Annotated in this window: 52 protein-coding genes, 2 tRNA genes and 1 pseudogene; 31 read left to right on the top strand and 24 right to left on the bottom strand. The window is 75.0% G+C overall.

Annotated elements, in window-relative coordinates:
* Positions 1-10: 10 nt before the first annotated feature.
* Complete coding sequence (locus JD78_RS21310) at positions 11-1,768, top strand: fibronectin type III domain-containing protein (protein WP_166521391.1); 1,758 nt, start codon at positions 11-13, stop codon at positions 1,766-1,768.
* A gap of 49 nt (positions 1,769-1,817) precedes the next feature.
* Here JD78_RS21310 and JD78_RS21315 read toward each other — a convergent pair whose 3' ends face one another.
* Positions 1,818-2,741, bottom strand: a complete 924-nt coding sequence (locus JD78_RS21315; protein ID WP_153358017.1) for an SMP-30/gluconolactonase/LRE family protein — start codon at positions 2,739-2,741, stop codon at positions 1,818-1,820.
* A gap of 207 nt (positions 2,742-2,948) precedes the next feature.
* Between JD78_RS21315 and JD78_RS21320 the strand changes: the two genes are divergently transcribed.
* Entirely contained in the window at positions 2,949-4,955 is a 2,007-nt protein-coding gene (locus tag JD78_RS21320) for a fibronectin type III domain-containing protein (protein WP_166521393.1), read from the top strand.
* Between the two features lie 119 nt (positions 4,956-5,074).
* Complete coding sequence (gene ppc, locus JD78_RS21325; protein WP_153358021.1) at positions 5,075-7,879, top strand: phosphoenolpyruvate carboxylase; 2,805 nt, start codon at positions 5,075-5,077, stop codon at positions 7,877-7,879.
* Positions 7,880-7,940: 61 nt separating this feature from the next.
* Here ppc and JD78_RS21330 read toward each other — a convergent pair whose 3' ends face one another.
* Both JD78_RS21330 and JD78_RS21335 read right to left on the bottom strand, forming a co-directional pair.
* On the bottom strand, positions 7,941-9,098 hold the full coding sequence (locus JD78_RS21330) for an aminotransferase-like domain-containing protein (protein ID WP_153358023.1): 1,158 nt from the start codon (positions 9,096-9,098) through the stop codon (positions 7,941-7,943).
* The gene (locus JD78_RS21335; protein WP_228394979.1) at positions 9,095-10,513 is read right to left on the bottom strand and encodes an FAD-dependent oxidoreductase; all 1,419 of its coding nucleotides are present in this window, start codon (positions 10,511-10,513) and stop codon (positions 9,095-9,097) included. The genes JD78_RS21330 and JD78_RS21335 overlap by 4 nt, the downstream gene beginning before the upstream one ends.
* A gap of 85 nt (positions 10,514-10,598) precedes the next feature.
* On the opposite strand from JD78_RS21335, the gene JD78_RS21340 reads away from it, so the two are divergent.
* Positions 10,599-10,907, top strand: a complete 309-nt coding sequence (locus JD78_RS21340; RefSeq protein WP_153358027.1) for a putative quinol monooxygenase — start codon at positions 10,599-10,601, stop codon at positions 10,905-10,907.
* Positions 10,908-10,944: 37 nt separating this feature from the next.
* Positions 10,945-11,511 (top strand): mycothiol transferase, encoded by a 567-nt coding sequence (locus JD78_RS21345; RefSeq protein WP_153358029.1) that lies wholly within the window; start codon positions 10,945-10,947, stop codon positions 11,509-11,511.
* Between the two features lie 13 nt (positions 11,512-11,524).
* On the opposite strand, the gene JD78_RS21350 is transcribed toward JD78_RS21345, so the two are convergent.
* Positions 11,525-12,334 carry an Fpg/Nei family DNA glycosylase gene (locus tag JD78_RS21350; protein ID WP_153358031.1) on the bottom strand — a complete coding sequence of 270 codons (810 nt, stop codon included), beginning with the start codon at positions 12,332-12,334 and terminating at the stop codon, positions 11,525-11,527.
* A gap of 120 nt (positions 12,335-12,454) precedes the next feature.
* On the opposite strand from JD78_RS21350, the pseudogene JD78_RS22930 reads away from it, so the two are divergent.
* Positions 12,455-13,090 (top strand): annotated as a pseudogene (locus JD78_RS22930) (SCO6745 family protein); the annotation flags it as partial.
* A 195-nt stretch (positions 13,091-13,285) separates the two neighbouring features.
* Here JD78_RS22930 and JD78_RS21360 read toward each other — a convergent pair.
* Together JD78_RS21360 and JD78_RS21365 are read right to left on the bottom strand one after the other, a co-directional pair.
* A complete protein-coding gene (locus JD78_RS21360; RefSeq protein ID WP_153358035.1) occupies positions 13,286-14,662 on the bottom strand; it encodes a cryptochrome/photolyase family protein in 1,377 nt (458 codons plus the stop codon).
* Between the two features lie 55 nt (positions 14,663-14,717).
* On the bottom strand, positions 14,718-15,038 hold the full coding sequence (locus JD78_RS21365; protein WP_153358037.1) for a GNAT family N-acetyltransferase: 321 nt from the start codon (positions 15,036-15,038) through the stop codon (positions 14,718-14,720).
* A 595-nt stretch (positions 15,039-15,633) separates the two neighbouring features.
* On the opposite strand from JD78_RS21365, the gene JD78_RS21370 reads away from it, so the two are divergent.
* The 5 genes from JD78_RS21370 (at position 15,634) to JD78_RS21390 (ending at position 19,576) form a co-directional block, all read left to right on the top strand.
* Positions 15,634-16,857, top strand: a complete 1,224-nt coding sequence (locus JD78_RS21370; protein WP_153358039.1) for a quaternary amine ABC transporter ATP-binding protein — start codon at positions 15,634-15,636, stop codon at positions 16,855-16,857.
* The gene (locus JD78_RS21375; protein WP_228394981.1) at positions 16,850-17,878 is read left to right on the top strand and encodes an ABC transporter permease; all 1,029 of its coding nucleotides are present in this window, start codon (positions 16,850-16,852) and stop codon (positions 17,876-17,878) included. The genes JD78_RS21370 and JD78_RS21375 overlap by 8 nt, the downstream gene beginning before the upstream one ends.
* Before the next feature lie 93 nt (positions 17,879-17,971).
* Complete coding sequence (locus tag JD78_RS21380) at positions 17,972-18,898, top strand: glycine betaine ABC transporter substrate-binding protein (protein WP_153358041.1); 927 nt, start codon at positions 17,972-17,974, stop codon at positions 18,896-18,898.
* A gap of 110 nt (positions 18,899-19,008) precedes the next feature.
* A tRNA-Arg gene (locus tag JD78_RS21385) sits at positions 19,009-19,081 on the top strand.
* 51 nt (positions 19,082-19,132) lie between these two features.
* Complete coding sequence (locus JD78_RS21390) at positions 19,133-19,576, top strand: hypothetical protein (RefSeq protein ID WP_153358043.1); 444 nt, start codon at positions 19,133-19,135, stop codon at positions 19,574-19,576.
* Here JD78_RS21390 and pflA read toward each other — a convergent pair.
* The 7 genes from pflA to JD78_RS21425 all read right to left on the bottom strand — a co-directional run bounded on the left by pflA (position 19,570) and on the right by JD78_RS21425 (position 27,786).
* The gene (gene pflA, locus JD78_RS21395; RefSeq protein ID WP_153358046.1) at positions 19,570-20,370 is read right to left on the bottom strand and encodes a pyruvate formate-lyase-activating protein; all 801 of its coding nucleotides are present in this window, start codon (positions 20,368-20,370) and stop codon (positions 19,570-19,572) included. The two genes, JD78_RS21390 and pflA, sit on opposite strands and share 7 nt — an antisense overlap.
* The gene (gene pflB / locus JD78_RS21400) at positions 20,367-22,640 is read right to left on the bottom strand and encodes a formate C-acetyltransferase (RefSeq protein ID WP_153358048.1); all 2,274 of its coding nucleotides are present in this window, start codon (positions 22,638-22,640) and stop codon (positions 20,367-20,369) included. The genes pflA and pflB overlap by 4 nt, the downstream gene beginning before the upstream one ends.
* A gap of 105 nt (positions 22,641-22,745) precedes the next feature.
* The gene (wecB, locus tag JD78_RS21405; protein WP_208104182.1) at positions 22,746-23,864 is read right to left on the bottom strand and encodes a non-hydrolyzing UDP-N-acetylglucosamine 2-epimerase; all 1,119 of its coding nucleotides are present in this window, start codon (positions 23,862-23,864) and stop codon (positions 22,746-22,748) included.
* Positions 23,861-24,742, bottom strand: coding sequence for a hypothetical protein (locus JD78_RS21410; RefSeq protein ID WP_153358051.1), 882 nt, complete (start codon positions 24,740-24,742; stop codon positions 23,861-23,863). The genes wecB and JD78_RS21410 overlap by 4 nt, the downstream gene beginning before the upstream one ends.
* Entirely contained in the window at positions 24,739-26,169 is a 1,431-nt protein-coding gene (locus JD78_RS21415; protein ID WP_153358053.1) for a glycosyltransferase family 2 protein, read from the bottom strand. Before JD78_RS21415 ends, JD78_RS21410 begins: the two co-directional genes overlap by 4 nt.
* Positions 26,162-26,737, bottom strand: coding sequence for an exosortase/archaeosortase family protein (locus JD78_RS21420; protein WP_153358055.1), 576 nt, complete (start codon positions 26,735-26,737; stop codon positions 26,162-26,164). The genes JD78_RS21415 and JD78_RS21420 overlap by 8 nt, the downstream gene beginning before the upstream one ends.
* Positions 26,734-27,786 carry a hypothetical protein gene (locus tag JD78_RS21425; RefSeq protein WP_153358057.1) on the bottom strand — a complete coding sequence of 351 codons (1,053 nt, stop codon included), beginning with the start codon at positions 27,784-27,786 and terminating at the stop codon, positions 26,734-26,736. The genes JD78_RS21420 and JD78_RS21425 overlap by 4 nt, the downstream gene beginning before the upstream one ends.
* Before the next feature lie 214 nt (positions 27,787-28,000).
* Between JD78_RS21425 and JD78_RS21430 the strand changes: the two genes are divergently transcribed.
* The 8 genes from JD78_RS21430 (at position 28,001) to JD78_RS21465 (ending at position 35,411) form a co-directional block, all read left to right on the top strand.
* Complete coding sequence (locus JD78_RS21430; RefSeq protein WP_166521394.1) at positions 28,001-28,807, top strand: sulfotransferase family protein; 807 nt, start codon at positions 28,001-28,003, stop codon at positions 28,805-28,807.
* 40 nt (positions 28,808-28,847) lie between these two features.
* Positions 28,848-29,210 carry a hypothetical protein gene (locus JD78_RS21435; protein WP_153358061.1) on the top strand — a complete coding sequence of 121 codons (363 nt, stop codon included), beginning with the start codon at positions 28,848-28,850 and terminating at the stop codon, positions 29,208-29,210.
* Between the two features lie 78 nt (positions 29,211-29,288).
* Positions 29,289-29,693, top strand: coding sequence for a DUF2695 domain-containing protein (locus JD78_RS21440; protein ID WP_228394982.1), 405 nt, complete (start codon positions 29,289-29,291; stop codon positions 29,691-29,693).
* A 21-nt stretch (positions 29,694-29,714) separates the two neighbouring features.
* Positions 29,715-30,161 (top strand): SRPBCC family protein, encoded by a 447-nt coding sequence (locus JD78_RS21445; protein WP_153358063.1) that lies wholly within the window; start codon positions 29,715-29,717, stop codon positions 30,159-30,161.
* Positions 30,162-30,258: 97 nt separating this feature from the next.
* Complete coding sequence (locus JD78_RS21450) at positions 30,259-31,422, top strand: FIST signal transduction protein (protein ID WP_153358065.1); 1,164 nt, start codon at positions 30,259-30,261, stop codon at positions 31,420-31,422.
* The gene (locus JD78_RS21455; RefSeq protein ID WP_153358066.1) at positions 31,422-34,199 is read left to right on the top strand and encodes a putative bifunctional diguanylate cyclase/phosphodiesterase; all 2,778 of its coding nucleotides are present in this window, start codon (positions 31,422-31,424) and stop codon (positions 34,197-34,199) included. The genes JD78_RS21450 and JD78_RS21455 overlap by 1 nt, the downstream gene beginning before the upstream one ends.
* A gap of 70 nt (positions 34,200-34,269) precedes the next feature.
* Positions 34,270-35,115 (top strand): NAD-dependent protein deacetylase, encoded by an 846-nt coding sequence (locus tag JD78_RS21460; RefSeq protein WP_153358068.1) that lies wholly within the window; start codon positions 34,270-34,272, stop codon positions 35,113-35,115.
* Positions 35,112-35,411, top strand: a complete 300-nt coding sequence (locus JD78_RS21465) for a biopolymer transporter Tol (protein WP_153358070.1) — start codon at positions 35,112-35,114, stop codon at positions 35,409-35,411. Before JD78_RS21460 ends, JD78_RS21465 begins: the two co-directional genes overlap by 4 nt.
* Position 35,412: 1 nt before the next feature.
* Here the strand turns inward: JD78_RS21465 and JD78_RS21470 are convergent, their stop codons facing one another.
* A complete protein-coding gene (locus JD78_RS21470) occupies positions 35,413-36,150 on the bottom strand; it encodes an SDR family NAD(P)-dependent oxidoreductase (protein WP_153358072.1) in 738 nt (245 codons plus the stop codon).
* A gap of 399 nt (positions 36,151-36,549) precedes the next feature.
* Between JD78_RS21470 and JD78_RS21475 the strand changes: the two genes are divergently transcribed.
* The 4 genes from JD78_RS21475 (at position 36,550) to JD78_RS21490 (ending at position 38,702) form a co-directional block, all read left to right on the top strand.
* Positions 36,550-36,987, top strand: coding sequence for a YdeI/OmpD-associated family protein (locus tag JD78_RS21475; RefSeq protein ID WP_208104183.1), 438 nt, complete (start codon positions 36,550-36,552; stop codon positions 36,985-36,987).
* 67 nt (positions 36,988-37,054) lie between these two features.
* Positions 37,055-38,005 carry an MSMEG_6728 family protein gene (locus JD78_RS21480; RefSeq protein ID WP_153358074.1) on the top strand — a complete coding sequence of 317 codons (951 nt, stop codon included), beginning with the start codon at positions 37,055-37,057 and terminating at the stop codon, positions 38,003-38,005.
* 11 nt (positions 38,006-38,016) lie between these two features.
* Complete coding sequence (locus tag JD78_RS21485) at positions 38,017-38,316, top strand: ArsR/SmtB family transcription factor (RefSeq protein WP_153358076.1); 300 nt, start codon at positions 38,017-38,019, stop codon at positions 38,314-38,316.
* A complete protein-coding gene (locus JD78_RS21490) occupies positions 38,313-38,702 on the top strand; it encodes a VOC family protein (protein ID WP_153358078.1) in 390 nt (129 codons plus the stop codon). Before JD78_RS21485 ends, JD78_RS21490 begins: the two co-directional genes overlap by 4 nt.
* Before the next feature lie 2 nt (positions 38,703-38,704).
* Here JD78_RS21490 and JD78_RS21495 read toward each other — a convergent pair whose 3' ends face one another.
* The 3 genes from JD78_RS21495 to JD78_RS21505 form a co-directional block, all read right to left on the bottom strand.
* Positions 38,705-39,259, bottom strand: a complete 555-nt coding sequence (locus tag JD78_RS21495) for a phosphotransferase (protein ID WP_166521395.1) — start codon at positions 39,257-39,259, stop codon at positions 38,705-38,707.
* Between the two features lie 298 nt (positions 39,260-39,557).
* The gene (locus JD78_RS21500; protein ID WP_153358081.1) at positions 39,558-39,962 is read right to left on the bottom strand and encodes a PaaI family thioesterase; all 405 of its coding nucleotides are present in this window, start codon (positions 39,960-39,962) and stop codon (positions 39,558-39,560) included.
* A complete protein-coding gene (locus JD78_RS21505; protein WP_153358083.1) occupies positions 39,959-40,318 on the bottom strand; it encodes a VOC family protein in 360 nt (119 codons plus the stop codon). The genes JD78_RS21500 and JD78_RS21505 overlap by 4 nt, the downstream gene beginning before the upstream one ends.
* A 106-nt stretch (positions 40,319-40,424) precedes the next feature.
* Here JD78_RS21505 and JD78_RS21510 point away from each other — a divergent pair, with 106 nt between their 5' ends.
* Both JD78_RS21510 and JD78_RS21515 read left to right on the top strand, forming a co-directional pair.
* The gene (locus JD78_RS21510) at positions 40,425-40,976 is read left to right on the top strand and encodes a YbaK/EbsC family protein (protein ID WP_153358085.1); all 552 of its coding nucleotides are present in this window, start codon (positions 40,425-40,427) and stop codon (positions 40,974-40,976) included.
* 23 nt (positions 40,977-40,999) lie between these two features.
* Complete coding sequence (locus JD78_RS21515; RefSeq protein ID WP_153358087.1) at positions 41,000-41,176, top strand: hypothetical protein; 177 nt, start codon at positions 41,000-41,002, stop codon at positions 41,174-41,176.
* 3 nt (positions 41,177-41,179) lie between these two features.
* Here JD78_RS21515 and mscL read toward each other — a convergent pair whose 3' ends face one another.
* The 7 genes from mscL to JD78_RS21550 form a co-directional block, all read right to left on the bottom strand.
* Positions 41,180-41,590 (bottom strand): large conductance mechanosensitive channel protein MscL, encoded by a 411-nt coding sequence (gene mscL / locus JD78_RS21520; protein WP_153358089.1) that lies wholly within the window; start codon positions 41,588-41,590, stop codon positions 41,180-41,182.
* Between the two features lie 45 nt (positions 41,591-41,635).
* Positions 41,636-42,271, bottom strand: coding sequence for a Flp pilus assembly protein CpaB (gene cpaB / locus JD78_RS21525; RefSeq protein WP_153358091.1), 636 nt, complete (start codon positions 42,269-42,271; stop codon positions 41,636-41,638).
* Between the two features lie 105 nt (positions 42,272-42,376).
* A complete protein-coding gene (locus JD78_RS21530; protein ID WP_153358093.1) occupies positions 42,377-42,706 on the bottom strand; it encodes an FmdB family zinc ribbon protein in 330 nt (109 codons plus the stop codon).
* Between the two features lie 131 nt (positions 42,707-42,837).
* Positions 42,838-43,551: an AAA family ATPase gene (locus JD78_RS21535; protein ID WP_208104184.1), complete on the bottom strand. Its 714-nt coding sequence runs from the start codon at positions 43,549-43,551 to the stop codon at positions 42,838-42,840.
* A 132-nt stretch (positions 43,552-43,683) separates the two neighbouring features.
* Complete coding sequence (locus JD78_RS21540) at positions 43,684-45,198, bottom strand: carboxyl transferase domain-containing protein (RefSeq protein WP_153358094.1); 1,515 nt, start codon at positions 45,196-45,198, stop codon at positions 43,684-43,686.
* Positions 45,195-46,373, bottom strand: coding sequence for a CaiB/BaiF CoA transferase family protein (locus JD78_RS21545; RefSeq protein WP_153358095.1), 1,179 nt, complete (start codon positions 46,371-46,373; stop codon positions 45,195-45,197). The genes JD78_RS21540 and JD78_RS21545 overlap by 4 nt, the downstream gene beginning before the upstream one ends.
* A gap of 23 nt (positions 46,374-46,396) precedes the next feature.
* Positions 46,397-47,767: an SLC13 family permease gene (locus tag JD78_RS21550; RefSeq protein WP_153358096.1), complete on the bottom strand. Its 1,371-nt coding sequence runs from the start codon at positions 47,765-47,767 to the stop codon at positions 46,397-46,399.
* Positions 47,768-47,955: 188 nt separating this feature from the next.
* Here JD78_RS21550 and JD78_RS21555 point away from each other — a divergent pair, with 188 nt between their 5' ends.
* The 6 genes from JD78_RS21555 to JD78_RS21855 form a co-directional block, all read left to right on the top strand.
* On the top strand, positions 47,956-48,897 hold the full coding sequence (locus JD78_RS21555) for a UTP--glucose-1-phosphate uridylyltransferase (protein WP_153358097.1): 942 nt from the start codon (positions 47,956-47,958) through the stop codon (positions 48,895-48,897).
* 76 nt (positions 48,898-48,973) lie between these two features.
* Positions 48,974-50,497 carry a molybdotransferase-like divisome protein Glp gene (gene glp / locus JD78_RS21560; RefSeq protein WP_228394985.1) on the top strand — a complete coding sequence of 508 codons (1,524 nt, stop codon included), beginning with the start codon at positions 48,974-48,976 and terminating at the stop codon, positions 50,495-50,497.
* A gap of 156 nt (positions 50,498-50,653) precedes the next feature.
* On the top strand, positions 50,654-51,115 hold the full coding sequence (locus JD78_RS21565) for a GNAT family N-acetyltransferase (protein ID WP_208104185.1): 462 nt from the start codon (positions 50,654-50,656) through the stop codon (positions 51,113-51,115).
* A gap of 224 nt (positions 51,116-51,339) precedes the next feature.
* A complete protein-coding gene (sepX, locus tag JD78_RS21570) occupies positions 51,340-52,101 on the top strand; it encodes a divisome protein SepX/GlpR (RefSeq protein ID WP_243731107.1) in 762 nt (253 codons plus the stop codon).
* 17 nt (positions 52,102-52,118) lie between these two features.
* Positions 52,119-52,195, top strand: a tRNA-Ala gene (locus JD78_RS21575).
* A 140-nt stretch (positions 52,196-52,335) separates the two neighbouring features.
* A partial coding sequence (locus tag JD78_RS21855) for a hypothetical protein (RefSeq protein WP_208104186.1) occupies positions 52,336-52,525 on the top strand: 190 nt, incomplete at its 3' end.

The following is a 52,525-nucleotide window of genomic DNA, read 5'->3' on the forward strand; positions in this document are numbered from 1 at the left end:
CCCGGCGGGCGTGTGCGAGCTGTCCTGGACGGTGGAGGGCGGCGCCGGCGGGCCGGGTGACGACGGTGACGGTGGCGACGTGCCCGGTGGCGCCGGTGGCTGGGTCATCGGTCGGATGGCGGTGATCCCGGGGCAGCAGTTCGTCGTCCAGGTCGGCGCCCGTGGCAGCTCCGCCGGTGCCGGCGGTGCCGGCGGTATGTCCGGCGGCGAGCCCTCGGGTGGGTCCACCGCCGGGTCCGACGGCGGTGGTGGTGGCGGAGGTGCCTCCATCGTGTGGTCCGGCGCCTCGCGCACCGGGACGCCGCTCATCGTCGCCGGCGGCGGTGGCGGTGGGGGCGCCAGCTGGACCGCCGCCGGTGGGGACGCCGGGCCGACAGGGGGCGACGGCGCAGCGGACAGCGGCAACAGCGTGGGCTACTCGATCCCCGGTGGTGGTGGAGGCAGCAACGCCACCGCGGGCGCCGGTGCGGTCGCACCCGACGGCGGCCCCATCGACGGCGGAGGTCACTACGCCTGGGGGGAGAACGGGACGAGCGGGTCGACGCTTCTCGGCGGTGCCGGCGCCCGAGCGGCCGGCGGTGGCGGCGGTGGCTGGCAGGGCGGCGGCGGCGGCGCGTCCAACCGCTACAACAGCAACTCCACGCAGTCCGGATCGGGCGGCGGCGCGGGTGCCAACGGCGTGGGCGCCGGGCTGCAGGACGTGCTGAGCGGCCGCGGACCCACCTCCCGCGGCGGCCGGATCGGGGCCGACTTCAGTGCCTGTGTGACGCCCCCGGTGCCGGTCCTCGACTCGGCCGCCCCGGCCGGGGGAGGGAAGGTGCGGCTGGCGTTCCGCCCGGGGCCGGCCAACGGCGTCACCACCCAGGGGTACGAGTACACCATCGACGGCGGAGCGAGCTGGACGACCTTGGCCACGGCACCCGGCGCCGCCGGTGCGCTGACCGCTGAGGTCGGTGGGCTCACCGACGGCAACAGCTACACCTTCGCGGTCCGGGCGACGGCGGTGGCCGAGCGGAGCGCCGCGAGCAACAGCCGCTCGGTGACCTTGGTGAGCGCGCCCGGCGCGGTCCGGGACCTGACGGCCAAGGCCGAGCGCGCCTCGGTGCTCGTCTCCTGGCAGCCGCCGACCAGCGGTGGGGCGGTCGACCACTACGAGGTGACCCTGCTGCCGAGCGGTCAGGCGATCTCGACCACGCAGCTCTCCGCCCGCTTCGGCGCGGTGGCCGGGCAGTCCTACACGGCGACCGTCGTCGCCGTCTCGGCGGCGAGGACCGCCGGGCCGGCCGGCTCCGCCACCACCCAGGCCGAGGCCGCGTCCCCGGTGGTCCCGGCGACGGTGCCCGAGGCTCCGCTGACCCTGACCACGGACAAGGGGCAGATCAGCTCGACCACCCCGGGGGCGAAGCTGACGGTGATCGGCACCGGTTTCCTGCCGTTCTCGACCGCGACGATCGTCATCTACTCCGAGCCGCAGGTGCTGGGCACGGTGACCACCGACGCCGACGGCAACTTCAGCAGGGAGGTGGAGGTGCCGGCGACGCTGGCGGCCGGGCAGCACTCGCTGGTGGCCTCGGGTACCGCGCCGGATGGCACGGAGCGGTTCATGCGGATGGACGTCACCGTCGCCGCGGGTGCCGCTGGTACCCCGGCCGGGGGTGGGCTGGCCTACACCGGTGCCTCGGTCGCTGCCCCGCTGGGCCTGGGCCTGGTCACGCTGGTCGGTGGGGGTGTGCTGCTGCTGGTCTCCCGGCGGCGTCGCACCGCCTGATCGACCCGCTCCGCCAGCGACCCCGGTGCCGTGCCACCCGCCGCCGGACTCAGACCTCGCGCAGGCCGGTGAGCGGGCCGCGGTACGGGTACGCCGCGGGGCCGCGCACCCCGGGCCGGGCGGTGAACAGCCGCCCGGCCCCGGGCTGCGCGGTGCGGGCGGCGTAGTCCAGCCCGTGCGCGGAGGTGCTGATCGCCAGCAGGTCGCGCTCCGGCCCGGCGAAGCAGCAGCTGGTCGCGTTCTCGGTGGGGACGTCGACCACGGTGAGCAGCTCGCCCTCGGGTGACCAGCGGCGTACCGCCCGCCCGCCCCACATCGCGGTCCACACGCAGCCCTCGTCGTCGACGACCAGCCCGTCGGCGACGCCGATCGAGCCGTCGAAGCGCAGGAACTCCCGCCGTCCGGACAGCTCGCCGGTGCCCAGGTCGTAGTCGAAGGCCCAGACCACCGAGTCGCCGGAGTCGGAGAGGTAGGCGGTGCGGTCGTCGGGGGACCAGCCCAGGCCGTTGGAGATGGTGAGCCCGGGCAGGGCCACGGTGACCGTGCCGTCGAGGTCGACCCGGTAGAGCCGCCCCGCGCCCGGGGACTCGTCGAAGGCCATCGTGCCGGCGAAGAAGCGGCCGGCCCGGTCGCAGGCGCCGTCGTTCATCCGGGTGCCGCGTTCCGTGGTGCCGCCCTCGGCGGAGAGCTCCAGCAGCACCCGTGCCTCGCCCTCGGGGGAGAGGTGGGTGAACCCGCCGCCGGCGCCCAGCAGCCACCCGCCGTCGGCGGCCGGGACGACGACGCCGACGGTGTCCCCGCCCCGGTGCGCGGCGAGGTCGGAGACCGTGCCGTCGGCGTCGACCCGGCCGCGGCGGACGAGTCCGGCGGTGATGTCGACCCACACCAGCTCGTCACGCGCGGCGTCCCAGATCGGGCCCTCACCGTGCTCGGCGGGGGACGGGTCGGCGGGCAGTGCTGCTGGTCGGCTCACCTCCCGATCCTCACCGACCCGCGGCCGGGCCGCCCATCGGGCACGACACGGGACCGTGAGGTCTGGAGACGAAAAGACACCCATCCGACTGCTCCGATATGGCATTACTTGCCCGAGATTCAGTCGATCCGGCACATGTGTCGCCAGGTACAACGATCGCCTACTTCCCGGGTGCGGTGCGCGTCCGGGCCACGGAGGGAGCAGTACGTGATCAAGGACGACCGGCGGTTCGGGGCCGCCTGGCGCCTCGCGGCAGGAGCGGTGGGCCTGGCCATCGGACTGGGCGGCGGGCTGCTCGTTCCCGCTGCGGCCCACGCCCAGACCGGGTTCGAGGAGTGGGTGATCCCGGGACAGGAGGGGCCCTTCACCGTCCCGAGCGGCGTCTGCCAGGTCAACTGGTTGCTCTACGGCGGTTCCGGCGGCGACGGGTCCAACGGCATCGAGACGTCCACCGGTGGCGACGGGGGATGGGTCGAGACCCACATGCCTGTGACCGCCGGCGCGGAGTTCTACGTCCAGGTCGGCACGGAGGGGCGGACCGGTGCCGAGGGAGGCGCGGGTGGGATGAGCGGGACAGCACCCTCTGGCGGCTCGTCCTCCGGTGGCGGGGGTGGCGGAGGCGGTGCCTCCATCGTGCGGTCCGGGGCGACGATCACCGGCGAGCCGGTGATCGTCGCCGCAGGTGGCGGTGGCGGCGGCAACACCGAAGGCGCGTTCGGCGGGCCGGCCACAGTGCGTGGCGCCTTCGGCAACAGCTCCGGCTCCAACGGTGGCGGGCGCGGCGGCACGCACGCGGCACCCGGGACCGGTGGCGTCACCAGCGTCAGCGGCGGTGTCAACGGCGGCAATGGCGTGGACCTGGTGGGTGGGGCCGCTCCGGCCGGTGCCGGCGGCGGTGGCGGTGGCTTCATGGCAGGTGGCGCGGGCTCGGCCTCCGGCACCGGTGCTTCGCTGCAGGGCGCCGGTGGTGGCTCCGGGGCGAGCTACGTCGCCGACGCGAGCACCGACTGGACGAACTCGCACAGCGGCAACTCGCCGCTGGTCCGCGCCACCTTCGTCGCCTGCCCGCCGGCGCCGGCGCCGGCGCCGGCGAAGCCGGCCGCGCCGCAGCTGTCCTCGGCGGTCTCCACCCTCCCGGGGGCGGTCGACCTGGTGCTGGTCCCCGGCGCGCCGGTGCAGGGCCTGCCCGTCGATCGCTACCAGGTGAGCACCAACGGCACCGGCGGCCCGTGGACCACGCTCATCACCCAGCCCCAGCAGGACACCCCGCACCTGACGGCGACCGTCACGGGGCTCACCCCGGGCATGACCTACCCGGTGACCGTCCGGGCGATGAGCGACGACGTGGCCAGCGACCCCAGCGAGGTCAAGCAGGTCACGGTCGCACCGATCATCGTCGTGCCGTTCCCGACCCCGACCCCGACCCCGATTCCGACCCCGACCCCGCCGGTCACCCCGGTCCCGGACACCGGCGGCGAGGACGTCGTCGTCGGCACCCCTGGTGCGCCGACCGGTGTCGCGGCGAAGGCCGAGCGCGCCTCGGTGCTCGTCTCCTGGCAGCCGCCGACCAGCGGTGGGGCGGTCGACCACTACGAGGTGACCCTGCTGCCGAGCGGTCAGACGGTCTCGACCACGCAGCTCTCCGCCCGCTTCGGCGCGGTGGCCGGGCAGTCCTACACGGCGACCGTCGTCGCCGTCTCGGCGGCGAGGACCGCCGGGCCGGCCGGCTCCGCCACCACCCAGGCCGAGGCCGCGTCCCCGGTGGTCCCGGCGGCGGTGCCCAGCGCGCCGCTGACCCTGACCACGGACAAGGGGCAGATCAGCTCGACCACCCCGGGGGCGAAGCTGACCGTCATCGGCACCGGTTTCCTGCCGTTCTCGACCGCGACGATCGTCATCTACTCCGAGCCGCAGGTGCTGGGCACGGTGACCACCGACGCCGACGGCAACTTCAGCAGGGAGGTGGAGGTGCCGGCGACGCTGGCCGCCGGACAGCACTCGCTGGTCGCCTCCGGCACGGCCCCCGACGGCACCGAGCGGTTCATGCGGATGGACGTGACGGTCGCCGCCGCTACCGGTGCCGTGCCCGCGGCGGCCGAGGGCGGGCTGGCCTACACGGGCGCGTCCGTGCTGGTCCCGGCCGGCGTCGGCCTGGCCGCACTGATCGGGGGGACGGTCCTGCTGCTGGTCTCCCGGCGGCGTCGCACCGCCTGATCGACCCGCTCCGCCGGCGACCCCGGCGACCGGCCCACCACGGGCCGGTCGCCGGGGTCGTCCCCGTCCCGCGGCCGCCCCGTCACCAGCCGGACACACCCGGCCCGGATACTCGTGCCGTGTCCGAAGCCACTGTCGACGTCGCCGACCTCCGCGTCCCCGGGGGTCCCACCGCCTCTGACGACCGCACCGACGACCTCCAGCTCCGTGACGACATCCGGCTGCTGGGCCGGGTGCTCGGCGAGGTGATCGCCGAGCAGGCCGGCCCGGAGGTGCTCGAGCTGGTCGAGTCCACCCGCGTGGAGGCGTTCGAGATCCGCCGCGACGAGCGGGACCGTTCCCAGCTCGCCGACCGCCTCGCCGGGCTCGACCCGAAGAGCGCCAACCACGTCGTCCGGGCGTTCAGCCACTTCTCGCTGCTGGCCAACATCGCCGAGGACGTGCACCACGAGCGCCGCCGCAGGCACCACCGGCGCGAGGGCTCGCCGCCGCAGAAGGGCAGCCTCGCCGGCTCGCTGCAGCTGCTCGACGACGCCGGGCTGGACGGCGCCACCGTGGCGCGGGAGCTCGCCGGCGCGCTGGTGGTCCCGGTGGTCACCGCGCACCCGACCGAGACCCGACGCCGCACCATCTCCCAGGTGCAGCGGCAGGTCAGCGAGCTGATCCGGCAGCGTGGTCAGGAGCCGGGCGACGCGGAGGACCCGGCCTGGTCGGCCCGGCTCTCCCGCCAGGTGCTCACCCTGTGGCAGACGGCGCTGCTGCGGCTGAGCCGGCTGCGCCTGGCCGACGAGATCGACGAGGCGCTGCGCTACTACGAGCTGTCGCTGTTCGACGTGGTCCCGGCGATCAACACCGAGCTGCGCCAGGCCCTGCGCGAGCGGTGGCCGGACGCCGACCTGCTGCGCGAGCCGATGCTGCAGCCGGGCTCGTGGATCGGCGGGGACCGAGACGGCAACCCGTTCGTCACCGCCGACGCCGTCCGCCGGGCCACCACCCGCCAGGCGGCGACGGCGCTGGAGCACCACCTGGCCGAGCTGCTCGCGCTGGGCGCGGAGCTGTCGATGTCCGACCGGCTGGTCCGCCCGACGCCGGAGCTGTACGCGCTGGCCGACGCCGCCGGTGACGACTCACCGTTCCGCGCCGACGAGCCCTACCGCCGGGCGCTGCGGGGCATCCACGGGCGGCTGGCCGCCACGGCGCTGCGGGTGCTCGGCTCGGTGCCGGGCCAGCAGCCGGAGGTGCTGCTGGACCCCTACGTCGCGCCCGAGGAGCTGCGCGCCGACCTGGACGTGCTCGACACCTCGCTGCGCAGCCACGGCGCGGGCGCGCTGGCCGACGACCGGCTGGCCCGGCTGCGCGACGCGGTGGAGGTCTTCGGCTTCCACCTGTGCGGGCTGGACATGCGGCAGAACTCCTCGGTGCACGAGGAGGTGCTCGCCGAGCTGCTGGCCTGGGCCGGCGTCTGCGCCGACTACACCTCCCTCGACGAGGCGGCCCGGGTGGAGCTGCTCACCGGTGAGCTGCGGATGCGCCGGCCGCTGGTGCGGCGGGACGCCGAGCTGTCCGAGCTGGCGCGCGGCGAGCTGGACCTGCTGGTGGCCGCCGCCGAGCAGGTCGCGCTGCTGGGCCCGCGCACCATCCCCAACTACGTGATCAGCATGTGCGAGTCGGTCAGCGACGTGCTGGAGGTCGCCGTCCTGCTCAAGGAGGTCGGCCTGCTCGACCCCGACGGCGCCGACGGGCCGCGCTGCCCGATCGGCATCTCCCCGCTCTTCGAGACGATCGACGACCTGCAGGCCGCCGGCGCGACCCTCACCGCGATGCTCGACCAGCCGCTGTACCGGGCGCTGGTCGCGAACCGGGGTGACCAGCAGGAGGTCATGCTCGGCTACTCCGACAGCAACAAGGACGGCGGCTACCTGGCCGCCAACTGGGCGCTGTACCGGGCCGAGCTGGAGCTGGTCGAGGTGGCCCGGGCCAACGGCATCCGGCTGCGGCTGTTCCACGGCCGCGGCGGCACCGTGGGCCGCGGCGGCGGCCCGAGCTACGAGGCGATCAAGGCCCAGCCTCCGGGCTCGGTCGCCGGCCAGCTGCGGATCACCGAGCAGGGTGAGGTGATCGCCGCCAAGTACTCCACCCCCGACCTCGCCCGGCGGAACCTGGAGGCGCTGGTCGCGGCGACGCTGGAGTCGACGCTGCTGGACACCGAGGGCCTGGACGAGGACGCCGAGGAGACCTACGCGCTGCTCGACGACCTGGCCGAGCGGGCGCGGCGGGCGTACAGCGCGCTGGTGCACGAGACGCCGGGCTTCGTGGAGTGGTTCCGCGCGGCCACCCCGATCCGGGAGCTCTCCGAGCTGAACATCGGCAGCCGCCCGCCGTCCCGCAAGGCCACCGACAAGATCACCGACCTGCGGGCGATCCCGTGGGTGTTCAGCTGGTCGCAGACCCGGATCATGCTGCCCGGCTGGTACGGCACCGGCTCGGCGCTGGAGAGCTGGGTGGACGGCGACCCCGAGCGCCTGGCCCGGCTGCAGGACCTGCACCGGCGCTGGCCGTTCTTCCGCACCGTGCTCTCGAACATGGGCATGGTGCTGGCCAAGACCGACCTGGAGCTCGCCGCCCGGTACGCCTCGCTGGTGCCCGACGCGGAGCTGCGGGAGCTGGTGTTCGGGCAGATCACCGCCGAGCACGAGCGCACCGTGCGGATGCTGCTGGCGATCACCGGCGACGACCGGCTGCTGGCGGACAACCCGGCGCTGGCCCGGTCGATCCGCAACCGCTTCCCCTACCTGGAGCCGCTGCACCACCTGCAGGTGGAGATGCTGCGCCGGCGCCGGGCAGGGGACGACGACGAGCTTGTCCGCCGCTGCATCCAGCTGGCCATCAACGGCGTCGCCACCGCGCTGCGCAACAGCGGCTGACGGCGGCACCGTGCACCGAGGGCCCGTTCCCGGCCGGGAACGGGCCCTCGGTGCACAGTGCTCAGCTGCGGGCGGCCTCGATGGCCGCGGCCAGGCGGCGCACGCCCTCGTCGACGTCGCCGGGCTGGACGGCGGAGAACGCCAGCCGGAACGCGTTCTCCCCGCCCTCCAGCAGGAAGTCGGTGCCCGGCACGATCGCCACCCCGCGGGCGGCGGCCTCGGCCGCGATCCGGGCGACGTCGTGCCCCTCACCGGCGGGCAGCGACACCCACAGGAAGTAGCCGCCGTCCGGACGCCGGAAGGTGGCCTGCGGCAGGTGCGTGCGCAGCGCCTGGTCCAGCAGCCCGACCCGCTCGGCGAGCGCGTTCTTCACCGTCTCCAGGGCCGCCGCGTAGCGCGGGCCGGTGACGAACTGGAACACCGTGCCCTGGGCGACCATGTTCGGCGCGATGTAGGTGTTGGTGGCCCGCACCCGGATCCGGTCGATCAGCGCCGGCGGCCCGACCAGGTAGCCGACCCGGATGCCCGGGCAGACGGTCTTGGAGAACGAGCAGGCGTAGACCACGTGGGTCGAGTCGGCGCCGCCGTCGAGCTCCAGCATCCGGGGCAGCGGCTCACCGCTGAACCGGATGTCGACGTAGGGGTCGTCCTCGAAGAGCAGGAAGTCGAACTCGTGCGCCAGCTCCAGCAGCCGGCGGCGCTTGGCCAGCGAGAGGGTGTAGCCGGCCGGGTTCTGGAAGTTCGGGATGACGTGTGCGAACACCGGGCGGACGCCGTCGCGAAGCAGCTGCTCGACCTCGTCGACCGCGATCCCGTCCTCTTCGAGCGTGACCAGGTGCAGGTCGCCGCCGCGGGTCTTCAGCCCCAGCAGGGTGCGGTCGTAGGTGGGCCGCTCGGTGACCACCGCCGCGCCCGGGGTGACCAGCTCGTCGAAGAGGAAGGCGTCGGCCTGCATCGACCCGTTGGTGACCAGCACGTGGCTCTCGGGCACGCCGTGCTGCTCGGCGATCCACCTCCGCAGCGGCACGTAGCCGATCGCCGTCCCGTAGCCGGTCATCCCGGCCGGGTCGGCGTCGAACGCGGTGACGGCGGCCTGCTTGAGGCCCTCGACGTCGACGATGTCGGTCGACGGGGCGCCGCGGGCGAAGGAGATCGTCGTGGCTGCGGGCTTCGTCGACGGGGCGGTCTCGGGCGTCTGGTCGGTGGTGGGACCGGTCACGGAGTCGAGTCTGCCGTACCGCGGTCCAGCGCGACTCCCGGGACCGCGGCGGCCCGCACGGCGGCCAGCAGCGCCGCGCGCTCGTGCAGGGTGGTGCGGTCCCGGCCGCGGGTGGCACCGAGCGCGACCTCGGCGGCGTCGATGGCCCGCCAGTCGGCCAGCAGCACCGGCTGCGCGCCCCGGGCCTGCAGGGCGCGCACCAGGTCGTCCGGGTCGCCGCCGGTGTGCAGCCGCTCGGTCGCCGCATCGGCGAGCAGGCTGGCCACCGTCTCCCGGGCATCGTGCTTGTTGGTGCCCACCACCCCGGTCGGCCCGCGCTTGATCCAGCCGGCCACGTACTCCCCGGGGCTGATCTCGCCCTCGCGCAGCACCCGCCCGGCCCGGTGCGGCACCGTGCCGCCGTCCAGCGGCAGCCCGGGCAGCGGGTGCCCGCGGTAGCCCACCGAGCGGACCACCAGGTCGGCCGGGACGACGTCCAGCTCGCCGGTGCCGGTGGCCCGGCCGTCGGCGTCCACCGTCGTCCGCTCCACCTCCACGCCGGTGACCCGGTCGGTGCCCAGCAGCCGCACCGGGCGGGCGTGGAACCGCAGCCGCACGACGGGCCGGCCGGGCTCGGCGGTGTGCGCGGCGTACTCGTGCAGCACCGCGAGGTTGCGGGCCACGTGCCGGTCGCCGGCGGCCAGCGCGTCGTCGCCGGGGTCGGTCAGGTCGGCCGGGTCGACGAGCACGGTGGCGTCGGCGAGGTGCCCGAGCTCGCGCAGCTCCTGGGTGGTGAAGGTGGCCTGCGCGGGGCCGCGGCGGCCCAGCACGGTCACCCGCTCGACCGGAGCGGCGGCCAGCGCGTCGAGCACGTGCTGCGGCATCTCGGTCGGGTCGAGCTCGGCGGGGGAGCGGACCAGCACCCGGGCGACGTCGAGCGCCACGTTGCCCACGCCGACCACGACGACGTCCCGCGCGCGGGCCACCGCCTCCTCGACCCGCGCCCGGTCGGCGTCGGGGTGGCCGCAGTACCAGGCGACGACGTCGGTGGCGGCGAGGCTGCCGGGCAGCTCCTCACCGGGCACGCCCAGCGCGCGGTCGCCGGCCGCGCCGTAGGTGTAGACGACGGCGTCCACGTGCCGGCGCAGCTCCGCGATCGACAGGTCGAGGCCGACCTCCACGTTGCCGACGAAGCGCACCCGCTCGTGGTCCAGGGTGTGGTGCAGCGTCTCGCGCAGCGCCCGCATCTTCCGGTGGTCCGGGGCGATGCCGTGGCGGACCAGCCCGAACGGCGTGGGGAGGCGGTCGATCAGGTCGACGGCGACCGGCACGTCGTCCTGCGCGGCCAGCGCCTCGGCGGCGTAGATGCCCGCGGGGCCGGCGCCCACCACGGCAACCCGCAGCGGTCGTGGTCCGGTACCGCTGGGCTGCGCCACGTCTGGCATCGTCGTCCTCCCGGCGGCCGTGCGCCAGGTCACTCCGCGCCCGATCGCCGCCCGACTGCTCTGGAGGCCCCTCGCCATGTCGTTCGTCATCGTCGCCACCGTCGTGCCCGAGCCGGAGAGCCGCGACGCCGTGCGGGAGGCGCTGCTGGCCGCCGTCCCGCAGGTGCACGACGAGCCCGGCTGCGAGCTGTACTCGGTGCAGGAGGACGAGCAGGGCTTCGTCTTCGTCGAGCGCTGGGCGAGCCAGGAGGCGATGGCCGAGCACGGCAAGGGCGAGGCGCTGCGCACCATGATGGCCACGGTCTCCGAGCACTTGGCCCAGCCGCTCGACGTGCGGGTGCTGCGGCCGCTCCCGGCCGGCGACCCGGAGAAGGGCGCCGTCTGAGGCCCCGATCGTCGGTGCCCGGGTGCAGGGTGGCGGCATGACCGACGCCCCACCCTGGGAACCACCGATGGCCGGCACGGAGGCCGAGCACCTGCTCGGCTCGCTGGACCGGCTGCGCACCACGTTCCGCTGGAAGGCCGACGGCCTGGACGCCGCCGGGCTGCGCACCCGGATCGGTGCCTCGGCACTGAGCCTCGGCGGCCTGCTGTCCCACCTCGCCGCGGTGGAAGAGCTGTACTCCACCCACCGGCTCAGCGGTGCGCCGATCGGCGGGGGCTGGGACCCCAGCCGCTGGGACACCGCCGAGGGCTGGGCGGAGACCTGCGCCGGCGCCGGCACCCCGGCCGAGCTCTACGCCCTCTGGGACGACGCGGTGACCCGCTCCCGGGAGCGGACGGCGGCGGCGCTGGCCGACGGCGGGCTCGACCAGCTGGTGCACACCGGCTGGCTGGGCGGGCAGCAGGTCAGCCTGCGCCGGCTGCTCTGCGACCTGCTCGAGGAGTACGGGCGGCACACCGGCCACGCCGACCTGCTGCGCGAAGCGGTCGACGGCCGGGTGGGGGAGGACCCGCCCGACGACTGGCGGCCGGTCGGTGCCGCATGACCGGGCGGGGCCGCTAGACCGCCTGGCAGGTGGGACACCAGAACAGGTTCCGGCCGACCATCTCCTGGGTGCGGACCTCCGTGCCGCAGATCCGGCAGAGCAGGCCCTGGCGCCGGTACACGTAGTGGGCGTCCTCCCGGAGCGCCGGGCCGCGCCGTCGCTCCCGGTCGGCGCGCTCGGTGGTGACGATCCGGCCCTCCTTCACCCCGGCCCGCATGAGCACGACCAGGTCCGCCCACAGGGCTGCCCACTCGTCGGCGGTCACGTCGCGGCCCGGGCGGAACGGGCTCAGCCGCTGCCGGAACAGCACCTCCGCGCGGTAGACGTTCCCCACGCCGGCGAGCACCGCCTGGTCCATCAGCAGCGCGCCGATCGGCACCCGGCTGCGGGAGATGCGGGCGAACGCCTTCGCCGGGTCGGACCGACGCCGCAGCGGGTCCGGGCCCAGCCGGTCGAGGATGAACTGCACCTCGCCCTCGGTGATCAGGTCGCAGGCGGTGGCGCCGCGCAGGTCGGTCCACACGCCCTCGCCGTCCTCGCCCGGTCCCTCCCAGCGCATCCGCAGGGCACCCCGGGGCGCCGGGGGCAGGCCGGTGCCGGAGGTGAACTTCCCGTACAGCCCCAGGTGCACGTGCACGACGTCCGGGCCGAAGGAGGCGAACAGGTGCTTGCCGTAGGAGGTGACCTCGTCGAGCACCCGCCCGTCGAGCAGTTCGGCCTGCCCGGCGAACCGGCCCTGCGGGCTGGTCACGTGCACCTCGCGCCCGGCGAACGCGGCCTGCTGCTCGCGGGCCAGGCGGAACAGGGTGTGGCCCTCAGGCACGGGCAGCTCGCGCGATCACGCCGTCCAGCTTCACCTGAGGCGCGGGTCTCTGCCACGGTGGGCGGCGTGACCCAGGTGACACCGCAGCTGGCCCGGAAGGCGTGGGGCTCGCTGGAGACCATGCACGTCGTCGCGTTCTTCGCCCCGGAGGTGCAGGCCGCCTACGACGCGATGGGCGTCCGCGGCGCCCGCGCCGGCTACTTCGCTGCCCGCGCCTCGGCGCTCGGCCCGGTCGGCCCGGCCCCGGTGGTGGCGACCTTCTACGTGTTCGCGCCGTCCCTGGTGGAGCGGGTCGTGCCCCGGGTGTGGGGCGCGGCCCCGCCGGAGCGGTGGGCGGCGGCCCGGGTCGACGGCGTCCGGACGGCGCTGCACGGGGCGCTGGGGGAGCCCGACGTCACCGAGGCGCTGGAGCTGGCCCGGCAGGCGTGCGCGGGGCTGACCGCCGCGGGCCGGCCGCTGTACGCCGCCTGGGCGTCCGCCGCCGAGCCCGACGAGCCGCTGCTGCAGCTGTGGCACGCCGGGCTGCTGCTGCGCGAGCACCGCGGCGACGGGCACGTCAGCGCGCTGCTGGCCGCCGGGCTGGACCCGGTGGAGGCGCTGGTCACCGGCGGGCTGGCGACAAACAGCACCGAGTTCGTGCGCACCACCCGCGGCTGGACCGACGAGGAGTGGGCCGCCGGGGTGCAGCGCTGCCGTGACCGCGGACTGGTCGACGACGGCGGGCTCACCGACGCGGGCACCCGGCTGCGCCGGGAGGTGGAGGAGACCACCGACGCCCTGGCCACCGATGGGTGGGCGCACCTGGGGCCGAGGGCACGCAGCGGCTGGTCGAGCTGCTCGGCCCGCTGCGGCGCCGGATGTTCGACAGCGGCCTGCTGCCCGACTGGATCCGCGCCCGCTCCTGACGCCCTCTCTCCAGGTTTCGGCGCCGGAACCCGGGGTGGGGGAGGGTCAGCGGCGGGTGGCGCGGGTGTAGCGCTCCAGGGCGACCAGGCGCTCGGAGGCGTGGTCGACGACCGGTTCGGGGTAGCCGGCCGGGACGCCGCCGGGGGCGGTCCACGGCTCGTGCACGTGCTTGGGGTCCAGGTCGCGCAGCTCGGGCACCCAGCGCTGCACGTAGCTGCCGTCGGGGTCGAACTTCTTGCCCTGGGTGGTCGGGTTGAACACCCGGTAGTACGGCGAGGCGTCGGTGCCGGTGCCGGCGACCCACTGCCAGCCGTGGTTGTTGCTGGCCAGGTCGCCGTCGACCAGGTGCGCCATGAAGTGCTCGGCGCCCAGCGTCCACTCCTGGTGCAGGTCCTTGACCAGGAACGAGGCGACGATCATCCGCACCCGGTTGTGCACGTACGCCTCGCCCAGCAGTTGCCGCATGCCGGCGTCCACGATCGGGAACCCGGTGCGGCCGGCCTTCCAGGCGGCGACCAGCTCCTCGGCGTCCGGGCCGGAGTCGTAGCCCATGGCCTGCAGCTCGGGCTTGAGGTACTCCCGCGCCGACTCGGGCCGGTGCCACAGCACGTCGGCGTAGAAGTCGCGCCAGGCGAGCTCGTTCGCGTAGCTCCGCGCCGACTCGGAGTCCGGTCCCGTGTCGAGGCCGGCGAGGTCGGCCAGCAGCGTGCGCGGGTGGATGCAGCCGTACTTCAGGTAGGCCGACAGCCGGCTGGTGCCGTTCGTGCCCGGGGTGTTGCGGCCCTCGGCGTAGCCGGGCAGCCGCTCGTCGCGGAACCGCTGCCAGGCGGCGGTCGCCGCGGCCTCGCCGGCCGGGGGCAGGGTGACGTCGTCCAGGTCCGGAGTCGGGGGTGGGTCCTCGGACCGGACGCCGGTGGTCCACGCGACGCCGTCCGGGCGGGCCGCGGGGGAGTGCCAACCGTGCTCCCGCCAGGCGCGGGCGAAGGGGGAGAACACCTGGAACGGCGTCCCGTCGCGCTTGACCACCCGCCCCGGGGCGACGGCGTACGGCGAGCCGGTGCGGACCAGCGGCACCTCGCCCAGCGCCCGCTCGACGGCGGCGTCCCGGCGGCGACCGTAGGGGCCGGCGTCGGCGGTGACGTGCACGCTGCCCGCACCGACCTCGGCGGCCAGCGCGGGCAGGACCTGGGCCGGGTCGCCGGAGCGGAACACCAGGGCGCCGCCGGTCTGCTCCCGCAGGTCGGTCAGGCAGTCGAGCAGGAAACGCCGGCGCGGGTTCCCCGACGGCCCCCACAGGCGGTCGTCGAAGACGAACACCGGCAGGACGTCGCCGTCCGGGCCGGCCGCGTCGAGGGCGGCGAGCAGTGCCGGGTGGTCGCCCAGCCGGAGGTCGCGGCGGAACCAGAGCAGCGCGGTGGGCACCCGGCCGAGCCTAGGGACGACCGGGGCTCACCGCAGGGTCACGGCCGGAGCGCGCTCAGTGGTCGGCGGTGGCCAGACCGAAGGTCGGCTTGTCGTCCTCGGCGACCAGGTCCAGCTGGTCGGGGTGCTCGACGAGGTACTTCCGGACGAACGAGCAGTAGGGCAGCACGGTGACCTGGCGCTCCCGGGCGGCCACGAGGACGTCGTGCACCAGGCGGGTGCCGAGGCCGCGGCCGCCCATCGCCGGGTCGATCTCGGTGTGCGGCAGGGTCATCGAGCCGCCGTCGACGTGGTAACTGGCCAGCCCGACGACGCGCTCGCCGTCGCGGATCTCGAACCGCCCCTTCTCGGGGACGTCCACCACCGTGATGTCCATCTGCTCTCCACCTCCCGCGCCACCGGCGCCGTTGCCGGGGACTCGTGCGTGCTGAGACAAGGTAACGGTCGCAGCGAGTTGCCGCCCGCTTCTGTTCCGACGCGCCGGGAGGACGAGTCGTTCCCCGGCCACCCCGGGTGCGACGTGGGTGCCGGTGGCGCCACACCAGCGGGTCACGGGGAGGTCACGGCGCGGGAGTGGCCCGGACGGCCCGTCCGACCGGTGAACGGCCAGGTCAACGGCTGGTCGTGGGGGTCGACGAGGTCGATCGGGCACATTGCGAGGTCATGACGGAGTCGTTGCTGGTTGCCGTCGGTGACCGTCGCGATCACTGAGCGCGGCTAACTTCAGCGGGCAAGTGTGGACCCGGGTGACTCGGCCATGAGGTGGCCGACCCGGCGTTCGAGGCCGACACCGACGTTGCGCAGGGACGGCTCGCGTCGCCACCGGAGGAGCGGTGGCGGTGCGGCGGGTGCGCCGCCGGATGGACGCGGTACCGGGTGCAGCCCGCAGACCGCGCCGGCCCCGCGGGCGATGTCGCCCCACCGAACGCACGGCTTCCCGGCCGGTCCACGCCCGATGACGAGAGGTGACCGTGCCCGCAGTTCATGCCGAAGGGCTCTTCAAGGTCTTCGGACGACGTCCCGGGGACGCCGTCCGGCGGCTCCAGGACGGCGCGTCGATCGCCGAGGTCCGCGAGCGGGGAGCGACCCCCGCCGTGGTCGACGTCGGCTTCACGGTCGAGCCGGGCGAGATCTTCGTGGTGATGGGGCTGTCCGGCTCCGGCAAGTCGACGCTGATCCGGATGCTCAACGGGCTGCTGGAACCGACCGCCGGCCGGGTGACGATCGGGGACGCCGAGCTGACGTCGCTCGACGCCCGCGGCGTGCGCCGGCTCCGCCAGGAGCGGATGAGCATGGTCTTCCAGCACTTCGCGCTCTTCCCGCACCGGACGGTGCTCGACAACGCCGCCTACGCCCTGGAGGTGCGCGGCGTCGACCGCACCACCCGCCGGGCCCGAGCGCTGGAGGCGCTCGCCGAGGTGGGGCTGGCCGAGCGGGCCGACGCCCGGCCCGACGAGCTCTCCGGCGGCATGAAGCAGCGGGTCGGGCTGGCCCGCGCGCTGGCCGCGGAGACCGACCTGCTGCTGATGGACGAGGCGTTCAGCGCGCTGGACCCGCTGATCCGCCGGGAGATGCAGGACCAGCTGCTGGACCTGCAGTCGCGGCTGGGCAAGACGATCGTCTTCATCACCCACGACCTCAACGAGGCGATGCGGCTCGGTGACCGGGTGATGGTGATGCGCGACGGCCGGGTGGTGCAGCTCGGCACCCCGGAGCAGATCCTCGACTCCCCGGCCGACGACTACGTGGCCTCCTTCCTGGCCGACGTCGACCGCGGCCGGGTGTTCACCGCCGAGCACGTGATGGCGCCGGCGCCCGTCGTGCTCGCCGGGGGCTCGTCCCCGGCGGCCGCGCTGGACGCGATGCACGCCTCCCACACGTCGTCCGCGCTGGTCGTCGACGGGTTCGGTCAGCTGACCGGAACGGTCGGCGAGGGCGACGCCCAGGCGGCGGTCGACGCGGGACAGGTGGCGCTCACCGACGGCGCCGTCCACCCGTCGGTGACCGTCGGGCCGGAGACGCTGCTCAGCGACCTGCTGGTGTCCGCCGGCCAGGACGAGCACCTGGTCGCCGTCGTCGACGACACCAACCAGCTGCTCGGCGTCGTCCCGCCCACCGCCGTGCTGGCCGCGCTCGGCGGCGCCACCGCCGATCCGCCGACGACCGACCTCACGAAGGAGGGCCCCCGTGGCTGAGCCGACGCTGCTCCCGAACTCCGTGCTCGCGGCGACCGAGAGCGGTACCGACACCGGGCCGCTGCCCCGCATCCCGCTCGGCGACTGGATCGACACCGCGTTCGACTGGCTGAAGGACAACCTCGAGCCGGTCTTCGACGGGATCAGCGCGGTGACCGAGACCGCCGTCGACGGGCTGGCCTCCGGGTTGCTGCTCCTGCCGGCCATCGTGATGGCCGCGCTCTTCGCGGTGCTCGGCGGGGTGGTCCGTTCGGTCCGGTTCGGCGTCGTCTCACTGCTCGGGCTGCTGCTGATCATCGCCCTGGAGCTCTGGGTGCCGGCGATGGAGACCCTGGCGCTGATCCTGGTGGCGACGCTGATCGCCGTGCTGATCGGTGTCCCGGTGGGGATCGCCGCCGCGCGCAACGACCGGGTCAGCGCCGCCGTCCGGCCGGTGCTGGACTTCATGCAGACGATGCCCGGGTTCGTCTACCTGATCCCCGCGGTCACCTTCTTCAGCATCGGCGTCGTGCCCGGCGTGGTCACCACGATCATCTTCGCGCTGCCGCCCGGCGTACGGCTGACCGAGCTGGGCATCCGCCAGGTCGACCCCGAGCTGGTCGAGGCCGGGCACGCCTTCGGCAGCCCACCCGGCCAGATCCTGCGGCGGGTCCAGCTGCCGCTGGCGCTGCCCACGATCATGGCCGGCATCAACCAGGTGATCATGCTGGCGCTGTCGATGGCCGTGATCGCCGGCCTGATCGGCGCCGGTGGCCTGGGCGGTGTGGTGGTCAGCGGCATCTCGCGGCTGGACATCGGCCTCGGCTTCGAGGCGGGCCTGGCCGTGGTCGTCCTCGCCGTCTACCTGGACCGGCTGACCGGTGCCCTCGGCCAGCGGCGCGGCCGGTTCGCCGGCTTCCGCACCTTCCTCGGCCGGGGGAGCAGCACCACCGCGCGTGCCGCGCAGCCCCCGGCCCAGCAGTCCGCGACCCCGCGGACCGTGGCGCCCGCCGAGGCGCCGCACCCCGAACCCGCCCGGTGACCGCACGGGCCGCCCGCCCCGTGGGTGGCCCTCCGCGGACCGGAGCACCAGTGGTGCCGGGGAACCCGACCGGCACCCGTACGAGAGGAACAGATGAACAAGCACCTGACCACCCGCAGCACCCGGATCGCCGCCGGCCTGGCCGCGGTCGCCCTGACCGCCACCGCCTGCGGCGGTGACAGCGACACCGACGCCACCGCGGACGGCGGCGCCACCAGCGGCGCGGCCTGCGAGACCGTCAACCTGGGCTTCATCCCGTCCTGGACCGACGGGCTGAGCATCGCCTGGCTGTGGGACGGGATCCTCGACGAGCAGGGCATCGAGGTCGAGATGACCGAGATCGCCGACGCCGCCCCGCTCTACGCCGGCCTGGCCGGGGGCGACGTCGACGTCTACCCCTCCGCCTGGTCCGAGGTCACCCACGCCGACTACATGGCCGAGTACGGCGACCAGCTCGAGGACCTCGGTGCCTGGTACGAGGGCGCGAAGCTGACCTTCGCCGTCCCCGAGTACACCGACGTCTCCTCCATCGAGGACCTGGCCGGCAACGCCGAGATGTTCGACGGCCGGATCGTCGGCATCGAGCCGGGCGCCGGGCTGACCCGGACGACGAAGGAGAGCGTCATGCCGGCCTACGGGCTGGACGGCGACTACACCCTGGTCGAGTCCTCGACGACGGCGATGCTGGCCGAGCTCCAGGCGGCCACCGACGCCGGCGAGGACGTCGTCGTCACCCTGTGGCGGCCGTTCTGGGCCAACAGCGAGTTCCCGGTGAAGGACCTCGAGGACCCGCAGGGTGCGCTGGGTGACGCCGAGGGCCTGCACACCCTGGCCACCGAGGGCTTCTCCGACCGGTGCGCCGACGTCGCCTCGATGATGGAGGCCTTCTCCCTCACCGACGAGCAGTACGGCTCGCTGGAGAACATGGTCGTCAACGAGTACGGCGAGGGCCGCTACGACGAGGCCGTCGACGCCTGGCTCGAGGAGAACCCGGAGTTCATGGACTCCCTGCAGAGCTGATCGACCGGCACCACCGAGGGGCCCGACGGCATCGCCGTCGGGCCCCTCGCCCGTCCGGCCCTCGCGCCCCGTCAGCCGCCGCCGGGCCGCATGCCAGGATGGACGGCGCCGCCCCCGTAGCTCAGGGGATAGAGCATCGGTTTCCTAAACCGTGTGCCGCAGGTTCGAATCCTGCCGGGGGCACCTCCGAGGGGGCCGTCCGTCGCTCGTCGGAGCGCGGGCGAGACTGGGGGCATGACCGCTGGTGATGCCCGGCCGCGCGCCGACCGGACCCCCACGCCGCTGACCGACGACGCGCGCCGGCTGCTCGACGCGCTCCTCGCCCACGACTTCCTCGGCGTCGCCGAGCTGCGTGCCCAGGTGGTGCGCGCCAGCTCCACCCCGGGCTGCCGGTGCGGCTGCGGCACCCTCGACCTGCACGTCCCCGACGACGTCCCGACCGTTCCGGCCGGCGGCCCGGCACCGGTGGAGGGCACCGTCGTCGACGCCGACGGCACCCCGGTGGGCGGGGTGCTGCTGTTCGTCGAGGACGGCCGGCTGAGCCGGCTGGACATCACGTCCCACGGCGACCCCTTGCCGCTGCCTTCCCCGGACCGGGTCACCTGGGGCCCCACCCGATGGGCGGGCGCGGACACCGTGCGCCGGCCCGCGCGGTTCCGCCGCGGCTCCACTCAGTAGACGGTGAGGCCGCGGGCGCGGAACCGGTCCCGCGCGGCGGCGGTCTGCTCCGGCGTCGGCGGCCGGGTGTCCGCCAGCGGGTAGGGGATGCCGAGCCGGGTCCACTTGTCCCGCCCCAGCTGGTGGAAGGGGAGCACCTCCACCCGCTGCACCGTCGACCAGGCGGCGACGGCGTCGGCGACCGCGTCGATGTTCTCCGGTGCGTCGGTCAGCCCGGGCACCAGCACGAAGCGGATCCACATCGCCGTCCCGCGGTCGGCCAGCCGACGGCCGAACGCCAGGGTCGGCGCGACCTCCTGCCCGGTGACCAGCCGGTAGGTGTCCGGCAGCCCGGACTTCACGTCCAGCAGCACCAGGTCGGTGTCGTCCAGCAGCGCGTCGGTGGCGTGCGCGCCGAGGAAGCCGGAGGTGTCCAGCGCGGTGTGCAGGCCCAGCTCCCTCGCGGCCCGGAAGACGTTCGCGGTGAACGCGGGCTGCACCAGCGGCTCTCCACCGGAGAGCGTGACCCCGCCGTGCGCGGCCCGCAGCGCCGGCGCGTAGCGGCGCAGCTTCGCGACCAGCTCGTCCAGCGTCGTCGGCATCCCGTCGTGCTCGTGCCAGGTGTCGGGGTTCTGGCAGTACTGGCAGCGCAGCAGGCAGCCGGAGAGGAACACGGTGAGCCGGGTGCCCGGCCCGTCGACGCCGGTGACCAGCTCCCAGGAGTGCACCCGGCCCAGGCGGCCGGCGCGCACCGCGGCCAGCTCCTCGTGGTGGAGGTCGGCGCCCACCACGGGGAGCGGGAGGTCGGTGCTCACAGCCCGCCGTGGAAGGTCCGGGACAGCACGTCCAGCTGCTGCTCTCGGGTGAGCCGGACGAAGTTCACCGCGTACCCGGACACCCGGATGGTCAGCTGCGGGTAGTCCTCCGGGTGCTCCATCGCGTCCTCGAGCGTCTCGCGGTTCAGCACGTTGACGTTGAGGTGGTAGCCGCCGGAGACGGTGTAGGCGTCCAGCAGCCCGACCAGGTTGCCGACCTGCTCCTCCTTCGTCCGACCCAGCCCCGCGGGCACCACCGTGGAGGTCAGCGAGATGCCGTCCTGCGCCTCGTCGTAGGGCAGCTTCGCCACGCTCAGCGCGCTGGCCAGCATGCCGTGCCGGTCCCGGCCGTTCATCGGGTTCGCGCCCGGGGCGAAGGGCTGGCCGGCCCGCCGTCCGTCGGGGGTGTTGCCGGTGTGCGTGCCGTAGACGACGTTGCTGGTGATGGTCAGCACCGACTGGGTGTGCACCGCGTTCCGGTAGGTCGGCTGGCGCCGCAGCTTGGCCATGAAGGTGCGCACCAGGTCGACCGCGATGTCGTCGACCCGGTCGTCGTCGTTGCCGAAGGCCGGGAACTCGCCCTCCACGTGGTAGTCGACCACCAGCCCGGTGTCGTCGCGCACCGGCCGCACCGTGGCGTACCTGATCGCCGACAGCGAGTCCGCCGCCACGCTCAGCCCGGCGATCCCGCAGGCCAGCGTGCGCAGCACGGTGCAGTCGTGCAGCGCCATCTCGATGCGCTCGTAGGCGTACTTGTCGTGCATGAGGTGGATGCAGTTGAGCGCGTCGACGTAGGTCTCGGCGAGCCAGTCCAGCAGCCGGTCGTAGGCGGCCCGGACGTCGTCGTAGCCGAGCACCTCGCCGGTCAACGGCGCGCTGGCCGGCGCCACCTGCTCGCCGGTGACCTCGTCCCGGCCGCCGTTGATCGCGTACAGCAGCGCCTTGGCCAGGTTGACCCGCGCGCCGAAGAACTGCATCTGCTTGCCGATCGCCATCGCCGAGACGCAGCAGGCGATGCCGGCGTCGTCCCCCCAGGCCGGGCGGATCAGCTCGTCGGACTCGTACTGGATCGAGGAGGTGTCGATCGACACCTGCGCGCAGAACCGCTTGAACCCCTCCGGCAGCCGGTCGCTCCACAGCACGGTCAGGTTCGGCTCCGGCGCGGGACCGAGGTCGTACAGGGTCTGCAGGAAGCGGAAGGAGGTGCGGGTCACCAGGGTGCGCCCGTCCTCGGCCATCCCTCCGATCGACTCGGTCACCCACGTCGGGTCGCCGGAGAACAGCGCGTCGTACTCCGGGGTGCGCAGGAACCGGACGATGCGCAGCTTGATCACGAACTGGTCGACCAGCTCCTGCGCCGCGCTCTCGTCGATCCGCCCCTCGGTGAGGTCCCGCTGCAGGTAGACGTCGAGGAACGTCGAGGTGCGGCCCAGCGACATCGCCGCGCCGTTCTGCTCCTTCACCGCCGCCAGGTAGCCCAGGTACAGCCACTGCACCGCCTCCTGTGCGGTGGCCGCGGGGCGGCTGACGTCGCAGCCGTAGCCCGCGGCCATCTCCGCCAGCTCGCCCAGGGCGCGGATCTGCTCGGCCAGCTCCTCGCGGTCCCGGATGACCTCCTCGGTGGAGCGGAGCAGGTCCAGCTCGTCCTTCTCCAGCTGCTTGGCCGCGATCAGCGCGTCGACGCCGTAGAGCGCCACCCGCCGGTAGTCGCCGATGATCCGGCCGCGGCCGTAGGCGTCGGGCAGCCCGGTCACGATGTGCGAGCGGCGGGCGGCCAGCACCGCCTGGGGGTAGACGTCGAAGACGCCGTCGTTGTGCGTCTTGCGGTAGGTCGTGAAGATCTCCCGCACCACCGGGTCGGGTTCGTAGCCGTAGGTGCGCAGCGCGTTCTCGACCATCCGCCAGCCGCCGTTGGGCATGATCGCCCGCTTCAGCGGGGCGTCGGTCTGCAGCCCGACGACCACCTCGTCGTCCTCGCTGATGTAGCCCGGCGCGTGCGAGGTGATGGTCGACGGCGTGTGCGGGTCGACGTCGTACACGCCCTTGGCCCGCTCCTCCGGGAAGAGCGCGGACACCGCCTGCCACACCCGGGTGGTCCGCTCGGTGGGGCCGGCGAGGAAGCCGGCGTCGCCCTCGTAGGGGGTGACGTTGCGCTGGATGAAGTCGCGCACGTCGATCCGGTCCTGCCAGGGACCGGGGGAGAACCCACGCCAGGCCTGGTCGCCGGTGCCGGTGCCGGCGGCGGGGCGGTCGATCGTGCTGCTGGTCATCGTGGGCCTCCTCGGCGGCGGGACCGTCCCACCAGCTCCGACGCTAGGAGCGCGGGGGTGCCCCGGGGCGGGGCCCAAGGTCCCCGGAGGGTGGCCGTCCGGCCTTCAGCGGTGCTCGGACGAGGCGGTCACCGGCTGCGTCCCGGCGCCGGCTACGGCCAGGGCGAGCGCGGCGATCCGTTCGCCGGCGTGGCCGTCGCCGAAGGGGCAGGGGAGGGAGCGCAGCCGAGCGGGCCAGCCAGGGCGCAGCAGGTGCGCCGCCGCGGCGGCGACCCCGGCCGGCTGGGTGAGCACGGCGAAGCCCGCGTCGATGCTCTCCGGTCGCTCGGTGCTGTTGCGCACCACGACCAGTGGCTTGCCCAGCACGGTGACCTCCTCCTGCACGCCGCCGGAGTCGGAGACGACCAGCGTCGCACCGAGCGCCAGGGCCAGGAAGGTCGGGTGGTCGACCGGCTGGCACAGCCGGACGTTGACCGGCGGTTCGATGCCGAAGGCCTCCAGCCGGGCACGGGTGCGCGGGTGCAGCGGCAGGAGCACCGGCCGATTCAGCTCGCCGAGGGACTCCAGCAGGGCGGCGAGCTGCTCGGCGGAGTCGGTGTTCTCCGGCCGGTGCACGGTGGCCAGCACGTACTCGCCGGCGGTGACCCGGAAGTCCTCCAGCACGGCCGCCTGCAGCCGCGGTTCCGGTAGCGCCCGCCGGGTGGCCTCGACGATCGGGTTGCCGGTGACGTGCACGGCGCCGGCGGGTGTGCCACCGGCGAGCAGCGCGTCGGCGTTGCCCGCGGTGGCGCAGCAGTGCACGTCCGCGACCGCGCCGATCACCAGCCGGTTGATCTCCTCGGGCATCGCCCGGTCGTGCGACCGCAGGCCGGCCTCCACGTGGACCACGGGTATGCCCAGGTAGTGGGCGGCCTGTGCCCCGGCGTTGGCGCTGTTGGTGTCTCCCTGGACGACCACCGCGGCCGGCCGGGTACTCCGGAAGTGGGTGACCAGCCCGGTGAGCATGAGGCCCACCTGGTCGGCCCGGTCCCGGCCGCCGGCCCCCGACAGCGGCATCGTCGGCGGCGGCAGCGACGCGTTGCGGAAGAAGACGTCGGACAGCTCCGGGTCGTAGTGCTGTGCGGTGAACACCATCTCCGCGGCCTCGCCCAGCGCGTGCACCACCGGCGCCAGCTTGATGATCTCCGGCCGGGTGCCCAGCACCACGGCGATGCGGCGGGTCACCGGGCACCGGCCGGGGTGAGCGACAGGCCGCGGCGGCGGACGACGCGGCGGGCCAGCAGTGCCCAGGCGGCCAGCACGGCGAGTGCGCCACCCGAGGTCGCCGCGTGCAGCGGCACCGCGGGGGTGGGGTACACCTTGACGTTGCCGCCGCAGGTGACCGTGCCGATCGCGGCGGTCACGGCTGGGGAGAGGACGACGACGTCCAGCGCGCTGACGGTGATCCGGTCGGTGCCGCTGCTCGCGTCTGCGGCGACGGCCTGCTCGTTGAGCACGAGCTTGGCGACGGTCGCACCCAGCACCTCCACGTCCACGCCGGTGTTCGGGGCGGCTTGCGAGGCCAGCGGGAGCGGTAGCAGACCGGCCACGACCACCCGGGCGTTGGCCAGTGAGGCCTTGCCGCTGACCGCGCCGCCGGCCTTGGCCGTGCAGCTGGCGGTGATCGCATCGGCCCGGACGGTGGCGGCGTTCAGCCCGCCGGTCAGGTTCAGCCGGACCCCACCGGTGCCGGCCCGGACCGTGCAGCTGCCGTCGTCGTTCACCGTGAGGGAGCCGCCGCTGCCGACGAGCCCGGCGCAGGCGGCGGAGCTGCCGTCGGCGAACGCCCTCGCGGTCTGCACGAAGGTGCCGGCGGTGATCAGCGACTGCCCGGCGAGGGCGGTGGCCCCTGTGCCGTTCGTGCTGGTCACCGTGGCCTGGCTGCCGTCGTTGCGCACCGACTCCGTGCCCGTCGACACGGTCGCGCCGAGGGCGGTCACCCAGGCGGCGTTCGCGGTGGCGGTGGAGGTGTCGGCCAGCGCGGTGCCGGCCGGCAGCAGCACCAGGGCGGTGGCGGCCGCGGCCACCACGAGGCCGGGGCGGCGGAGCGAGGAGCGGATCATCGCGGGCTTCCGATCAGGACGGGGGATCCGGCAGGGGCGGGGTCCAGCGGGAGGGGAGCGGGGGCGGCGCCGGCCTGGTCGGTCCGGGCGGTCTTCTTCCAGTCGGTGCGGCGGCGCAGGGTGCGGGTGAAGGCCCACCAGACCGCGGCCTGCAGCAGGTAGCCGTAGCCGATGTTGGCCAGGCCCAGCCAGACCGCACGGCGGCGGCTGATCACGCCGCCGGTGCGCGCCCGGTAGATCGGCCCCCAGATGAACTGGGGGAGCACGCCGAACAGCAGGGCCAGCGGAACCAGTCCCCAGGCGCCGGCGGCCCACCAGTCGGCCGGTCCGTCGCCGGTGCTGAAGGCGTAGTAGGCGTCCACCGCGATCGCGGTCGGGAAGACGACGCTGCCCAGCATCTGGGACCAGGGGACGTAGAGGTAGTAGGCGACCTCCAGCGCCCCGCCCAGCGGTACCCGCGGGGAGCAGAGCACCTGCCACAGGTAGCGGAGGCACTGGATGCCGCCCTGCGCCCAGCGACTGCGCTGCCGGATCAGGGGCTTGAGCCGGGTGAGGCCGAGCTGGGCGACGAAGGTGTCGTCGCAGTACTCGGTGCGCCCCCCGGTCAGCAGGACGTGCAGACCGAGCTCGAAGTCCTCCAGCAGCGCCCCGTGCCAGGGGGTGCCGTGCTCACGGGCGATCCGGTCCAGCCCGGACATCCGGGTGAACTGGCCGTTGCCGCCCATCGCGACGCTGCCGGTGCGCTGCCGGAGCGTCTGCATCGCAGCGATGGTGCCGGTGAACTCCATGTCCTGCAGCTGCACCAGCAGCGGGTCGCGGTGCCGCTCGCGGCCGAGGTCACCGAGCCGGCCGGGGTCGGTGCTGACCAGGGCGTCGACGTCCTGGGTGATCCGCACCTGCACCTGGACCGCGACCACGGACCTGGCGCCGAAGTAGGCCGGCCCGCAGATGACGTCCGGGCAGACCCGCTCCAGCCGGGCGTCGGCGTCGACCACCCCGACGATGACCTTGTCGCGGTCGGCGTCGACCGGGAGCTCGGCGGAGATCGCCCGCCAGGCGGCGTTCAACGCCGCGCCCTTGCCCTGCCGTGCCTCGGGTGCCCGGCGGGTGAGCACCCGCAGGTTCTGGTGCCGGTCGGCCAGGGCGGCCAGCAGCAGCGGGGTCGCGTCGGTGGAGCCGTCGTCCACGATCCACACGGTCGCGTCGGGGAAGTCGGTGGTCAGGTGGCGCACCGTCGCCGCGATCACGTCCTCCTCGTTGAGGCAGGGGACGACGAGGTGGAAGTCGTGACCGGCGCGGGTGCCCGGCACGCTGTCCCGGCGGCGCAGGAACGGCCGCAGGATGCACAGCACGTAGACCAGGAAGCCGACGCACAGCAGGAACGCCCCGGTGTTCAGCAGGGCCAGCATCGCCTCCGGGTCATGCACGGTGGCGCCCCTTGGAGGCGCTGCCGCGCAGCAGGATGGCGAGGTACAGGGTGCCGGCGGCGACCACGCCGATGGTGCTGATCAGGGTGCCCGCGAGCAGGTGGGTGCGGGCGTAGCCGTCCGCCGGGCCGAAGGTCGCCATCGCCTCGGCGATGGCCAGCAGCCGGACCTGGTTGACCGCGAAGACCGTGCCGATCGCGGCGGCCAGGCTGGCCAGCGCCCGCCAGGCACTCACCCGCTGGACCGCCAGCAGCACGACCGTGACCCCGGTGAAGGGGATGATCAGGAAGGCGACGGTGCAGCCGAGGGTGATGCCGTAACCGGTCTGCACCCCGTCGACGGAGAACAGCACCGACGTGCCGACCCGGGCCGCGTCGGAGATCCCGCCGAGCCGGGCGAGCCCGGCGGACAGCGACGCCTCCAGCTCCTGCACCCGGTCGGCGACCACGAACAACCCGATCATCACGCCGGCCGCGACGATGCTGAGCAGCGGGCGGACCAGGCCGACGTCGTCGCTGCCGGCGGTGGGCGCCGACCACGGGGTCGGCTGGCCGAGGGCGGTGGTCATCGTGCGTGCGGGATCTGCAGTGCCCGGGAGCGGTTGGTCAGGAGGGCGTCCTCGGCCCGCCACCAGGCATCGATCATGCCGTCGAGGCGGGTGCGCATCGCCCAGCCGGTGACGGCGTTGGTGCCGCCGGCGCGCAGCACCTCGCCGACGTCCGCGGCGATGCCGGACACGGTCGTGGCGCTCCCGCCGCCGACCAGCATGCCGAGCTGGCGCGGACCGGTGCGGGCGACCTGGGCGCGGCCGCCGGCGGTCTCGACGACGGCGTGGGCGGCCCGGCGGGCCGACCGGGTGGTGAAGACGGTGCCGAGGTCGACCAGCACCACCCCCACCTGCTCGGCCAGCCGGGCGGCCCGCTCCTCCTCGCGGGCGAGCAGCAGCCCCCAGCCGTGCCGGTCGGGCAGTCCGGTGGTGGCATCGGTGCTGCGCCGGGCGGCGTCCAGGTCCGCCCGGCGGTCGCCGGCGGCCCGCTGCAGGTCGGCGCTGAGGCTGCGGCTCAACGACACGCCCTGCGTGTCCAGCGCCCGCAGCCAGCCGGTCATGTCCGTCCGGAGGTCGCGCTCGGTGAAGCCGCACAGGCTGCCGATCAGCTCGCCCCGCGGGTTTCGCAGCGCGATCCCCGCGTAGTGCTTGATCCCGAACCCGTCGGCCTTGGCGGCCAGTACCGGGTCGCGGGTGGTGCTCAGGTCGAGGGAGACCGCGTCGGTCCGGTGGCGCACCACGTCGTGGCAGATGCTGTCGCCGAAGGGGATCGGCTGGTCGACGGCGAGAACGCCCGGATCGACGCTGGCCGCCAGTGGGGTGTAGACCTCGTCGGCGATCCGGTTGACCAGCCAGCTGGAGCACGTGCCCCCCGCGGCGAACGTGGCGACCGTGCTCCTCGCGGTGTCCCGGAAGTCGGGAGCGGCGGAGGGCAGCACGCTCAGCACCGGATCGGCCGGCGCCGTCTCCCCCCGGTTGGTGAACCGGTCGAGCGAGACGCTGAGCTTGCCGGGGCGCTTGCTGGCGCCCCGGTGGCGTCCTCCCCGGCTGGGCCGCGGTCCTGTGTGCATCGTCATGTCCTGCGTCTCCGTCCTCGGTGAGCACCCGACCCCCGTGGCCGGCTCGCGCAGCATTTCCGTGCTGCACAGATTGGTTGCAGGCGAGAGAACGGCAGGCCACGGAGATTCCTTGAGGCCTCGTTCCGAATTTCTCGCCGTTGACCTCGCTCACGCGCACCGCGGCCTGCCCGGACCGGCGGGACGAGGCGGCGTAGGTTCCTCGGCCGTGGATCCCGATCCGCTCCCGCGGCTGTTCGTCGTCGGCTGCCCGCGTTCGGGGACGACGCTGCTGCAGTCCTTCCTCGCCGCCCACCCGGACGTGCAGGCCTTCCCGGAGACGCACTTCTTCTACCGGCTGCCCGGCGACCTCGACGGCCCGATCCCGCCCGACCTGGCAGCGGACCTGCCGGAGGTCGCCGGCTTCCTCGGCCGGCCGGGGCTGACGTGGCCGGAACCGGCGACCGGGCGGCTGGTGGCCCAGGCGTTCCTGGCGACGGCGGCGGAGGTGACCCGCGCGAACGGCCGGCGCACCTGGGTGGAGAAGACCCCGGCCAACCTCTACGCCCTCGACCGCGTCCAGCGGCTGGTGCCGGGAGCGCGCTTCCTGCACATCCTGCGGGACGGCGCCGACGTCGCGGCCAGCCTGTGCTCGGTGTCCGCCGGGTGGGGGAGCAGCTACACCCCCGACCAGGCGGTCGACCTGTGGGCCGAGTGCGTGGCGATCACCGCCGAGCACCGCGGTCGACCCGGGCACACGGTGGTGTCCTATGCGCAGCTGGCCCAGCACCCCGAGCGGGTGCTCCGCGCCGCCTGCGCCGACGTCGGCCTGCCCTACGACCCGGTGATGGTGGCCGGGCGGGCCGGGGCGGCATCGGCGCTGATCAAGGGCTTCGAGACGTGGAAGGGCGACAACACCGGCCCCCTGGTGCACCGCCCGCGGGAGAAGTTCGGGCTGGTCTTCGACGCCGAGACCCAGCGCCGGGTGGAGAAGCGGGTCGCGGAGGTCGTCGTCCCCGAGCTCACCGGCGACTGAGCGGGGAGCACCGGACCCGGGGGCTGGTTACCGTGCAGGGATGGGTCCGGTGATCGCGGTCGTCGTGGTGCTGGCCCTGCTCGCGGTGATCGTCGCGTGGGGCTCGATGGCCCGGCGCGGCCCGGTCGGGCCACCGGCGCTCACCGAGCGCGACCGGGCCCTGCGCGCGCAGGCGATCGCCGCGGCCCGCTGGACCACCGCCCACGACGAGGTCGACGGCGTCACCCGGGTGTTGCTCCGCCGGGCGTGCACCGGCCCGGACGGCCGCCCCGAGGTGCTCGAGGAGCGGGTCTTCGAGACCTTCCCGGCGAGGGACCCGCTGTGGGAGGCGCGGTTCACCGAGGCGATGGCCGGGGCCCGGTTCCGCTGCCAGTACCTCAACAACGAGGAGGGCCTGGGCTGAGAGCCCGGCCTGTGGACGGCGACCTCCGCTGTGGACGACGCCGGGCGGGCGGTCCCCGCGCGCTGCTGGACTCCGGGCGTGAGACGACGACCTGACCCCCTGGACGACCCCCTCCGCGCGGCCGAGGCGCACGTGGCCGCGCTGGCCGACGAGCTGACCCGGCCACGGGCGGGGGAGTGCCTGCTCTGCTACACCGCCCGGATGCTCGAGGAGGGCGGGTGCGACGGCACGCTGCGCTGGGTGCGCCGCTGGCGCGACGTGCGGCTGCCGCGGGCCACCGCGCTGGAGCGGCGGCTCGGCGGCCGGGGCGCCTACTGCGACTGCGAGGTCTTCCTCAACGGGTGGACGGTCGGTGACCACCTGGCTCAGCCCGGCCCCGACGGCGAGCCGGAGTGGCCGGACACCCGTCCCGGGTGCGTCGGGGTGAGCGCCCGGTCCAGCCAGCCGTGCGCGAACTGGGTGCCCCATCGGCGCGGGTGGTGACCGGCGGGCAGGATGGCCGGCATGGGTCAGGTCGTCGCCACCACCGAACGGATCGTCCACGCACCCGCCGAGCAGGTGCGCGCCGCGCTCGTCGACTACACCGTCACCCGCCCGCGGATCCTCCCCGAGCAGTACAGCGAGTACCGGGTGGACGCCGGCGGGCAGGGCGCCGGCACCCGGGTGCACTGGCGCCTGCAGGCGACCTCCAAGCGGGTCCGCGTGCAGGACGTCACCGTCAGCGAGGCGCCCGACGGCTCGCTGGTGGAGACCGACGCCAACTCCAGCATGATCACCACCTGGCGCGTCCACCGTGCCGACGAGGGCGTCAGCACCGTGCGGGTGAGCAGCGCCTGGACCGGGGCGGGCGGCATCGGGGGCTTCTTCGAGCGCACCTTCGCACCGAAGGGGCTCGGCCGGATCCACGCCGCGCTGCTCGACCGGCTGGAGCAGGCCGTCACCACCGGCTGAGCCGCCTCTCCCTGCACCCGCCCCACCTGCCGGGCCGTCTCCCCCCGGGGGATGAGGTGCCGTCAGGGAGCGGCCGGGAGCTGTCGACAACAGCCTCGTGAGCACTCTCCAGCACGGCACCGGGCTCAGCTCGGACCCGGACGCCACCGTGGCCGGCCGCAGCGCCGCCGCCGCGGCGGTCGCCGGCCTGCCCGCGGGCGACCCCGCGCTCGTGCTGGTCTACGCCTCGGTCCGCTACGACCTCACCGAGCTGCTCGCCGCCATCCGCGCGGTCACCGGCGACGCACCTCTCGTCGGCTCGACCAGCTGCGGCCACTTCGCCGGCGCCCAGGTGGCCGGCCCCGGGACGGGCGTCGTCGTGCTCGCCCTGGCCGGCGGGGACTACCGGTTCGGCGTCGGCTGGGCCGAGGGCATGAGCAGCCGCCCCACCGAGGTCGGCGCCGAGGTGGTGCGCACCGCCCGCGCCGCCAGCGGTGACCACGACCTGCCCTACGCCGCGCTGCTGCTGCTCACCGACGGCCTGGTCGGCGGCCAGCAGTCGGTCGTCGCCGGCGCCCACCGGGCGGCCGGGGCCAGCGTGCCGATCGTCGGTGGCGCAGCCGGCGACGACTGGCGGCTGACCAGCACCAGCGTCCTCGTCGACGACACCGCCCGCACCGACGGCGCCGTCGGCGTCTGGATCGCCTCACCCCGCCCGCTGCGGGTGGCCACCGCGCACGGCTGGACCCCGATGGGGCCACCGCAACTGGTCACCCGCGCCGAGCAGGCCGTCATCCACGAGATCGGCGGAGAACCCGCCGCCGCCGTCTACGCCGCCGCCGTCGATCGCGACGGGGCGCTGCCCCGCGGACTCAGCGAGGCCGTCGTGGAGAGCTCCTACGCGCTCGGCGTCCTGGAACCCGACGGGTCGCACCTGGTGCGCGCGGTCTACACCGCCGAGTCCGGTGACCTCACCTCGTTCGAGCCGGTGCCCACCTTCGCTGCCGTGCAGGTGATGAGCGCCGAGCGGGACGTGCTGCTCGCCGTCGTCGACGACGTCGCCGCCGGGGCGCTGGCCACGGGTGCGGAGCGGGTGCTGCTGACCTTCGACTGCGCCGCGCGGCAGACGATCCTCGGTGACGGCATCGTCGAGGAGGTCGCCCGGCTGCAGACCGCGGCCGGTGACGCCACCGCGTTCGGCTTCTACACCTACGGCGAGTTCGCCCGTTCGCGCGGCGCCGGCGGGGTGCACAACGCCACGCTGACCGCGCTGGCGCTGTGATGGCCGACCCCCTCGCCGACCCCCTCGCCGAGCCCACCGCCGAGCCCACCGCCGCGCCCCGGCTGCGGTGGCGCGCCGGCGGGAGCCCCGCCCTCGTCGAACCGGGCACCGGGGAGCTGTGGGCGATGCTCGCCCAGGCGCAGTCCGCCGCGCAGGACGCCTACCGGCACTCCGCCGGGCTGGTCCGGATGCTCGACGTGATCGGCCGAGGTGGGAGCCCCGAGGAGCTCGCCGCGCGGGCGGTCGAGGCGCTGTCGGAGACCTTCTCCGCCGATCTGGTGCTCTGGGGGCGGACCGGTCCCGACGGGATGGACGTCGTCGCCGCCTGCGGCTTCGGGGACCAGCACGCCGTCGTGCTGCCCGAGCTGCCCGGCGCCGCGGACCTGTTCACCAGCCGCAGCCCGGGCACCTGGTCGGCCCCGGACGGGGACGTCCCGCCGGTGGTCGCCGGAGTGGCGGTGGAGCAGGCGGTGCACGTGCCCGTGGCGACCGGTGACCCGGCCGGCCCCGCCCTGCTGCTCCTCTACTCCGGGCGTGCGGACCTCGGCTCCGCCGACCTGCTCATGCTGCGCGCGGTCGCCCAGCGCCTCCGTTCCTCCCTGGAGGACGCCGCCCGGCGGCGGACCGTGGAGCGGCTGGCCGCCACCGGCTCCCGGCTGGCGCGTCACCTCACCCGCCAGCCGCTGCTGGAGGAGGCTGCGCGGATCCTCGCCACGATCAGCGGTGCGCGCTGGACCAGCGCGGTCACCGTCGAGGACGGCATCGCCACGATGACCGCCCAGGCCGACTGGGTGGTCGACGACCCCGCCCTGTGGCCGCGCCCGGTGAGCCAGCTGCAGGCGTGGCCCGCGGCGTGCCGGGGCGAACCGCACGTCATCCACGACATGGCCACCGGCCCCGACGTCCTGCCCGAGCACCTGCGTGGTGAGGGCCGGGCCCTGCTGTGCATCCCGGTGCTGGTCGACGGCGAGCCGGTGGCCCTGCTGTACGCGGTCGACCCGCGGCCCGGGGCGTTCACCTCCGCCCCGGTGGACGCCGCCTGCCTGCTGGCCGGGTACGTCGGCGCCGCGCTGGTCAACGCCCGGCTCTACTCGGCGCTGGCCGAGAGCGAGTCCCGGTTGCGCGTGCTCACCGACGCGATCAGCGACCTCGTCGCCGTCGTCGAGCGGGCCGGCACGGTGCGCTGGGCCTCGCCGTCCTACGCCCGCGGGCTGGGCGCCGGGCCCTCGGAGCTGGTCGGCACCGACTGGCTGGACCGGGTGCACCCCGACGACCGCGCCGCCGTCCGGGAGGCGCTGGCCGCCTGCCCGGAGGTGAGCGGCGTCGAGCACCGGCTGCGCCGGGGTGATGACGCCTGGGCCTGGGTGGAGACCCGGCTGGCCGTCGCCCCCGGTGACGCCACCAGCACCGTGCTCTCCTCCCGGTTCGTCGGCGAGCGCCGCCGGCTGGAGGACGAGCTGCGGGCGCAGGCCACCCACGACCCGCTCACCGGGCTGGCCAACCGGGCACTGGTGCGCCAGGAGCTGGCCGATCGGTTGGCCGGTCCGCGGACCGGGCCGGTGGGCGTGCTCTTCTGCGACCTCGACGAGTTCAAGGCCGTCAACGACCGGCTCGGGCACGAGGCCGGCGACGACCTGCTGTGCCAGGTCGCCGACCGGCTGCGCGAGTGCCTGCGCCCCGGGGACCTGCTGGCCCGCCTGGGCGGGGACGAGTTCGTCGTCGTGCTGGACGACGCCGCCGACCGGACCGTGCTGGCCACGGTCGGCGAGCGCATGCTGAGCGCGCTGCGCCGGCCGTTCTCCCTCGACGACGAGCTGGTCCGGATCGGTGCCAGCGTCGGCGGTGCGCTGGGCGACCGGTCCGGCGCGGCGGCGGTCAGCGACCTGCTGCGCGACGCCGACGCGGCGATGTACGAGGCCAAGCGGGCCGGCCGCGGGCGGGTGCAGGTGTTCGACGCCGCCGCGGCCCAGCGGTCGGTCCAGCGGCTCTCGCTCCGCCAGGAGGTGCAGGGGGCGCTGGCCCGCGACGAGCTCAGGGTGGTCTTCCAGCCGATGGTCGCGCTGGCCAACGGGCGGCTGGAGGGCGTCGAGGCGCTGCTGCGCTGGCGGCACCCCGGGTTCGGCGACATCTCGCCGGAGGTCTTCGTGCCGCTGGCCGAGGAGACCGGGGCGATCGGCCCGATCGGCGACTGGGTCGTCGAGGAGACCTGCCGCGAGCTGGCCCGCTGGCGGGACGTGCCGGACGCCGACCAGATGCGCGCGTCGGTGAACCTCTCGGCGGTGCAGCTGGAGGACCCGTCGTTCGTCGACCGGGTGCTGGCCACCGTGCAGCGGTACGGCCTGCCGGCCGGCGCACTGCGGCTGGAGGTCACCGAGAGCCTGGAGAAGACCGCCGGCCAGCTCACCGAGCTGCACCGGCTGCGCGCCGCCGGCGTGGGGCTGGTCCTGGACGACTTCGGCGTCTCCTACTCCAACCTGGCGCACCTGCGGGACCTGCCGGTCGACACCCTCAAGATCGACCGGTCCTTCGTCGCCGGGCTCGGCGCGGGTGACGACGACGCGCGGCTGAGCACCGGGATCGTCCGGGCGGTGCTCGCGCTGTCCGAGGCCGCCGGCCTGGCGGTGATCGCCGAGGGCGTGGAGACCGAGCGGCAGCGTGACGCGCTGCTGCGGCTGGGCTGCCGCACCGCACAGGGCTGGCTGTTCTCCCCGGGGGTCGACGCCGGCAGCATCACCGCGCTGCTGGTCGACGGCGGCGTGCTGGCCACCACCGGCTGAACGACACCGGCTGACCACCACGGGGTGAGCGGCACGGGCGCGCCGGGCCGCCACCGGGGACGATGGTGCGGTGACCGCAGCACCCCCCGCCGTCGACGGCCTCGACGAGCTCACCGGCCTGCTCGCCGGGGGCGGCGCGCTGGTGCTCTCCGGCGCCGGGCTGTCCACCGACTCCGGCATCCCCGACTACCGCGGCGTCACCGGCTCGCTGCGCCGGCACACGCCGATGACCTGGCAGACCTTCACCGGCGACCCGCGGGGCCGGCACCGCTACTGGGCGCGCAGCTTCGTCGGCTGGCGGCAGATCGCCGGCGCGCGGCCCAACGGCGGGCACGTCGCCGTCGCCGGACTGCAGGCTCTCGGTGCGGTCGGTGAGGTGATCACCCAGAACGTCGACGGGCTGCACCAGGCCGGCGGCGCCCGGGACGTCCTCGAACTGCACGGCGGGCTGGACCGCACCGTCTGCCTGGCCTGCGGCGACGTCGCCGGCCGGGCGTCGCTGGACGAGCGGCTGCGCGCGGTCAACCCCGGCTTCCGGCCCGAGGCGACCGACGAGGTGAACCCCGACGGCGACGTCGAGCTGCCCGACGAGGCGCTCGACGGGTTCGTGATGGTCGACTGCCTGGCCTGCGGCGGTGGCCCGCTCAAGCCCGACGTCGTCTTCTTCGGCGAGACCGTGCCGCGCGACCGGGTCGACCGCTGCTTCGCGCTGGTCGAGCAGGCGCGGTCGCTGCTGGTGCTCGGCTCGTCGTTGACCGTGATGAGCGGCTACCGGTTCGTCATCGCCGCGGCCAAGCGCGGCATCCCGATTGCCGTTGTCAACTCCGGGCCCACCCGCGGCGACGCGAAGGCCACCGTCCGGGTCGACGCCCCCCTGGGCGCCGTCCTGCCCGAGCTGGCCCGCCGGCTGGCATGACCCGCGACGTCGAGCGCACCGACGACGGCCGCTGGATCGTCGTCGACGGCCGGCGCTGGCGCACCGCCGACCCAGCGCTGCCCGACGACGTCCGGGCCCGGCTGCTGCACCACCTGGGGGTGGCCCGGTCGGCGGTGCGCACCAGCCGGGGGGACGACGACGCGGTCGCCGCGGCCCGTGCCCGGGTGCAGCTGGCCAAGACCGGCCTGGGGGAGCGGGGCGCGCCGTGGTGGGACCAGGACGAGGCCGAGCGCCGCACCCGCTGGGAGACCGCGCTGGAGCAGCTGGAGCCCTGAGTCACCAGGGCAGCGGGCGGCCGTCCCGGAAGAACCCGCCGCGCGGGCCGTCGTCGGGCAGCGTGGCCGCCCACACCACCCCGCGGGCACTCTCCTCCACCGGCCGTGCCCCCATCGCCTCTGCGCCGGGATAGGTGGCCGTCAGCCCCGGGCAGACGGCGTTGACCAGTACCGGCGTGCCGGCGAGCTCGGTGGCGAGCGTGGCGGTCAGCGCGTTGAGGGCCGCCTTGCTGACGCCGTAGGACGCGGCGCGGCCGTCGCGCGCCCGCAAGCCGAAGGCGTCGTCGCCGTGCGAACCCGCGCCGCTGCTCACGTTGACCACCCGGGGCGCGGGGGAGGCCGACAGCAGCGGCAGCAGGGCCTGGGTGACCCGCCAGGTGCCCAGGAGGTTCGTCTCGAGCACCTCGCGGGCGCGGTCCAGGTCGGCGCCGGACGCGGTCTCCGACCAGTCGACGAAGGCGGCGGCGTTGTTGACCAGGACGTCGAGCCGGCCCGGGTCGCGGCTGATGGTCGCCGCGGCGGCCGCCACGCTGCCGGGATCGGTGACGTCCAGGGCGACGGGGAGCGGGCGGACGCCTCCGCCCAGGTCGGTCGCGGCCTCGTCGGCGGCCGCCCGGTCGCGGGCTGCGAGCAGGACCCGCAGCCCCCGGTCGGCGAGCTGGCGGCAGACCTCACGGCCCAGTCCGCGTGCCGCACCGGTCACCAGGGCCACTGGCGTCTGTTCCTCCGTGGCCGTCATCCCGGACCTCCTCCGGCTCGGCGCCGTGCTCCGTCCCGGCCGCGGCACGGGCACCACACGGGCGGGTCATGGGGATGGTACGACGGACGGGCCGCCTGAGAGGCGGCCGATCCCCTCCGCTCCGGAACACTGGCCGAGCTCCCGCGGGACCGGTCACCCTGGAGGGACTGATGCCGGCGGGAGGTGCGAGGTGGGCCAGGACGACGGCCGTGGACACCGAGCGGACGCGGGGACCGGGAGCGGAGCCCCGTCCGCGGACGAGCCGCCACAGGTGCACGCCACAACCGCGGAGCAGTGGCGAGCGTGGCTGGCCGCGCACCACGCCGACAGCCGGGGCGCGTGTGGCTCGTGTCGTGGAAGCGCCACACCGGGCGTCCAGCCGTCGGCTACGACGCGGCTGTGCGAGAGGCGCTCGCCGTTGGCTGGGTGGACAGCCGGCCGGCCGCTCTGGACGAGGACCGGTCGATGCTGTGGTTCTCGCCGCGCCAGGCGGGCAGCGCCTGGTCGCGGCCGAACAAGCAGCGGATCGCCGAGCTCGAGGAGGCGGGCCTCCTGACGCCGTCCGGTCGGGCCACGGTCGAGCGGGCCCGGGCAGACGGCAGCTGGAGCCGGCTGGACGAGGTGGAGGACCTGGTGGTCCCGGCCGACCTGTCCGCGGCGTTCGACGCGATACCGGAGGCCCGCGAACAGTGGGCGGGGTTCCCACCGTCGGCGCGGCGCGCGATCCTGGAGTGGATCGTGCAGGCCCGGCGACCTGAGACGAGGGCGCGTCGCGTCGCGGAGACCGCCCGTCTGGCTGCCCGGGGTGAGCGGGCCAACCAGTGGCGCAAGCGATGAGGCCGGGAACGCGGCTGATGTGAGTCCGGGGATTGGGCGTTCACGGGGCCGGGCAGGTAGCGCAGCGATGCAGACCTTCCTGCCGGTCGCCGACTTCACCGAGTCCGCCCGGCTCCTGGACAACCCCAGGCTCGGCAAGCAGCGGGTCGAGTGCCTGCAGGTGCTGCGCGCGCTGGAGCTGCCCGACTACGGCTGGGCCAACCACCCGGTCGTCACCATGTGGCGCGGGCACACCGCCGGGCTCGTCGTCTACTCCCTGGCCATGGTGCGGGTCTGGACGGAGCGCGGGTTCGCCGACAGCACCGAGACGCTGATCGCCGAGTTCGCCCCGGACGCCGCGCGGCTGACCCAGCCCGAGGCCGCGGACGCCGGCCTGCTGCCCAGCTGGGTCGGCGACGAGCAGCTGCACCTGTCGCACCGGTCGAACCTGCTGGCCAAGGACCCGGGCTTCTACCGCGCGCGGTTCCCCGCCGACCCCGACGACCTGCCCTACGTCTGGCCCGGCGCGGACGACGTGCCTGCGGCCCCCGCCCCCGAGGGCGTGCCGGTGTGGGTGGTGCGGCCGCGGGCGCACAACGAGCTGGGCGCCGCGCTGGCCAGCGGGGTCGTGGGGCTCGGCACCCAGTCCGGGATCGACGTCGACGCGACCGGTCAGTCCCCGACGGAGCTGCGGGCGCTGTCCAAGGAGCTGTCCGGCAGGCGCCCGGCGAAGGACCTGCGCCAGTTGTCGGCCTTCCTCGACGAGGTGGCCCCGGGTGACCTGGTCGGGCTGCCCGTCGAGCACGGGGCCGGGCTGCTGCTCGGTGAGGTGGTCGGCGACTACCTCTTCGCCGGCCGCGAGCTGCTGCCGCACCGCCGGCCGGCCCGGTTCACCTCGGTGGTGCCGCGGTCGGCGGCCCGCCCCCCGGCGACCCTGCAGGACCCGCGGGCGCTGTTCCAGGTGATGCTGGACCCGGCCGCCGTCCCCGCGGGCCTCCGGCGCGACGACCCGTTGACAGGCAAGTCGATGCTTGCCTAACGTGCTGCGTCGTGGGTGACGTGTCCGGTGACGTCTTCAAGGCGCTCGCCGATCCCACGCGCAGGGCGATCCTCGACGAGCTCACGGACCGGGACGGGCAGACGCTGTTCGAGCTCTGCGCCCGCCTCGCCACCAAGCACGGCCTGGGGTCGAGCAGGCAGGCGGTCTCGCAGCACGTCGGCGTCCTGACGTCGGCCGGTCTGGTGTCGACCAGGCGAGAGGGCCGCTACACGTTCCACCATCTCGACCCGGCACCGCTGCGCGAGCTGACGCGGCGGTGGACGGGTCCCCACCCGGAGGAGGACCGATGAGGATCACCACGATGAGCGTGCTGGTCGACGACCAGGCCAGGGCGCTGCGCTTCTACACCGAGGTGCTGGGCTTCGTGACGAAGCAGGAGATCCCGCTCGGGGAGCACTCCTGGCTCACGGTGGCCTCGCCCGAGGACCCCGACGGCACCCAGATCTCGCTCGAACCGGACGAGCACCCGGCGGCGCGGCCGTTCAAGGAGGCGCTCGTCGCCGACGGCATCCCGTTCACGTCCTTCGGGGTCGACGATGTCGCGGCCGAGTACGAGCGGCTGACCGCCCTGGGTGTCCGGTTCACCCAGCCGCCGACCGACATGGGGCCCGTCACGACGGCCGTCCTCGACGACACGTGCGGCAACCTCCTGCAGATCGCGGCGATGAAGGGCTGACGTCACCGGAGGCCGGCGGCGACCTCCTCGACCGCGGCGGCCAGCCGTCGTCGCGCCTCGGGGAGGTCCGCCGGTTCGCGCGCCGCGTGCACGAACCACCAGGCGCCGGAGAACAGCTGCCGCAGCCAGACGAACGGTGCGAGCTCGGCGTCGCCCACCGGGTCGGGCATCGCGTCCAGCGCCGCCCGGCCGTCGAGGCGGCCGGTGGTGCGCAGGCTGGCCAGGTCCCAGGCCCGCGGGCCGCGGGAGGTGTCCTCCAGGTCGGTCCAGCGCAGCCCGTCGCGCGTGACCAGGAGGTTCCCGGGGTGGGTGTCGCCGTGCAGCGTCATCTCGGGACCGGCCAACCGGGGACGCAGGGCGGTCGCCAGCTCGTCCACCTCGCGGAGCAGTGCGGGGTCCGCCCCCAGTTCGCTGCCGGAGTCGACGAAGACGGCCAGGTCCGCCAGCGGCCGGTCCAGCGGTGAGCCGGTCCACAGCGGCGGCAGGGTCGCCAGCACCGCGTGCAGCTCGGCCAGCGCCCGGCCGGCCTGCTCCGCCGTCGGTCGATCCGGCGACACGTCGACATGTCGCCAGAACGACACGCTGAGCCCGTCGTGCTCGTGCGGGCCCGGCGGCAGCAGTCGAAGGACCCCGGTCTCCTCACCACTCGCAAGCTCGCGGCGAGCCTCGGACCGGGGCCGACAGGTGCCGGGCGCAGCAGCGGGGTGTGCACCGCGACCCGGGCCACCAGCGGGGCCGGGCGGAGGTGCACCACCGCGTTGACGCCCCAGGACAGCAGGGCGGGGCCCTCCACCCGGACGCCGTGCCGCCGGGCGACGGCGACCGCGGCGGCGACCGCCTGGTCCGCCGAGGCGGTCACGCCGCCGGCAGCGGCACGTTCTGCAGCCGCACCTGCCCGCGGGCGACGACCTTGCCGTCGTCGGGGCGGGTGAGCGTGACCAGCCACAGCTGCAGCGTCCGGCCCTGCTGCACCGGCTCGGCGACGACGTCCAGCCGGCCGGCGGTCATCGGCCGGAGGAAGTCGGTGCTGTTGTTCACCCCGACCGCGAACTGCCCGCGCTCGGCGACGGCGGCGCTGGCCCCGACGCTGGCCGCGCCCTCGACGATCGTGCAGTACACGCCGCCGTGCACGACGCCCCAGGGCGTGTGGTGCTCCGGGCCGAGCTCGACGTGCCCGGCGACCCGGGTGCCGGTGACCTCGGTCAGCTGGAACCCGGTGGCCGCGACGAACGCGCTGGCGGCCGTCAGGTCCGGCGTCACGCGGCGTCCCAGACCAGGCAGAACGGGTGGCCGGCCGGGTCGGCGTAGACGCGGAAGTCCCCGCCGCCGCCGGGCAGCCGCCGCGCGCCCAGCTCGAGCACCTGGGGCTCGGCGGCGTCGATGTCGGCCACCCGGACGTCGAGGTGCATCTGCTGCGGGCGGGCCGGGTCCGGCCAGTCCGGTGGCTGGAGGTCCGGTGCCTGCTGGAAGGCGAGCCGGTACCCGGCGCCGGTGACGGTGACCCAGTCGTCGCCGGGGGAGCCGTGCACCTCCATGCCGAGCAGGCCGGCGTAGAAGGTCGCCAGGGCGTGGGCGTCGGGCGCGTCGATGACCATCGAGTGCAGCTGACCGATCATGGCCGCATCCTCCCCCGGGGGTCCGGGCGGCGACATCGGCGGTCCCGCCATCGGTCGCAGCACCCCGGCCGGTCGCCGCAGCCGGCCGTGCCGCACGATCGGGGGCATGGCCGACGTCGCACCGTCCCTGGGCACGCTGAACTGGCTGCCCGCCGCCGAGCACCCCGAGCTGCTGGCCGCCCCCGTGGCCGCCGCCCTTCCGTCGCTGACCGGCCCGGCCTGGGTCGCCGCGATCGACGACGGCGCCGCCGACACCGCCGACTTCACCGACACCTACTCGGTGCCGCTGGCCGCCTCCGCCAACTGCGTCGTGGTCGCCGCCCGTCGGGCGGGCGAGACCACGCTGACCGCCTGCCTGGTGCTGGCCACGACGCGGGCCGACGTGAACGGGCTGGTCCGCCGGCACCTCGGGGCGCGCAAGGCGTCCTTCGCCCCGCAGGACGTCGCGGTCGCCGAGAGCGGCATGGCCTACGGGGGCATCACGCCCGTGGGGCTCCCGGCCGGGTGGCCGGTGCTGGTCGACGCCGCGGTGGCCGCCAGTGACCTGCTGGTGATCGGCTCGGGCACCCGGGGCAGCAAGCTCGCCGTGCCGGGTGCGGTGCTGGCCGGCCTCCCCGGCGCCGAGGTGCTCGAGGGGCTGGGGCAGCCGGTCGGTTGAGCCGCCCGCCCTACGCTCGGGGTGTGACCGGACCCGACGACCAGCCCGTCGCCCAGCCTCCGCGCCCGGCCGTGCAGCCGTCCCGGCCCGAGCGGGCGCCGGACGACAGCGACGTCGGCTGGGGTGAGCGGCTGACCGACCCCGACGACGCCGACCGCCGCTACCTGGAGGACCGCCCGCCGCACTGGGGCAGCGACTGAAGCTCAGTGGCTGTCGGGCAGCCTGGTGGTGTCGGTGCCCTGCTGCGTGCGCAGCAGGTCGCGGATCTCGGTGAGCAGCTCGACCTGGGTCGGCAGGACCGGACCGGTCTCCTCGCCACGCGCCCGCTTCTGGAAGAGCCGCTTCATCGGCAGCACCACCACGAAGTAGATGACCGCGGCGGTCAGCACGAACGTGATCACCTGGTTGACGAAGGCGCCCCAGGTGAAGTCCTGACCGTCGATCTCGACCGTGCCGCCCTGGACGCCGCCGCCACCGATCAGCCCGATCAGCGGTCGCAGGAACGACTCGGTGAACGACGTGACCACCGCGGTGAACGCGGTGCCGATCACCACCGCGACGGCCAGGTCGACGACGTTCCCACGCAGCAGGAAGTCCTTGAAGCCCCTCAGCATCGGTGCACCCCTCGGTCGGGCGGGGCGCCCGCGGCGGCCCCGCGGTCACGGCCGGCCGAGGGTAACGGTGAGCGTGCCGGTGGCCGCGGCAGCGGCGAGTCCGGCGGCCGTGTCGGGGTCGACGGCGAGCACCAGCAGCCCGGCGTCGCTCGTCAGCGGTCCGTCTCGGGCCGGGGGCGGGGTGGTGAGGACGAGCGCGTCGGCGGCGACGACCTCGACCGAGGGCTCGGCGCCGTCGTCGGCGGCGGCGGACAGCACGTCGACCCGGTCGCCGGGGCGGAGCAGGGTGGCGACCGCGAGGTCGGCGAGCCGCACCGGGGCGGCGACCTGGCCGTCGGGGGTCGCCGACCACAGGCCGGGCCCGATCAGCCGGACATCGGTGACGGGTTCCCCGGCGCGCACCGGGGACGCCAGCACCTGCCCGGTCAGCTCGTCCGGTTCAGCGGTGGCCCCGGCGGGCGCCGCGGTCTCGGGCAGCCGGGCGACGGCGAGCTCGCCGTCGGTCAGCACCGCGCCGGCCGGCAGGTCGACCGCGGCCACCACGACCGGCACGGTGACCGGGCCGGCCGGGGGCGACGGTGCCGGGCGGAGGGCCAGCACCAGCGCCAGCCCGGCGAGCGAGGCGGCGGCCACCTGACGGAGCAGGTGGACGGGGGAGCGCGGGTGGCGGAGGCGGATCACCTGCCCAGCGTCGCGCCGACTGGGCCGGGCGTCGCCGGTCGGCGCGAGACTGTGGACCGGGCGGTCCGCTGTGGACGACGGGCGGCGGGAACCGGCCCGGTCAGCTCAGCTGGCGGCCTTGCTGCCCGAACCGGAGGTGGTGGTGCTCGGCGTCGTGGAGCCGCTGGAGCTGCTGGAGGAGCTGGAGTCGCCGCTCTTCGCCGTCGAGGTGCTCGTGGAGCTGCTGCTCCCGCCGTCCTTGCCGCTGCTGCCGCTGCGGCTGTCGGTCCGGTAGAAGCCCGAGCCCTTGAACACGACGCCGACCGAGCCGTAGACCTTGCGCACCGGCGCCCCGCACTCGGGGCAGGTGCTGACCGCGGGGTCACTGAAGGACTGCACGCGCTCGAACTCGTGCTTGACCTCGGGGTTGGTGCAGACGTACTGGTAGGTGGGCACGGTGCTGTGAGCTCCTCGTCTCGTGGCCGGGCTGGCACTCGGCCCCGGCGACTGCCAATGATGCGCTGCGCGAGGCCGCTCCGTCCACGCCGGACACCCGGAGCGGGAGAGTGCGCCGCGTCACACGGGGGTCAGCGCAGGTGGCGGAGGTAGGCCTCGGGGCCGGCGAGGAACTGCCGCCAGCTCTCGGTGAGCTCCAGGTCCGACCACACCGCCGGCCGCAGCCCCCACTCGCCCACCTCCAGCAGCGTGGCGCCCGGCAGCGCGGCCACGACGGGGGAGTGGGTGGCGATGACCACCTGGGCGCCCCGGTCCACCAGTGCGAGCAGGTGGGAGACCAGCGCCAGGCTGCCGCCGAAGGACAGCCCGGCGTCCGGCTCGTCGAGCAGGTAGACGCCCTTCCCGGTCGCCCGGCTGGTGAGCACCTCGAGGAACGCCTCGCCGTGGGACAGCTCGTGGAAGGTGCGGTCCCCGCCGACCGACTCCAGGTAGCTGTACAGGCCGTGCAGCGTCTCGTCGCGCAGGAAGTAGCCCCAGCGGGAGGCGCCGGGGCTGCGCTCGACCACCAGGCCGAGGGACTCCGGCTCGCTGGCCCGGGTGCGGTGCCGGACGTTGGCCGAGCCGCCCTCCGGGTTGAGCCCCAGCGTCACGGCCAGCAGCTCCATCACCGTCGACTTGCCCGACCCGTTCTCCCCGACCAGCACCAGCGCCCCGGCGGGCAGTTCGAGCCCCTCGTCGACCAGCTGGGCCACCGCCGGCACCGTCAGCGGCCAGCGGGACCGCTGCTCGGCGGGAGGCAGCGCGGTGCGGTCGGGCTTGATCCGGCGGATCGGTCGCTGGTCCACGCGGTGATCGTGCTCCTGCGGTACGACGAACGGGCGCCGTCCCCCTGCACCAATGGGTGTCCTCCCGCACCAACGTTGGTGCGGGAGGACACCCTTTGATCAGGTCACCTGATCAAAGCCCGGCGACCGGCGTCAGCGGCCGAGGTGGCGGTACCGGCGGGTGCGGCTGCGCATCCGCTCCACGTCGTCGCGGCCCAGCAGCCCGGCGAGCTCCTCGGCGAGCACCCGACCCAGCCGGCGGCAGAACTCCTCCGGCTCGTCGGCGGCGTCCGGGCGCTCGGGCACCACCCGGTCGACGATCCCGGCGCGCCACAGGTCGGTGGCGCGCACGCCCTGCGACGCGGCCAGCTCGTCGGCCCGGTCGACGGTGCGGTGCACGATCGCCGAGGCGCCCTCGGGCGGCAGCGGCCCGAGCCAGCCGTTCGCCGTCGCCAGCACCCGGTCGGCCGGCACGAGGGCCAGCGCGCCACCGCCGGTGCCCTGGCCGAGCAGCACGGTGAGCGTGGGCGCGGAGAGCACCACCAGGTCCTGCAGGCAGCGGGCGATCTCCCCGGCCAGCCCGCCCTCCTCGGCCGCCGCGGACAGCGCCGCCCCGGGGGTGTCGATCAGGGTGAGCAGCGGCAGGCGCAGCTCGGCGGCCAGCCGCATGCCCCGCCGGGCCTCCCGCAGCGCCGCCGGCCCCAGCGGCGCGGTCAGCGACTGACCCCGCCGGTCCTGCCCGAGCACCACGCAGGGGGCGCCGCCGAAGCGGGCCAGCGCCAGCAGCAGCCCCGGGTCCTTCTCCCCGGCCCCGGTGCCCGACAGTGCGACGACGTCGGTGGCCGCGGTGCGCAGCAGCTGCCGCACGCCGGGCCGGTCGGTGCGCCGGGAGGCGGTGACCACCTGCCACGCCGTCCGGCCGTCCTCGGGGTCGTCGGCGTCGGTGCCGTCGCCGTCGACCGTGCCCTCGACGGCCGCACCGCGGTGCCAGGTCTCCCGGGCGGCCAGCACGCGCAGCGCCCGGTCGGCCACCTCGGCGACCTCCGCGTGCGGCACGACGCCGTCGATGACGCCGTGCTCGGCGAGGTTCTCCGAGGTCTGCACGCCCTCGGGGAACGGCTCGTCGTAGAGCGCGGAGAACACCCGCGGCCCGAGGAAGCCGATGGCCGCACCGGGCTCGGCGATCGTGACGTGACCCAGGGAGCCCCAGGAGGCGAGCACCCCGCCGAAGGTGGGGTCGCGCAGGTAGACCAGGTACGGCAGCCCGGCCTCCTTGTGCCGGGCGATCGCCTGGGTGATGCCGATCATCTGCAGGAAGGCGACCGTCCCCTCCTGCATCCGGGTGCCCCCGGACACCGGGGCGGCCAGCAGCGGCAGGCCCTCGGCGGTGGCCCGCTCCACGGCGGTCATCAGCCGCTCGGCGGTGGCCACGCCGATCGAGCCGGCCAGGAAGCCGAACTCGCCGGCGACGACGGCCACCCGCCGGCCGCGCAGCAGCCCCTCCCCGGTCACCACCGCCTCGTCCTGACCGGTGCGCTCGGTGGCCCGGGCCAGCTCACGGGCGTAGTCGTCGTCCACCTGCCGCGGCGGCACCGGGGTGTCCCAGCTGCGCCACGACCCGGCGTCCAGCACCAGGTCGCGCAGCGCGCGGGCGTCCAGCCGGGTCACGGCAGGCCCAGCTCCGCCCGGATCGCGTCGCCGTCGGCGCCGAGCACCGGGGGAGCCGCGTGGTCGCGCCGGGTCGTCTCGGTCTCGCCGTCCGGCCCGGGGGCGAAGAACCGCAGCGGCGGGCCGGGCAGCGTGAGCTCCCCGGCGGTCGCGTGCTCGACGGTGACCTTCAGCCCCTGGGACGCCACCTGGTCCCAGGCGTAGACCTCGTCCAGGGTGCGCACCTTCCCCGCCGGCACGCCCGCGGCGTCCAGCCGGGCCAGCAGCTCGGGCGCGGGGATCTCGGCGAACGCGCCCTCCAGCAGCTCGATCACCTGCGCGCGGTGCTCGACCCGCTCACCGTTCGTGGCCATGCGCGGCGCTGCGGGGTCCAGCCCGAACTCGTTGCACAGCCGGCGCCACAGGCCCTCGCTGCCGCAGGACAGCTGCACGCTGCCCCCGGCGCAGCGGAAGAGGCCGTACGGGGCGATCGAGGGGTGGTGGTTGCCCTGGGCGCGGGGCACCCGGCCGGCCACCGTGTGCGCCGTGCCCTGGAAGGCGTGCACCCCGACGACCGAGGCGAGCAGCGAGGTGCGCACCACCTGGCCGCGGCCGGTGCGCTCCCGCTCGTACAGCGCGGCGAGCACGCCGTAGGCGCCGTACATGCCGGCCAGCAGGTCACCGATCGGCACGCCCACCTTCTGCGGGTCGTCCGGGCCCGCGCCGGTCAGCGACATCAGCCCGGCCTCGCCCTGGGCGATCTGGTCGTAGCCGGCCCGCTGCCCCTCCGGGCCGTCGTGCCCGAAGCCGCTGATCGACAGCTGCACCAGCCGCGGGTTCAGCTCGGCGAGCACGTCGGTGCCGAAGCCGAGGCGGGCCAGCGTGCCGGGCCGGAAGTTCTCCAGCAGCACGTCGGCGCGGCGCAGCAGCTCGGTGAGCACCGCCTTGTCCGCGTCGTCCTTGAGGTCGAGGGCGATCGACTCCTTGTTCCGGTTCGCGGAGAAGAAGTAGGTGGACTCCCGCCCTTGGGCCGTCTCCACGAACGGCGGCCCCCAGCCGCGGCTGTCGTCCCCGCTGCCGGGGTTCTCCACCTTGATCACCCGGGCGCCCAGGTCGCCGAGCATCATCCCGGCGTGCGGCCCGGCCAGCGCCCGGGTCAGGTCGACGACGAGGACGCCGTCCAGTGCTCCGCTCACGGTCGTTCCTCTCTCAGGGTGGTTCACAGCCAGCCCGGCACGACGAAGACCAGCCACGCCAGCAGCGGCCCGGCGACGACGACGATCCCCGAGTAGCCCAGCATCTGCTTGTAGAACCGGTCGCGGTCGACGTCCTGCGCGTTGGCCAGCACGAGCGCGCCGTTGGTGGAGAACGGGCTGACGTCGACGATGGTCGAGGCCACCGACAGGGCGACCACCACGCCGACGGCGCCGATCTGCCCGCTCATCAGGAACGGCACGGCCAGGGCGATCGCCACCCCGATGATCGCGGTGGAGGACGCGAACGCCGAGACCACGCCGCCGATGTAGGCCAGCAGCAGCGCGACCAGCAGCGGGCTGCCCAGACCGGTCACGGCCTCCCCGACGTAGTCGATGGTGCCGGCCTCCTGCAGCACGAAGACGAAGGTCAGCACGCCGCCGATGAGCAGCACCGTCGACCAGCTGATCTGGGAGACCGCGCCCTTGTGCCGGGCGGCGGAGAACAGCGCCAGCACGGTGGCGATGGTGATGGACACGAAGCCGATGTCCAGGTCGAAGGCCAGCGCGAGGACGGCGAGGGTGACCAGCCCGATCAGGGTGAGCACCTGCTCGGGCGTGACCCGGGTGGTCGTGGCGGTGGCGGTGTCCACCGTGCTCGTGGCCACCCCGCCCGGGCTCGCGGTGTCCGGGCCGACGCCCGGCCCGGTCGCGGCACCGTGGCCGCTGACCTCGACGTCGTCCGGGTGGTCGTCGGCTGCGACACCCCGGCCCGCGTCGGTGACCCGCCGGCCGATCAGGCCGCGGCCGCCCAGCACGAAGAACAGCACCAGCGCGATCGCGATGTTGAAGAACAGGCTGCCCAGGAAGACGGTGAGCGGGCTGCTCGGCAGGTCGTTCTGCTCGACGACGCCGTTGACGGTCACCCCGTAGACGCTGATCGGGGAGAAGCCGCCACCCTGGGCGCCGTGCACGACCATCATGCCCATCAGCAGCGGGTTGATCCCGTAGCGGGAGGCGAAGCCCAGCGCGATCGGGGCGATGATCGCGACCGCGGCGGGGGAGAGCGCGCCGATCGCGGTGAGCACCGCGGTGACGGCGAACATCACCCACGGGATCAGTGCGATGTACCCGCCGACCAGGCGCACGGCACCGCGGACCAGCAGGTCGACGGTGCCGTTGTTCTGCGCGATGGCGAACAGGTAGGTGACGCCGATCAGGGTCAGCACCAGCTCGGCGGGGAAGCCGGCGACGATGTCGTCGGTGCTCATCCCCACCGCCAGGGTGCCGACCAGGAAGGCGGCCACGAAGGCCAGCGCGCCCATGTTGATGGGCAGCACGGTGGCGATCGCGAAGATCACCACCAGCGCGATGATCGAGATGATCTCGGGTGACACGTGACCTCCAGGACGTCGTCTCGCCGGTCGGACGCCCGGAGACGGAGGTCACCTTCTCTCACGTCGTTGGGTCCTGCACCTCCGGGGGGAAGGACGGCGGTGCCCGGTGCGGGTGTGCGCGGCGTCGCCTGCTGCTTCACCACCTCGGGGGAGTCGACCACCCGCGCGGGCTGGCTAGGGTGGCCCGCATGCCGAGCCAGCCTGCCGAGCGCCCGACCACGACGAAGGCCGTCATCCCGGTCGCCGGGATGGGGACCCGGTTCCTGCCCGCGACCAAGTCGGTGCCCAAGGAACTGCTCCCGGTCGTCGACCGCCCGGCGGTCCAGTACATCGTCGAGGAGGCGGCCCGCGCCGGCCTGGGCCAGGTGCTCATGGTCACCGGCCGCAACAAGGGCGCCATCGAGGACCACTTCGACCGCACCCCGGAGCTGGAGACGGCGCTGGAGGCCAAGGGCGACCAGGGCCGGCTCGACGCCGTCGCCGAGTCCACCGACGTCGCCCAGGTGTTCTTCGTCCGGCAGGGCGAGGCCCTGGGCCTGGGGCACGCCGTCCTGCAGGCCGACGGTTTCGTCGGGGACGAGCCGTTCGCCGTGCTCCTGGGTGACGACATCATCGACGCCCGCGACCACCTGCTGGAGCAGATGATCGCCGTCCAGGCCGAGCACGGCGGTGCGGTGATCGCGCTGCTCGACGTCGGCGCGGACAACATCTCCAAGTACGGCGCGGTCGCCGTCGAGGACGCGCACGTCTCCGGCGACGCCGCCGGCGACCCGGTCTTCCGGGTGACCGGCATGGTGGAGAAGCCCCCGGCCGACGAGGCGCCCAGCTCGCTGGCGATCATCGGCCGCTACGTCCTCCCGCCGGAGGTCTTCCCGGCCATCCGCGACACCCCGCCCGGCCGCGGCGGGGAGATCCAGCTGACCGACGCGCTGCTCAAGCTGGTCGACGACGGCGTGCCGGTGCACGGCGTGGTCTTCTCCGGCCGCCGCTACGACACCGGTGACAAGCTCGACTACCTGAAGGCCGTGGTCCGGCTCGCCTCCGAGCGCGAGGACCTCGGCCCCGCGTTCGGCCCCTGGCTGCGTGAGTTCGTCGCCGACCTGCCCGCCGAGGGCGCGTCGCCCGCCTGACCGGACCCTCCAGGGGGCACCATCGGGGGCCAGGTCCGTCGAACGGCGGCCCGGCCGGGCACCCCGGCCGGCGGAGATGACCGACGACGGTCGGACGACGGTGGTGGGGATGAGCGAGGACGACACCCGGGGCTGGCTGGCCACCGGGACCCGGGAAGCGAGCGGGACCGACCCGGCGGTGGTGGGCGTGCCCACCCCGCGGGACACCCAGTTGATCGACCCCGGCAGCGGTCCGCGACCGCTGGGCCGGGACACCGTGCAGGTCGACCGGTCGGCGTTCGCCTCCGACCGGGTGCCCTCCCCGGCGGTCGCCACCGGCGATCGCACCCCCGACCCGCAGGCCGACACCGGCTCGGTGGACGTCTCCGGGGTGCGGCTGCGCACCGTGGAGCACCACCTGGACGTCGTCCTCGGTGCCGTGCCGCAGCCCGACCCGATCGAGCTGGCCGTGCTCGACGCCCAGGGGCTGCTCTGCGCCGAGCTGGTGACCAGCGAACTGGCGCTGCCGGCGTTCGACCAGGCCGGCCTCGACGGGTACGCCGTGCGGTCGGTGGACGTCACCGCCGCCACCGTGGAGGAGCCGGTCGACCTCGCCGTCGTCGGGGACACCGAGGCCGGGTCGACCGGCGCGCCGGGGATCTCCGCCGGGCTCGCGGTGCGGGTCGCGGTGGGGGCCATGCTCCCCGCCGGGGCCGACGTCGTCGTCCCCGCCGCCTGGACCGACCAGGGCGTCGCCCGGGTGCGGGTCTTCGCCGCCCTGGCGCCGGGCAGCTACGTGCGCCGGGTCGGCGACGACGTCGCCCCCGGCGACGTCGCGGTCCAGGTCGGCACCCCGATCGGCCCCGCGCAGATCAGCCTGCTCGCCGCCGTCGGGCGGGAGCGGGTCGCGGTGCGGCCGCGCCCCCGGATCTCCGTGCTCTCCGCCGGTGACGAGCTGGTCGACGTGGGCACCCCGCCGGCGCCGGGCCGGGTCGTCGACGTCAACAGCTACGCCCTGGCCGCCGCGGCCCGCGACGCCGGCGCCGAGGCCTACCGGGCCGGCATCCTGCCGCCGGACCGGCGCCGGATGGTGGAGCTGATCGAGGGGCAGACCCTGCGCAGCGACGTCGTGCTGATCGCCGGCACCTTCGCCAACGCCGGCCCCGACCTGCTGCAGGAGGCGCTGGACGAGCTCGGTGGGCTCACCTTCACCCAGGTCGCGATGCACCCGGGCCCGGTGCACGCCTTCGGCAAGCTCGGCCCCAACCAGGTCCCGGTGATCTGCGTGCCGGGGGAGCCGGTGGCCGCGCTGGTCGCCTTCGAGGTGTTCGTGCGCCCGGCGATCCGGCTGATGCTGGGCAAGCGGCAGCTGTTCCGCCGCACCGTGCAGGCCGTGTCGGCGCAGCAGCTGCTCTCCCCGCTGGGCTACCGCCAGTACCTGCACGGCCAGGTGATGCGCCACCCCGACGGCGGGTACGTGGTCGAGCCGATCGGCGACGGCGACCAGGCGATGCTCGCCCGGATGGCCAAGGCCAACTGCCTGATCGTCGTCGACGAGGACGTCACCGAGGTCGCGGCCGGCGGGCTGGTCACCGTCATGCCCATGCTGCTGGGCGGCTGAGCTGGACGCGTCCCCGCACCCGGGGTGGCCGGCCCGGCTGGCGTGGGGTGCCGTCGAGCTGCACCCCCTGCAGCGCTCCGACGCGGCCGCCTGGTCCCGGTTGCGGCTGGACAACGAGCAGTGGCTGACCCCGTGGGAGCCCACCTCCGAGCTGCCGTGGTCGCAGCGGCACACCCCGGCGGCGTACCGCGCGATGCGGCGGATCTCCGACCGGCGGGCGCGGACGGGTGGCTCGCTGCCGTTCGCCATCCGCTGGCAGGGCCGGCTGGTCGGGCAGGTGACCGTCGACAACATCGTGCGCGGCGCCCTGCGGTCGGGGCACCTGGGCTACTGGGTCGACCGCTCGGTGGCCGGGCAGGGGTCACCTCGCTGGCGGTGGCGCTGGTCTGCGACCACGCGTTCGGCCCGGTGGGGCTCCACCGGCTGCAGGCGGACATCCGGCCGGAGAACCGGCCCAGCCGCCGGCTGGTGGAGCGGCTGGGCTTCCGCCAGGAGGGGCTGCTGCGCGGCTACCTGGACATCGACGGCGCCTGGCGGGACCACCTGGCCTACGCGCTGCTGGCCGAGGACTCACCCGGTGGGGTGTTCCACCGGTGGCGGGCCCGGGTCCCGGACTGAGTCGACCGACGGTGATCAACTGGGTACGGGCCGTTACCGCTCCGAGACCGGGGGAGGACGCCGACACGCCGGTGTGGACCGGCATCGCGCCGACACACCGGTGAACGTCCCCTTCATCGGCAGACCGCAGCCTTACCTTGACTCCGCGAGTGACTGATGTGACTCGTGTGGCCCCAGGGATCGGGGTCGGATCGTGGTGCCAGGGATGGATCGGGGTGTTCGTGATGGGATCAGGCGTACTGCTGGCCGCTCTCGTCGTGTTGTGGTTCGTGGTCCTGGTGCCGATGGTGGTCACCCGGGGCGACGGCTCCAGCAGGACGGCGGCTCCCGACTCGGGGCGCACTCTCCAGCGGCGGCGGACGGTGGACCCGGTGGTCCACGCCGAGACCGAGCGGGTGTCGATCGACCGCGCCCAGCTGCGCAGCAGCGGTGAGCTGCAGGTCGACGTGCACGCGGTGCGCCGGCGCACGCTGGCCGGCCTGGTCGCGCTCGCCCTGCTGGCCCTCGTCGGCGCGGTGGCCTGGCGCAGCTGGATGTGGGCCCCGCAGGTGCTGCTCGACGTCGCCGTCGTCGGCTACCTGATGGTGACCCGCGCCGCCGCCCAGCGGGAGCGCCGTGCGGCGGCCCGCCGGGCCGCCCGCGCCGCCGCCCACCGTCCGGTGCGCCGGCCCGCGCCGCGCGCCGCCGCCACCGAGCGCCCGTCCGCCCCGGCTGGGACGACGCCCGCCCGGTCGTGCCGGTCCAGGCGCCGGCGGCGCAGCACCCGAGCGTGCCGCTGGCGCCGGTGCACCCGCTGCGCCCCGGCCGCGTCGTCGCCGCCCGGACCCCCGCGCCCGCCGGCTGGCAGCACAGCGCCGTCGTGGGCCTCGACGACGACGACATCGGCTTCGCCGACGTCGACGTCTACCAGCCGCGCCGCGTCGCCAACGGCTGAGCGACCCGCCGGCGCCGCCCCCGTGGCAGCGCCGGCGGGAGCGGGCAGGTAACCTCGTTCCCGCACCACGGGGCTGTGGCGCAGACCGGTAGCGCACCTCGTTCGCATCGAGGGGGTCAGGGGTTCAAATCCCCTCAGCTCCACCACCCAGGCCGGGTCCCGTCAGGGGCCCGGCCTGTTGCGTTCCCGGGACGGGCCCGCGCGCAGTGCTCCGTCAGGACCCCGACACGCTGTGTGGCGGAGGGCGGCGGGTCGTGGGGCGCGCGCTCCGGGTCGTCGCCTCTGGTTGCCTCTGCCGGGTGGGCCGGGGAACCAGCGCAGCCGCACCACGTCGTCGCCCGCGCGCACCTGGCAGCTGCCGCGCGCACTGCTGGTGCTCGCCCTCCTGGTGACGGCCACGCTGGTGGGCAGCACCCGGGCGGGCCGTCGCCGCGCCGTCGCTGCCGGCGGGCTTCGTCGTCCGGACCTGCCCAGCG

This window comes from Modestobacter roseus, assembly GCF_007994135.1.
In the GTDB taxonomy this organism is placed as follows: domain Bacteria; phylum Actinomycetota; class Actinomycetes; order Mycobacteriales; family Geodermatophilaceae; genus Modestobacter; species Modestobacter roseus.

What these genes read in the sequence shown, in the direction of transcription:
- JD78_RS21365 (WP_153358037.1), bottom strand. Translation starts at nt 15,038, where the DNA reads ATGGACATCACGGTGGTGGACGTCCCCGAGAAGGGGCGGTTCGAGATC.
- JD78_RS21510 (WP_153358085.1), top strand. Translation starts at nt 40,425, where the DNA reads ATGGCCGACGTCGCACCGTCCCTGGGCACGCTGAACTGGCTGCCCGCC.
- JD78_RS21445 (WP_153358063.1), top strand. Translation starts at nt 29,715, where the DNA reads ATGGGTCAGGTCGTCGCCACCACCGAACGGATCGTCCACGCACCCGCC.
- JD78_RS21340 (WP_153358027.1), top strand. Translation starts at nt 10,599, where the DNA reads ATGTCGTTCGTCATCGTCGCCACCGTCGTGCCCGAGCCGGAGAGCCGC.
- JD78_RS21380 (WP_153358041.1), top strand. Translation starts at nt 17,972, where the DNA reads ATGAACAAGCACCTGACCACCCGCAGCACCCGGATCGCCGCCGGCCTG.
- JD78_RS21420 (WP_153358055.1), bottom strand. Translation starts at nt 26,737, where the DNA reads ATGACCACCGCCCTCGGCCAGCCGACCCCGTGGTCGGCGCCCACCGCC.
- JD78_RS21410 (WP_153358051.1), bottom strand. Translation starts at nt 24,742, where the DNA reads ATGATCCGCTCCTCGCTCCGCCGCCCCGGCCTCGTGGTGGCCGCGGCC.
- JD78_RS21465 (WP_153358070.1), top strand. Translation starts at nt 35,112, where the DNA reads ATGACCCGCGACGTCGAGCGCACCGACGACGGCCGCTGGATCGTCGTC.
- mscL (WP_153358089.1), bottom strand. Translation starts at nt 41,590, where the DNA reads ATGCTGAGGGGCTTCAAGGACTTCCTGCTGCGTGGGAACGTCGTCGAC.
- pflB (WP_153358048.1), bottom strand. Translation starts at nt 22,640, where the DNA reads ATGACCAGCAGCACGATCGACCGCCCCGCCGCCGGCACCGGCACCGGC.
- JD78_RS21490 (WP_153358078.1), top strand. Translation starts at nt 38,313, where the DNA reads ATGAGGATCACCACGATGAGCGTGCTGGTCGACGACCAGGCCAGGGCG.
- JD78_RS21480 (WP_153358074.1), top strand. Translation starts at nt 37,055, where the DNA reads ATGCAGACCTTCCTGCCGGTCGCCGACTTCACCGAGTCCGCCCGGCTC.
- JD78_RS21435 (WP_153358061.1), top strand. Translation starts at nt 28,848, where the DNA reads ATGGGTCCGGTGATCGCGGTCGTCGTGGTGCTGGCCCTGCTCGCGGTG.
- JD78_RS21555 (WP_153358097.1), top strand. Translation starts at nt 47,956, where the DNA reads ATGCCGAGCCAGCCTGCCGAGCGCCCGACCACGACGAAGGCCGTCATC.
- JD78_RS21345 (WP_153358029.1), top strand. Translation starts at nt 10,945, where the DNA reads ATGACCGACGCCCCACCCTGGGAACCACCGATGGCCGGCACGGAGGCC.
- JD78_RS21470 (WP_153358072.1), bottom strand. Translation starts at nt 36,150, where the DNA reads ATGACGGCCACGGAGGAACAGACGCCAGTGGCCCTGGTGACCGGTGCG.
- JD78_RS21425 (WP_153358057.1), bottom strand. Translation starts at nt 27,786, where the DNA reads ATGCACACAGGACCGCGGCCCAGCCGGGGAGGACGCCACCGGGGCGCC.
- JD78_RS21390 (WP_153358043.1), top strand. Translation starts at nt 19,133, where the DNA reads ATGACCGCTGGTGATGCCCGGCCGCGCGCCGACCGGACCCCCACGCCG.
- JD78_RS21455 (WP_153358066.1), top strand. Translation starts at nt 31,422, where the DNA reads ATGGCCGACCCCCTCGCCGACCCCCTCGCCGAGCCCACCGCCGAGCCC.
- glp (WP_228394985.1), top strand. Translation starts at nt 48,974, where the DNA reads ATGACCGACGACGGTCGGACGACGGTGGTGGGGATGAGCGAGGACGAC.
- JD78_RS21505 (WP_153358083.1), bottom strand. Translation starts at nt 40,318, where the DNA reads ATGATCGGTCAGCTGCACTCGATGGTCATCGACGCGCCCGACGCCCAC.
- sepX (WP_243731107.1), top strand. Translation starts at nt 51,340, where the DNA reads ATGGGATCAGGCGTACTGCTGGCCGCTCTCGTCGTGTTGTGGTTCGTG.